52 protein-coding genes, 1 tRNA gene and 1 other RNA gene (2 of these 54 only partly in view) are annotated in these 57,482 nt (G+C 56.0%); 32 read left to right on the forward strand and 22 right to left on the reverse strand.

Going from position 1 to position 57,482, the window contains the following annotated elements; genetic code table 11:
• Window positions 1–149 carry the start of a c-type cytochrome gene (locus GJQ55_RS03100; RefSeq protein ID WP_228346054.1) on the reverse strand. It extends 502 nt beyond the left edge of the window, so only the first 149 of its 651 coding nucleotides appear in the window; the start codon lies at window positions 147–149; the stop codon falls past the left edge of the window.
• Window positions 150–339: 190 nt separating this feature from the next.
• On the opposite strand from GJQ55_RS03100, the gene GJQ55_RS03105 reads away from it, so the two are divergent.
• Window positions 340–1,281, forward strand: coding sequence for a hypothetical protein (locus GJQ55_RS03105; RefSeq protein WP_228346055.1), 942 nt, complete (start codon window positions 340–342; stop codon window positions 1,279–1,281).
• Window positions 1,282–1,372: 91 nt separating this feature from the next.
• On the opposite strand, the gene GJQ55_RS03110 is transcribed toward GJQ55_RS03105, so the two are convergent.
• On the reverse strand, window positions 1,373–1,849 hold the full coding sequence (locus tag GJQ55_RS03110; RefSeq protein WP_228346056.1) for a Dps family protein: 477 nt from the start codon (window positions 1,847–1,849) through the stop codon (window positions 1,373–1,375).
• Window positions 1,850–1,911: 62 nt separating this feature from the next.
• Complete coding sequence (locus GJQ55_RS03115) at window positions 1,912–2,841, reverse strand: ZIP family metal transporter (RefSeq protein ID WP_228346057.1); 930 nt, start codon at window positions 2,839–2,841, stop codon at window positions 1,912–1,914.
• 155 nt (window positions 2,842–2,996) lie between these two features.
• On the opposite strand from GJQ55_RS03115, the gene GJQ55_RS03120 reads away from it, so the two are divergent.
• From GJQ55_RS03120 to efp, 3 genes are all read left to right on the forward strand, one after another.
• The gene (locus tag GJQ55_RS03120) at window positions 2,997–3,140 is read left to right on the forward strand and encodes a hypothetical protein (RefSeq protein WP_228346058.1); all 144 of its coding nucleotides are present in this window, start codon (window positions 2,997–2,999) and stop codon (window positions 3,138–3,140) included.
• A gap of 119 nt (window positions 3,141–3,259) precedes the next feature.
• Window positions 3,260–4,411, forward strand: a complete 1,152-nt coding sequence (gene earP / locus GJQ55_RS03125) for an elongation factor P maturation arginine rhamnosyltransferase EarP (RefSeq protein WP_228346059.1) — start codon at window positions 3,260–3,262, stop codon at window positions 4,409–4,411.
• Window positions 4,412–4,452: 41 nt separating this feature from the next.
• Window positions 4,453–5,019 (forward strand): elongation factor P, encoded by a 567-nt coding sequence (gene efp, locus GJQ55_RS03130; protein WP_228346060.1) that lies wholly within the window; start codon window positions 4,453–4,455, stop codon window positions 5,017–5,019.
• Between the two features lie 58 nt (window positions 5,020–5,077).
• Here the strand turns inward: efp and GJQ55_RS03135 are convergent, their stop codons facing one another.
• The 9 genes from GJQ55_RS03135 to smpB all read right to left on the reverse strand — a co-directional run bounded on the left by GJQ55_RS03135 (window position 5,078) and on the right by smpB (window position 17,769).
• Window positions 5,078–7,270, reverse strand: a complete 2,193-nt coding sequence (locus GJQ55_RS03135; protein ID WP_228346061.1) for an EAL domain-containing response regulator — start codon at window positions 7,268–7,270, stop codon at window positions 5,078–5,080.
• The gene (locus tag GJQ55_RS03140; protein ID WP_228346062.1) at window positions 7,267–8,976 is read right to left on the reverse strand and encodes a PAS domain-containing sensor histidine kinase; all 1,710 of its coding nucleotides are present in this window, start codon (window positions 8,974–8,976) and stop codon (window positions 7,267–7,269) included. Before GJQ55_RS03140 ends, GJQ55_RS03135 begins: the two co-directional genes overlap by 4 nt.
• A gap of 103 nt (window positions 8,977–9,079) precedes the next feature.
• Entirely contained in the window at window positions 9,080–9,898 is an 819-nt protein-coding gene (locus GJQ55_RS03145; protein ID WP_228346063.1) for an SIR2 family NAD-dependent protein deacylase, read from the reverse strand.
• 59 nt (window positions 9,899–9,957) lie between these two features.
• Window positions 9,958–11,616 carry an acetolactate synthase large subunit gene (locus GJQ55_RS03150; RefSeq protein ID WP_228346064.1) on the reverse strand — a complete coding sequence of 553 codons (1,659 nt, stop codon included), beginning with the start codon at window positions 11,614–11,616 and terminating at the stop codon, window positions 9,958–9,960.
• 171 nt (window positions 11,617–11,787) lie between these two features.
• A complete protein-coding gene (locus GJQ55_RS03155; RefSeq protein WP_228346065.1) occupies window positions 11,788–12,945 on the reverse strand; it encodes an L-lactate dehydrogenase in 1,158 nt (385 codons plus the stop codon).
• Between the two features lie 2 nt (window positions 12,946–12,947).
• Entirely contained in the window at window positions 12,948–14,561 is a 1,614-nt protein-coding gene (locus GJQ55_RS03160; RefSeq protein ID WP_228346066.1) for an FAD-dependent oxidoreductase, read from the reverse strand.
• A 363-nt stretch (window positions 14,562–14,924) separates the two neighbouring features.
• On the reverse strand, window positions 14,925–16,421 hold the full coding sequence (locus tag GJQ55_RS03165) for a phospholipase D family protein (RefSeq protein ID WP_228346067.1): 1,497 nt from the start codon (window positions 16,419–16,421) through the stop codon (window positions 14,925–14,927).
• 405 nt (window positions 16,422–16,826) lie between these two features.
• Window positions 16,827–17,182: a transfer-messenger RNA gene (gene ssrA, locus GJQ55_RS03170) on the reverse strand.
• Window positions 17,183–17,286: 104 nt separating this feature from the next.
• Entirely contained in the window at window positions 17,287–17,769 is a 483-nt protein-coding gene (gene smpB, locus GJQ55_RS03175; RefSeq protein WP_228346068.1) for an SsrA-binding protein SmpB, read from the reverse strand.
• 152 nt (window positions 17,770–17,921) lie between these two features.
• Between smpB and GJQ55_RS03180 the strand changes: the two genes are divergently transcribed.
• The 3 genes from GJQ55_RS03180 to GJQ55_RS03190 are packed head-to-tail and all read left to right on the forward strand — an operon-like array spanning window position 17,922 to window position 20,133.
• Window positions 17,922–19,397, forward strand: a complete 1,476-nt coding sequence (locus GJQ55_RS03180) for a sodium-dependent transporter (protein ID WP_228346069.1) — start codon at window positions 17,922–17,924, stop codon at window positions 19,395–19,397.
• A gap of 12 nt (window positions 19,398–19,409) precedes the next feature.
• Window positions 19,410–19,841: a type II toxin-antitoxin system RatA family toxin gene (locus GJQ55_RS03185; protein ID WP_228346070.1), complete on the forward strand. Its 432-nt coding sequence runs from the start codon at window positions 19,410–19,412 to the stop codon at window positions 19,839–19,841.
• A complete protein-coding gene (locus GJQ55_RS03190) occupies window positions 19,834–20,133 on the forward strand; it encodes an RnfH family protein (RefSeq protein ID WP_228346071.1) in 300 nt (99 codons plus the stop codon). Before GJQ55_RS03185 ends, GJQ55_RS03190 begins: the two co-directional genes overlap by 8 nt.
• 19 nt (window positions 20,134–20,152) lie before the next feature.
• On the opposite strand, the gene GJQ55_RS03195 is transcribed toward GJQ55_RS03190, so the two are convergent.
• A complete protein-coding gene (locus GJQ55_RS03195) occupies window positions 20,153–20,470 on the reverse strand; it encodes an outer membrane protein assembly factor BamE (protein WP_228346072.1) in 318 nt (105 codons plus the stop codon).
• A gap of 200 nt (window positions 20,471–20,670) precedes the next feature.
• On the opposite strand from GJQ55_RS03195, the gene fur reads away from it, so the two are divergent.
• Window positions 20,671–21,078 carry a ferric iron uptake transcriptional regulator gene (gene fur, locus GJQ55_RS03200; protein WP_228346073.1) on the forward strand — a complete coding sequence of 136 codons (408 nt, stop codon included), beginning with the start codon at window positions 20,671–20,673 and terminating at the stop codon, window positions 21,076–21,078.
• Between the two features lie 84 nt (window positions 21,079–21,162).
• On the opposite strand, the gene recN is transcribed toward fur, so the two are convergent.
• A complete protein-coding gene (gene recN, locus GJQ55_RS03205) occupies window positions 21,163–22,836 on the reverse strand; it encodes a DNA repair protein RecN (protein WP_228346074.1) in 1,674 nt (557 codons plus the stop codon).
• Window positions 22,837–22,996: 160 nt separating this feature from the next.
• Here recN and grpE point away from each other — a divergent pair, with 160 nt between their 5' ends.
• From grpE to dapB, 4 genes are all read left to right on the forward strand, one after another.
• Complete coding sequence (grpE, locus tag GJQ55_RS03210; protein ID WP_228346075.1) at window positions 22,997–23,566, forward strand: nucleotide exchange factor GrpE; 570 nt, start codon at window positions 22,997–22,999, stop codon at window positions 23,564–23,566.
• A gap of 135 nt (window positions 23,567–23,701) precedes the next feature.
• Window positions 23,702–25,612, forward strand: coding sequence for a molecular chaperone DnaK (gene dnaK / locus GJQ55_RS03215; protein WP_228346076.1), 1,911 nt, complete (start codon window positions 23,702–23,704; stop codon window positions 25,610–25,612).
• A gap of 79 nt (window positions 25,613–25,691) precedes the next feature.
• Entirely contained in the window at window positions 25,692–26,816 is a 1,125-nt protein-coding gene (dnaJ, locus tag GJQ55_RS03220) for a molecular chaperone DnaJ (protein WP_228346077.1), read from the forward strand.
• Between the two features lie 104 nt (window positions 26,817–26,920).
• Complete coding sequence (gene dapB / locus GJQ55_RS03225; RefSeq protein WP_228346078.1) at window positions 26,921–27,724, forward strand: 4-hydroxy-tetrahydrodipicolinate reductase; 804 nt, start codon at window positions 26,921–26,923, stop codon at window positions 27,722–27,724.
• Between the two features lie 65 nt (window positions 27,725–27,789).
• Here dapB and GJQ55_RS03230 read toward each other — a convergent pair whose 3' ends face one another.
• Window positions 27,790–28,404: a TetR/AcrR family transcriptional regulator gene (locus GJQ55_RS03230; RefSeq protein WP_228346079.1), complete on the reverse strand. Its 615-nt coding sequence runs from the start codon at window positions 28,402–28,404 to the stop codon at window positions 27,790–27,792.
• Between the two features lie 474 nt (window positions 28,405–28,878).
• On the opposite strand from GJQ55_RS03230, the gene carA reads away from it, so the two are divergent.
• From carA to greA, 3 genes are read left to right on the forward strand one after another with little or no spacing between them, the layout of a single operon-like run.
• A complete protein-coding gene (gene carA, locus GJQ55_RS03235; protein ID WP_228346080.1) occupies window positions 28,879–30,027 on the forward strand; it encodes a glutamine-hydrolyzing carbamoyl-phosphate synthase small subunit in 1,149 nt (382 codons plus the stop codon).
• 16 nt (window positions 30,028–30,043) lie between these two features.
• Window positions 30,044–33,259, forward strand: coding sequence for a carbamoyl-phosphate synthase large subunit (carB, locus tag GJQ55_RS03240; RefSeq protein ID WP_228346081.1), 3,216 nt, complete (start codon window positions 30,044–30,046; stop codon window positions 33,257–33,259).
• A gap of 37 nt (window positions 33,260–33,296) precedes the next feature.
• Window positions 33,297–33,773 (forward strand): transcription elongation factor GreA, encoded by a 477-nt coding sequence (greA, locus tag GJQ55_RS03245; protein ID WP_228346082.1) that lies wholly within the window; start codon window positions 33,297–33,299, stop codon window positions 33,771–33,773.
• Between the two features lie 50 nt (window positions 33,774–33,823).
• On the opposite strand, the gene GJQ55_RS03250 is transcribed toward greA, so the two are convergent.
• The 4 genes from GJQ55_RS03250 to GJQ55_RS03265 all read right to left on the reverse strand — a co-directional run bounded on the left by GJQ55_RS03250 (window position 33,824) and on the right by GJQ55_RS03265 (window position 36,662).
• The gene (locus GJQ55_RS03250; protein WP_228346083.1) at window positions 33,824–34,345 is read right to left on the reverse strand and encodes an acyl-CoA thioesterase; all 522 of its coding nucleotides are present in this window, start codon (window positions 34,343–34,345) and stop codon (window positions 33,824–33,826) included.
• A gap of 104 nt (window positions 34,346–34,449) precedes the next feature.
• Window positions 34,450–34,965 (reverse strand): 3-hydroxyacyl-[acyl-carrier-protein] dehydratase FabA, encoded by a 516-nt coding sequence (gene fabA / locus GJQ55_RS03255; RefSeq protein ID WP_228346084.1) that lies wholly within the window; start codon window positions 34,963–34,965, stop codon window positions 34,450–34,452.
• 142 nt (window positions 34,966–35,107) lie between these two features.
• A complete protein-coding gene (locus tag GJQ55_RS03260; RefSeq protein WP_228346085.1) occupies window positions 35,108–36,232 on the reverse strand; it encodes a beta-ketoacyl-ACP synthase III in 1,125 nt (374 codons plus the stop codon).
• Between the two features lie 127 nt (window positions 36,233–36,359).
• Entirely contained in the window at window positions 36,360–36,662 is a 303-nt protein-coding gene (locus GJQ55_RS03265; RefSeq protein WP_228346086.1) for a YhbY family RNA-binding protein, read from the reverse strand.
• Window positions 36,663–36,766: 104 nt separating this feature from the next.
• Here GJQ55_RS03265 and rlmE point away from each other — a divergent pair, with 104 nt between their 5' ends.
• The 16 genes from rlmE (at window position 36,767) to GJQ55_RS03345 (ending at window position 53,915) form a co-directional block, all read left to right on the forward strand.
• Window positions 36,767–37,387: a 23S rRNA (uridine(2552)-2'-O)-methyltransferase RlmE gene (rlmE, locus tag GJQ55_RS03270; RefSeq protein WP_228346087.1), complete on the forward strand. Its 621-nt coding sequence runs from the start codon at window positions 36,767–36,769 to the stop codon at window positions 37,385–37,387.
• 75 nt (window positions 37,388–37,462) lie between these two features.
• Window positions 37,463–39,394: an ATP-dependent zinc metalloprotease FtsH gene (ftsH, locus tag GJQ55_RS03275; RefSeq protein WP_228346088.1), complete on the forward strand. Its 1,932-nt coding sequence runs from the start codon at window positions 37,463–37,465 to the stop codon at window positions 39,392–39,394.
• 133 nt (window positions 39,395–39,527) lie between these two features.
• Window positions 39,528–40,370: a dihydropteroate synthase gene (gene folP / locus GJQ55_RS03280; protein WP_228346089.1), complete on the forward strand. Its 843-nt coding sequence runs from the start codon at window positions 39,528–39,530 to the stop codon at window positions 40,368–40,370.
• Entirely contained in the window at window positions 40,363–41,697 is a 1,335-nt protein-coding gene (gene glmM, locus GJQ55_RS03285) for a phosphoglucosamine mutase (protein ID WP_228346090.1), read from the forward strand. The genes folP and glmM overlap by 8 nt, the downstream gene beginning before the upstream one ends.
• Window positions 41,698–41,769: 72 nt before the next feature.
• A complete protein-coding gene (gene tpiA / locus GJQ55_RS03290) occupies window positions 41,770–42,507 on the forward strand; it encodes a triose-phosphate isomerase (RefSeq protein WP_228346091.1) in 738 nt (245 codons plus the stop codon).
• Window positions 42,508–42,517: 10 nt separating this feature from the next.
• Entirely contained in the window at window positions 42,518–42,907 is a 390-nt protein-coding gene (gene secG, locus GJQ55_RS03295; RefSeq protein WP_228346092.1) for a preprotein translocase subunit SecG, read from the forward strand.
• A gap of 19 nt (window positions 42,908–42,926) precedes the next feature.
• A tRNA-Leu gene (locus tag GJQ55_RS03300) sits at window positions 42,927–43,012 on the forward strand.
• Window positions 43,013–43,264: 252 nt separating this feature from the next.
• Window positions 43,265–43,723, forward strand: a complete 459-nt coding sequence (rimP, locus tag GJQ55_RS03305; RefSeq protein WP_228346093.1) for a ribosome maturation factor RimP — start codon at window positions 43,265–43,267, stop codon at window positions 43,721–43,723.
• 19 nt (window positions 43,724–43,742) lie between these two features.
• Complete coding sequence (nusA, locus tag GJQ55_RS03310; protein ID WP_228346094.1) at window positions 43,743–45,239, forward strand: transcription termination factor NusA; 1,497 nt, start codon at window positions 43,743–43,745, stop codon at window positions 45,237–45,239.
• A 26-nt stretch (window positions 45,240–45,265) separates the two neighbouring features.
• Window positions 45,266–47,770: a translation initiation factor IF-2 gene (gene infB / locus GJQ55_RS03315; protein WP_228346095.1), complete on the forward strand. Its 2,505-nt coding sequence runs from the start codon at window positions 45,266–45,268 to the stop codon at window positions 47,768–47,770.
• 80 nt (window positions 47,771–47,850) lie between these two features.
• A complete protein-coding gene (rbfA, locus tag GJQ55_RS03320) occupies window positions 47,851–48,261 on the forward strand; it encodes a 30S ribosome-binding factor RbfA (RefSeq protein WP_228346096.1) in 411 nt (136 codons plus the stop codon).
• A 2-nt stretch (window positions 48,262–48,263) separates the two neighbouring features.
• The gene (gene truB / locus GJQ55_RS03325; RefSeq protein WP_228346097.1) at window positions 48,264–49,217 is read left to right on the forward strand and encodes a tRNA pseudouridine(55) synthase TruB; all 954 of its coding nucleotides are present in this window, start codon (window positions 48,264–48,266) and stop codon (window positions 49,215–49,217) included.
• Between the two features lie 111 nt (window positions 49,218–49,328).
• Window positions 49,329–49,598, forward strand: a complete 270-nt coding sequence (gene rpsO / locus GJQ55_RS03330) for a 30S ribosomal protein S15 (protein ID WP_228346098.1) — start codon at window positions 49,329–49,331, stop codon at window positions 49,596–49,598.
• Window positions 49,599–49,833: 235 nt separating this feature from the next.
• Window positions 49,834–51,942: a polyribonucleotide nucleotidyltransferase gene (gene pnp / locus GJQ55_RS03335; RefSeq protein WP_228346099.1), complete on the forward strand. Its 2,109-nt coding sequence runs from the start codon at window positions 49,834–49,836 to the stop codon at window positions 51,940–51,942.
• A gap of 153 nt (window positions 51,943–52,095) precedes the next feature.
• Entirely contained in the window at window positions 52,096–53,100 is a 1,005-nt protein-coding gene (locus GJQ55_RS03340) for a hypothetical protein (RefSeq protein WP_228346100.1), read from the forward strand.
• Window positions 53,100–53,915, forward strand: coding sequence for a KH domain-containing protein (locus GJQ55_RS03345; protein WP_228346101.1), 816 nt, complete (start codon window positions 53,100–53,102; stop codon window positions 53,913–53,915). Before GJQ55_RS03340 ends, GJQ55_RS03345 begins: the two co-directional genes overlap by 1 nt.
• On the opposite strand, the gene GJQ55_RS03350 is transcribed toward GJQ55_RS03345, so the two are convergent.
• Genes GJQ55_RS03350 through GJQ55_RS03360 form a run of 3 tightly spaced genes read right to left on the reverse strand, consistent with a single transcriptional unit; the run spans window position 53,916 to window position 56,439 of the window.
• Window positions 53,916–54,203, reverse strand: coding sequence for a hypothetical protein (locus tag GJQ55_RS03350; RefSeq protein ID WP_228346102.1), 288 nt, complete (start codon window positions 54,201–54,203; stop codon window positions 53,916–53,918).
• Between the two features lie 55 nt (window positions 54,204–54,258).
• On the reverse strand, window positions 54,259–55,068 hold the full coding sequence (locus GJQ55_RS03355) for a PhzF family phenazine biosynthesis protein (protein WP_228346103.1): 810 nt from the start codon (window positions 55,066–55,068) through the stop codon (window positions 54,259–54,261).
• A gap of 3 nt (window positions 55,069–55,071) precedes the next feature.
• Window positions 55,072–56,439 carry an MBL fold metallo-hydrolase gene (locus GJQ55_RS03360; RefSeq protein WP_228346104.1) on the reverse strand — a complete coding sequence of 456 codons (1,368 nt, stop codon included), beginning with the start codon at window positions 56,437–56,439 and terminating at the stop codon, window positions 55,072–55,074.
• 144 nt (window positions 56,440–56,583) lie between these two features.
• On the opposite strand from GJQ55_RS03360, the gene GJQ55_RS03365 reads away from it, so the two are divergent.
• Window positions 56,584–57,482, forward strand: the 5' portion of a protein-coding gene (locus GJQ55_RS03365; RefSeq protein WP_228346105.1) for a thymidine phosphorylase family protein. Its footprint extends 619 nt past the window's final position; the window shows 899 of its 1,518 coding nt (coding positions 1–899); the start codon lies at window positions 56,584–56,586; the stop codon falls past the right edge of the window.

The raw sequence follows: 57,482 nt of genomic DNA on the forward strand, positions 1-57,482 counted from the left end.
TTCATACCATGACAGGCCATACAGGGGGCGCCGCTGCCATCACCCTGCATAGACAATTGTTGGCCGCGTTCGGCATTGCCGGCGGCCAGCACCGGGAGGCTGAGTGCAGCGGAGCAAAGTGCCGCCAGCAGAGTGGGGTTGCGTTTCATCGGTTGATCCTACCTGTTTGGATTTATAACTTTATAAGTATATAACTTAGTCTATTATTGATGTTAGCGCAGATTGAACTTTTGGCGAGTTCTGACTTTCCCTGTATCAGGAGTGAATGTGATTTCCATAAATCTACCAAAAAAGCCGCTGATTCTGGCGTTTGCAACGGCGATGATGCCAATAACCAGCGTGGCTGAAACAATCTTTTCCAGCCAGATTTTTGCCAATTTCAGCAATATTCAGGTAGACCAAAGTCGTACCGATGCTGAAGGCTGGCAACCGGATTTAAAGCGTTTTTATCTGGATGCTGAGCATAAATTCAGTGATCGCTGGAAATTAAAAGTCACCACCGATGTGCAGTGGCAACGGCAGCAGGATCCGACCGATTTATGGTTCCGCCATGCCTATGCGCAATATTCCTTTGGCAGCGGTAATAATCAGTACCTGAAAATCGGCACCGCTGAACTGCCCTGGATTGATTACGTGGCCCCGCGGGTCGGTTACCGTTATGTAGATCCGAGTCTGACGCCGAAAAACAGATTTGCCGGCCCCACCGACCCGGGCCTGCATTATGGCTATAAAGGCCGGCAATTTTCTTTTGGTGTGGCAGCGGTTACCGGCAGTGGTTTTCAGCGCCCAACCTTAGGCGATAGGCTGGATATTGAGATGATGGGGGTCTGGCATATTCTGCCGGGGCTGGATTTGGCCGCCGGCTACTATGAAGGTACCCGTGCGCAGGATAAAGATGATAAGCCCAGATTGCACACTGCCCGCCGCCACAATGTGGCGTTAAGTTACCGGATTAAAACCATGCGTCTGGGAGCGGAATACGCCCGCAATGACAACTGGAATCAGGTCAGTAAAGTGCCTGAAGACAGCAGTCATGGCTGGAGTGTGTGGGGCAGCTATGTCTTTAAACCTGGTTATTCCGTATTTGGTCGTTACGAACAAACCGATCCCAGCAATAAGCTGAACCCGGCTAATGAAAATGATTACCTGCAGTTGGGTGTCGACTGGAAAGCGACGTCTTATGTGACGGTAGCGCTGGTCGGTAAACAAAGCACGGCGAGAACAGCGTTGAAAGAAACCGAAACCAATGAAGTGGGTATCTGGACGCAGTGGGATTTCTGATTTTTCTGTTATAGAAATCTTTTTCAGATAATAAAAAATGGCGCCTGATCAGGGCGCCATTTTTTTATGCGTTAACGCTGTTAATACGGCATTACTCTTCCAGCAATGCCCGCAGCATCCACGCCGTTTGCTCGTGCACGGTGAGGCGCTGGGTTAATAAATCCGCGGTCGGTTCATCGCTGGCTTCGTCCACCAGTTTGAATAATCCGCGCGCGGTACGGGCGGTGGCTTCGTGGCCATCGGCCAGAATGCGGATCATCTCTTTGGCTTTCGGCGGTGTCACCGGCGCATCGGGCAGCGAGGTTAATTGCGCAAATTGCGCGTACGAACCCGGTGCCATATGCCCCAGCGAACGGATGCGTTCGGCAATCGGATCAACCGCATTCCACAGCTCGGTGTACTGGGTCATAAACATGGCGTGCAGGCTGTTGAACATTGGCCCGGTGACGTTCCAGTGAAAGTTATGGGTGGTTAAGTACAGGGTGTAGGTGTCGGCCAGCAGACGGCCTAAGCCGGCACTGATCTGTTCACGGTGTTCGGCACTGATGCCAATATTCACGTTGCTCATAGGTCACTCCTGTGTGTTTCTGTTATGAAAAGTTTGTCGGGTTTTTCAGGTTCCCCCCGGCCTCAGCCGAGGGTGGTGTCCAGCATCATCATTAAGGCAAAGCCCACCATTAATCCGAGTGTGGCCACGGTCTGGTGGCCATGGCGGTGGGTTTCCGGAATCACTTCATGCGATACCACAAACAGCATGGCGCCACCGGCCAGTCCCAGCCCGATCGGGTAGGCCAGCATAAAACCACCGGCCAGACCGGCACCCAATAAAGCGCCCACCGGTTCCAGTAAACCGCTGAGGCCGGCAATAATGACGGCAAACAACGGGGTAAAACCCACGGCGCGCAGTGTCAGCGCGACCGCTAAACCTTCGGGAATGTCCTGCAGGGCAATGGCGGTGGCCAGTGGCAGGCCCACACTTAAGTCGCCCTGCGCAAAGCCGACGCCAACGGCCATGCCTTCCGGCAGGTTGTGCAGCGCCATGGCAAACACAAACAACCAGGCCTTGCTGCAGCGTTCGTGACCGGCACCGCAAGGGCCCGTAGTACCGTGTTCGTGCGGGGTAAACTCATCCAGTCCCAGCATTAATGCCACACCCATCAGCATACCGAACACCACCAAAGCACCGCCCTGTATGGCACTGCCGGTGATGCTTTCACCGGCTTCAATACCTGGCAGCAACAACGAGAACGCGGCGGCGGCCAGCATCATGCCGGCGGCAAAGCCCAGCATGGCGTCTTCGGCACTTTGCGATACCCGTTTTAGAAACAGCGCCGGCAACGCGCCCAGTGTGGTGGCCAGAAAACCGGCGGTGCCGCCGAGCAGGGCGTAGCGGGTGAACAGGCTGTTGTCGGTGGTCAGCACGTTGATCAGGCTTTGCACCAGCAGCACTGCCACCAGAGCCAAGCCGGCCAGTAAGCCTGCTGCGGCGTAGGGGTGATCGGCTGCGTGTTGGCGCAGATCATCAAACCAGGTAGTCGCAGAGTGTTGACTGAGTTCCATAGTGGTTTCCCGGCGTTGCCTTGTGCTGTTCAGTTGATCCCAGTTTAGCGGCAGACTTAATAGAATCCATTTAATTAAAGTCATTTAACCGAAAGTTAAAAACTATAAGTCAGAACAGGCTGAGCTGATCTCTGCTGACGGTTTTTTTGCGGCCGTTGGGCGCAGGTGTACGCCCGTCGCTGCTGAAACGGCTGCAGCTGGACGACATGATCAGTGATCATCAGGACGATTATCAGCGCCGTGCCTTTGCCACTCTGCCGGAAGCACTGGCGTGGCTGGACGATCTGCTGCGCACCTGAGACGAACGGGTTACGCCAATCCGGGGACTCTTTTTGTTTCAGTTCTCCCGGGGCGCTATGATGCGCTCTTTCTAACTTTTCTCCGGGTGTTTCCGGATCCTTCAGCCGGGCGTTTTTCCATGCAGACTGCTTCTCTGCGCTGGCACCTGTTTTGCCGCGTAATCGACAACTTTGGTGATATTGGCGTGTGCTGGCGACTGGCGCAGCAGTTACAGCAGGTGCATGGTCAGCAGATCAGTTTATGGGTGGATGACCTCGCCAGCTTTGCCGCGCTGGAACCCGGTGTGAATCCGGCGCTGCCACAGCAACAGGTGCAGGGGATCGCGGTGTATCGCTGGGACGAGGATTTCAGTCTGCCGGCCGACGAGCCCGAGGTGGTGGTGGAAACCTTTGCCTGCGAGCTGCCGCCACGGTATCTGCACTTTATGCAGCAACTGACGCAGCGGCGTGGGCAGCAGCCGGTGTGGATCAATCTGGAATACCTGAGCGCGGAAGACTGGGTGCGCAGTTGCCACGGCAGCCCGTCGCCGGTGCACGGAATGAACAAAACCTTCTTCTTTCCGGGGTTTACCGAGGGCACTGGCGGCCTGTTGTTTGATGCCGGCCTGCCGGCGCTGGCGCAGGAATTGGCCAGTGCCGAGGCACGTACCGCCGAACTGGCGCTCTACGGTGTGCACAATATTGCCGATAACACCCGCCTGATCAGCCTGTTTGCTTATGAAAATCCGGCCTTGCCGCACCTGTTGGAACAATTAAAACAGGGGCCGCAGCCCGTGTGCCTGCTGATTCCGCAGGGGCGTATTTCGGCCGGTGTAGAAGCGTGGCTGCAGCAACCCCTGCCGGTCGGACAGCCGCAGCAGCGTGGCGCTTTAACGCTGTGCACGCTGCCGTTTCTGTCGCAGCCGCAATACGACCGCCTGCTGGCCCTGTGCGATCTGAACTGTGTGCGCGGCGAGGAATCCTTCGTGCGCGCGCAGATGCTCGGTAAACCCATGTTGTGGCATATCTACCAGCAGGAAGAGGATGCGCATCTGGTGAAGCTGGAAGCGTTCATGGCGTTGTACCTGCAAGCGGCCGCACCGGAGCTGCGCGAATCGTTGCTGCCCCTGTTCCGCGGCTGGAACCAGCCGGGACTCCCGATGCCGGATTTACAGCCCTTACTGGCTGCCCCGCAGGGCTGGCAACAGCATGCCAGTGAATGGCAACAAGGCCTGTTACAGCTGGGGGATCTGGCGGCAAATCTGGTGCAACAGGTGGTAAATCGGGTATAGTGCTGGCCGACTTTTTAACCCTGATTAATCGGTATATTGCTATGAAAACTGCACAAGAGTTCCGCGCTGGCTCGGTGATGAGCCTGCAAGGTCAGCCCTGGATCGTTCTGAAAGCCGAATTCAACAAATCCGGCCGTAACGCTTCAGTAATGAAAATGAAGCTGAAAAACCTGCTGACCGGCGCTACTCAGGAGCCGGTATTCAAGGCCGACGACAAATTCGACCAGGTTATTCTGGAGCGTCGTCAGGTAACTTACTCTTACTTCCAGGACCCGCTGTATGTGTTCATGGACGAAGAATACAACCCGGTAGAAGTGGAAAAAGAAAACCTGGGTGACGTACTGAACTTCATCGAAGACGGCATGACTGACGTATGCGAAGCCACCTTCTACGAAGGCAAAGCCATCAGCGTTGAACTGCCGACCACCATCGTCCGTACCGTGTCTTACACCGAACCGGCTGTGCGTGGTGACACCTCTGGTAAAGTGATGAAGCTGGCCAAGCTGAACAACGGTTACGAGCTGTCTGTGGCTGCTTTCGTTGAAATTGGTGATGCCATCGAAATTGACACCCGCACCGGTGAGTTCAAAGGCCGCGCCAAGAACTGATCCGCTGTTGCTGTAAAAAGCCGCCCCGGTGCTGCCGTGGCGGTTTTTTTTATGCCTGTTATCCGGCCGGCGCTGGTGTTACAAGCCAGTCCGGCAACTCTTTTTCCGGCAGTGCCGGTGCGTACAGCCAGCCCTGGCCTTCATCACAACCCAGTTGCTGCAGTTTTTGCTGTTGCTCGCTGGTTTCAACACCTTCGGCGGTAATCTGCATGGCCAGGCTGTGTCCCAGGCTGATAACCATTCTGGCGATGCTGTCATCGCTGTGCATTTCATTGATAAAAACCCGGTCAATTTTCAGCCGGGTTGCCGGCAGGTGCCGCAGTACACCCAGCGAAGAAAAACCGGTACCGAAATCGTCAATGGCAATGCCAAACCCCAGTGCGCGGATTTCATTCAGACGCTGCACCAGAAAATTAAAATCTTCGGCCGCAACCGATTCGGTAATTTCCAGTTCAATGGCCTCCGCCGGCACCTGGCTGTCCTGCACGATCTGCTGCAGTTGTTCGGTAAAATCGGTTTCGCGCAGCTGTACCTGCGAGACGTTAATGGCCATGGTTAAGTTATTGTGGCCTTGTTGGCGCAGGCGGAATAAACAGGCGCAGGCCTGGCGCAAGACAAAATAACCCAGCGCAATGATCAGGCCGGATTTTTCTGCCAGCGGAATAAAACGGTCGGGCGGAATCATATCACCTTCGTTATTGCGCCAGCGTAACAACGCTTCAAAACCACTGGTTTTACCGTTGCGTAAATCAATTTTCGGCTGGTACATCAAAAACAGCTGGGTCTGATTAAAAGCTTCGCGCAGTGCGGTCATTAACCGCATACGCTCGCGTGCCTGCTGGCCTAATTTCGGGGAAAAATAATTAGCGCTGCCACGCTGGGTCAATTTGGTTTGTTTCAGTACCAGATGCGCATCTTTTAATATTTCTGAGCCGTTGGCACAGCGGCCATTTAATTGCACCAGGCCGCTGGTGGCGGACAAACGTACCGGTTGTTGGCCAACCGGAAAGGCGCTGCTGAATAATTCCGTTAATATTTCCGGAGTAATGTGTTCTTCCGGTCCCAGCAGGGCAAAAATATCGCTGCCGATACGGGCCAGTAAACAATCGGCCAGATGCTGCTGCAGGCGCTGATAAACGGCCTGCAATAATTCATCACCAAAGCTATGACCGAGGGTGTCGTTGATGGCGGCAAAATCATCCAGATCAAGAATGGCCAGGGTGCGGCCATCGCGTACCTGTTGCGGATCGCGCAGCCACTCCAGCAGCTGATTCATATTTGGAATATGCAGCAAGGGGTCGGTGTAGGTTTGTTCGTTCATGCGGCTGTACAGCATCACATTATCGAAACCAGCCGACATGCTGCTGCAGAATACCTGCAATAAATGCTGGTCTGTCTCCTGTAGCGGGCGTTGTAATTCCAGGTAGGCGGCCAGGCCGCGTTGAGTATTGGTGGGGAAATACAGCGCCAACCCTTGTTCAAACAGGCTGCTGCGTTGCTGCAGACAGCGGCTGAGTAATTGATGAACAGGGGCTGGCAGGTGATGCAGGGGCTCGTTCACCAGATGACCAAAATGTCCGGCGGCGGCAATAACCCGTGCCGGTGCGCCGCTGTCATCGCCGTCTTCGGCGCAGATCAGGCCCTCCGGGCTGACCCCCAGTAACACTGATAACTGCCGCACCACGCCGTCGGCAAATCGCTGCATGCCCTGCAGCCGGGTTAATTCGGTGCTGGCACTTACCACGGTTTCCAGCCCGCGGCGCATCTCAGCCTGTTCGCGCATCTGCCGGTAGGTGCGGATGGCGGTGGTCAGGCTGGTAAACAGACGGGTGCGGGTTAGTTCGGATTTGGTTTTGTAATCGTTGATATCGTAATCGCGGATGGTGTTCATTTCCGGCGCATAACCGGGCTGGCCGGTACGCAGAATAATGCGCACCAGCGGGTTGTTCAGTTCATGCCGGATACGCTGCACCAGTTGCAGGCCGGCATCGTCGCTTTCCATCACCACATCGAGCAGCAGTACGGCAATATCAGGGTTTTGTTGCAGCAGCCGGGCTGCTTCGGCACCGCTGTGCGCGTGCAGTAATTGCAGTGGCCGCTGCTCAATCTGTAACCCGCGCAGCGCCAGCTCGGTGGCCTGATGCACATCGGGGTCATCGTCGACAATTAATACCAGCCAGCCGGCCTGTGGGTTGCCGGAAGGGGATTGATCTTCATCGACAAACAACAACAGATCATCAGCTGAGGTCATAGGGTGTTCCTTACAGCAGCGTGAGTGCCGGCCGGTTCTGCCGCGGTGGCTGCCGGTGCCTGCCGGGGTAAATGCAGTTCCAGCCGGGTGCCTTGCCCGGGCTGGCTGTGAATATCAATACGGCCACCCAGTAATTCGGTGGTGAGGCTGTAGGCAATATGCAGCCCCAGTCCGGAACCGCCCTGACCCAGTTTGGTGGTAAAGAAGGGGTCAAATACCCGGCTCAGATGTTCCGGGGCAATGCCGCAGCCGTTGTCTTCAATGCGGATAAATACGTCGTCATTGTTGCTGGTGCCGGCCTGAATGTGGATTTGTGGCTGAGTACAGTCGGCAAAGGCATGCATGACGGCGTTATTAACGATGTTCATCAGCACCTGTGTCAGCGGACCGGGGAAGCTTTCCATCTGCAGGCCGGGGGTTGCTTCTTCGCTCAGCTCTACCTGGGCTTTGCGTAAGGACGGGCTGAGGGTTAAACGCAGTTCGTGCAGCACTTCGGCCAGATCAAAGCGCCGGCGCTGGTAGCTGGACTGGTCGACCGCCACCTGTTTGAAACTACTGATCAGCTCGGCCGCGCGGCGCAGATTGCGTTCGATAATAATGGTGCTTTCCTGCAGTTCGCCCAGAAAACGCTCGAAGACGGAGCGTTTCAGGCCGTTGTGCAGATCATCGCGCAGTTGTTGTTCGGCGGTTTGCAGCGAGCTGGTAACCATAACGGCATTGCCGATGGGCGTGTTCAGTTCGTGGGCAATACCGGCGACCAGAGCGCCCAGGCCCGCCAGTTTTTCCGACCGCACCAGATCCTGTTGTGTGCGGCGCAGATGCTCCACCGCTTGTTGCAGCTCGGCGGTACGGGACTGTACCCGTTGCTCCAGCTGATCGTTCAGCTGGGCCAGTGCCTGCTGCGCCTGATGTTGTTCGGTCATATCGTGAAAGCTGACCATCAGCTCCTGACCGACTGCGGCGCCGCCGATCAGAACATGCCGGTCTTCACCGTTGGCGCAACGCACCCGGTACTCGCGCGATCCCAGTGTATTGTCGTTATTGGGCATTTCGGCGAGGCTGGCATCCCAGGCGCTGCGGGCTTCGCGACGGTATTCTTCGTCGGGGTAGGCGGACAGCCACCAGTCTTCGACGCTGGTCATTTGTTCGGCCGGGTAACCAAACAGGCTGTACCAGTGTTTGTTGCGGGCAATCACCGCATCGCCGCCGATCAGCGCCAGCGCCACCGGCGCTTCATCGAACAGCTGGCGAAAGCGGATTTCGCTGTCGCGCAGAGCGGCGGCTTGTTGTTGGGCGGCGGTAACGTCACGAATGATGGATACATAGCGCGGGCGCACCCCTAAGCCGGGCAGGTCAATCGGGCGGGCCGGGTTCAGACTGACTTCAGCGGTAAATTCGCCATGACCCCGGCGCAGGTGCTGCCAGTGAAATTTTTGCAGTATGCCAGCCATGGCGGCGGCCATCAGACGGTTGCCCTTACTGGCCGAGCTTTCGCCGTCGGGCTGGAATTCCGGTGACAAGTCTGCCGGATGTAAGCCGATCAGTTCATCGCGGGAAATACCGTACAGGGCGCAGGCGGCGGGGTTGCAGCCGATAATGATGTTGTCTTCTACCAACAGCATACCGTCGTGGGCGCTTTCCACCATTTCTTCGTAAACACCCAACAGCGTGGACAGCTGTTGCTGGTTGGGGGTGGATTGGGTCATGGTCGGGCGGGCTCCTGCACACCGGAAAACGCATTCAGTGTAGCGGGGCTGCGGCAAAATGCTTACCGCAGCGCGGTGGATGCAATACCGGGGTGCGCTGCTGTCAGTCCAGTAATTTCTGCAGCTGTTGCAGTGCCTCCAGCCCGCCCAGTGGGATGGCGACATCGTCCGGCCGGCGCACGGCGGCTTCACGTTTATTCATGCGGATCAGCGGCACTTGTTGTTGTTCACCAAAATGGCGCACTGAGGGAATGGCGGTGCCGGCTCCGATTTCAATAATGACGGGCTGATTGGGTTGCGGCCGCCACTGCCGGTAACGGCGCAGCTGTGCTGCGGTGCGTTGTTCCAGCCAGTGCCAGTCATCGAACATCAGGATATTGGGCCGTGCCAGCGCGCCGCAGTGCGGGCAGCGGGGCGGTGGCGATAACAGCCGGCACTGTTGTGCATCAATGGTTGGCGTGAAGGCATCGGCTGGCCAGATATCATCGCAGCCGCTGCTGCATTGCAGGTGATGAATGGAGCCGTGGCATTCAATGAGGCGATCCGGATTGAAACCGGCGCGCTGGAACTGGCCATCGACATTGCTGGTAAACACAAAAGCGCCGTGTGGCATGGTGCTGGCCCATTGTTGCAATAACGCAAAACCGGCGTGCGGCACGGTGTCGCGGTATAACTTCAGGCGGTGGCCATAAAAGCCCCAGGCCAGTTGCGGGTCATCGGCAAAGGCCTGCGGATTGGCGATTTCAGTAAAATCTATCCGTGCCCGGCCCAGGGCCGGATAGGCTTGCCACATGCCCTCATTGCCACGGAAATCGGGTAACCCGGAATCTACCCCCATGCCGGCGCCGGCGGTAATAATCAAGGCATCTGCCGAACCGATAAGGTCGGCCGCCTGTTGCAGAGCAAGGTTTAATTCGCGCATAAAAATAAGGCCAGATTCATCTGGCCTTATTCAATCACTGCGCTTGGGTTGGCACCAGTTTACGGCGCCATTTTCTTTTTCAGCGCCCGGGTCGCGGCCAGCGGCAGGTTCGGCACCGCACGCAGCATCCACGGCATGATGCGGCGTTTAAAGCCGTTCAGCGCTTCCGGAATCATGGCTTCAATCAGATGCGGGCCGGGCTGGCTCTGGGCGTATTCCAGCGCTTTGCAGAATTCTTCCACCGTGTGCACACGCATACCGTGTACGCCCATGCCCTGCGCCAGATTGGCGAAGTTCATCACCGGGCCGTGCAGGTCGAGCTGTGACTTGGCTTTCGGGCCTACTTCCACCGCGCCGACCCGTTCCACTTCCACGTTCAGAATGGAGTAAGAGGCGTTGTTGAAAATCACGCTGGTGACGTTCAGGTTTTCCCGCGCCATGGTCCACAGCGCCTGAATGGTGTACATGGCCGTGCCATCACCGATTAATGCCAGCACCGGTCGGTCGGGGCAGGCAATGGCCGCGCCCACCGCATTCGGTAAGCCCTGACCAATGGCACCGCCGGTGAGGGTCAGAATATCGTGACGCGGGCAGCCGGCCGTCATCACGTTCAGCATCAGCCCGGAGGTAATGGATTCGTCGACGATGATGGCGTTGTCGGGCAGCAGATGCGCGATGGCCTTACAGGCTTTTTCGGCGGTCAGTTTGCCGCGTGGGCGACCCGGGCGTTGTGCGGCCTGTAACACTGGCGCAGTGTTGGCAGCACCGACGGCCGCGGCCAGTTTTTCCAGGCTGGCGGCAGTGTCTTGTTCCGGAGTCGCCAGGGTGTGCACGGTGCAGGTATCCGGTACCAGGTAGCTCTTTTTACCCGGGTAAGCGAAGAAGGATACCGGCGCTTTGCAGTCGACCAGAATCAGGTGCTCGATATCGGCCAGCTGAATACCCGCCAGTTCGGCCAGATAAGCCAGACGTTCCACCGGCGGCAGACCAGCGCCGCGCTCAATGCGGGTGGGGAAAGTTTCGGCCAGAATTTTTACGCAGCTGTGGGCGGCCAGCTTGGCGGCGGCCAGCAGGCTCGGTTCACGCAGCGAGCGACCACCCAGCAGCAGGGCGGTTTTTTTGCCGGAGCGGATGGCGTCGGCAATGGCGTTCACCACCTCATCAGAAGCCACCGGCGCTTTGGGCTGCGGTGGTACCACGCAGGGCACAGCGCCTTCGCCCCAGGAGACGTCGGCCGGCAGAATCAGGGTAGCGACACTGCCGGGGTAACCACGGGCGGCAACCACGGCGTCGGCCACGTCCTGACTGAGTGCGGCGGTGCTTTTGGAGGTGCGCACAAAACCGGGGGAGACGTTGCGGGCCACGGTTTCAATATCGGATTGCAGCTGGGCATCGTATTGCACATGGTGAGTGGCGTGATCGCCGACAATGTTGACCACCGGCACTTTGCCCTTACGCGCGTTGTGCAGGTTGGCCAGACCATTACCGAGGCCGCAACCTAAGTGCAGCAGGGTGGCGGCGGGTTTGTCGGCCATGCGCGCGTAACCGTCGGCGGCGCCGGTGGCGACACCTTCAAACAGGGCCAGCACGGCTTTCATCTTCGGCTCGCTGTCGAGAGCGGCCACGAAGTGCATTTCGCTGGTGCCGGGGTTGGTGAAGCAGACTTCCACGCCGGCATCGACCAGGGTTTTCATCAGGGCTTGAGCGCCGTTTGTCATTGTTATTCTCCGCGGTTACTTCAATTCGTTGAGTTGTTTATTACTGTTGTTCGTTTCTTTTGTTTGTGACAGCGAAGCAGAAACACAGCGGTCAGTCGCCGCCAGTACATCCCTGTAGGCTCGGCTGTCATCCCTGACGCAGACGCTGACCTTCTGATTTTTCTGCTTCCCTTAAACGGTGCCGTTATCCAGATGCTCAGTACCGATATCGGTGATGCGCGTGGTACCGGTCATCATCATGGCGAGGCGTAATTCCTGCTGCCAGCTGTGCAGCAGGCTGGTCAGCGCGGCTTCGCCACCGGCGGCCAGCGCCCAGGCCCAGGGCCGGCCGATCATCACACCGTTGGCACCCAGCGCCAGCGCGCGGAACACATCCACGCCGCTGCGGATGCCGCCATCCACCAGAATCTCAGTTTGCCCGCCGACGGCCGCGACAATGTCGGGCAGTTTGCTGGCCGTTGCGGCGACGCCATCGAGCTGACGGCCGCCGTGGTTGGACACTACGATGCCATCGGCACCGCAGGCGACGGCGTGGCGGGCATCGTCGGCATCCAGAATGCCTTTCAGCAGCAGCTTGCCGCGCCATTGGCCGCGCAGCCAGGTGATGTCTTCCCAGGTGACGGTGGGGTCGAACTGGGCATCCACCCAGGCTTTGAACGCATCCAGACTGCGCGCACCGGGCACCGCGTCGCTGAGGTTGCCGAAGGTGAGCGGTTTGCCGCCAATGGCTACATTCAGCAGCCAGCCGGGACGACTGAGCACCTGTTGCGCTTTCAGTGCCACAGCCCGCAGGCCTTGGGCAGCAAGGCCGTTGCGGGTATCGCGGTGACGCATACCGGGCACGGGTAAATCGACGGTGAACACCAGCGTGCGGCAACCGCTGTTCCAGGCGGTTTGCAGCAGGCTCTGAATGCGTTCACGGTCGCGGATCATGTACAGCTGAAACCAGAACGGCGCCGTGCTGGCGGCCTGCACTTCGGCCAGCGGGCAGATGCCGACGGTGGAGAGCGTAAAGGGCACCCCGGCGGCATTGGCGGCGCGCACTGCCTGCACTTCGCCGCGTTTGGCCATCATGCCGGCCAGCCCTACCGGGGCCAGCACCACGGGCATGCGGCAGTTCTGACCGACGAGGGTGGTGCCGGTATCGACCTGATCGACGTTCACCAGCACGCGCTGGCGCAAGCGGATGCCAGCCCAGGCGCTGTCGTTAGCGCGCAAGGTGTGTTCATCGGTGGCGCCACCATCCAGATAATCGGCCAGAAAGCGTGGTAAACGCTGGCGGGCGAGTTGCTGATAATCGGCGGCGGTAGCCGGGTAGGTCAGCGGCATGGTTAACCTCCGTTCAGAATTGAGCGCGCAGCAGCGCGGGCGGTAAGAATACAGCCGGGCAGGAAGGTGCCCTCCAGCGAGCGTTTGCCATTACTGCCACCGCCACCAAAACCGGCGGCTTCACCCACACAATACAGCCCCGGTAGCGGCTGGTTGTCCGGCCCCAGCACGCGGCTGCTTAAATCGGTGCGCAAACCGCCCAGACTCTTACGGGTAATCAGTTGCATATGAATGGCAATAAAGGGGCCGGTGCCGGGCTTTTGCAGCGGTGTCGGTTTGCAGGTGCGCAGACGATCCGGCCCCCACTGGCGGGCGTGCAGAATGCGGCGGATCTGGTCGTCGTTTTCCAGCTTATTGCCCTTGGCAAAATTGGCGTCGAACACGTCGGCCGTGGCCTGTAAGACGGCCGGGTCGATATCCAGCGAGCAGGTGAGGGCGTTCATTTTATCGGCCAGTTCACTGAGGGTGTCGGCCACCAGAAAATGCGTGCTTTCGTTGGCCATCTGGCGCACCAGACGGTGATTGCCGAGCAGTAATTCTTTCAGGAACAGCGGGAACTGTTTATCGCGGATGCGCTGGTTGTGTTCCGCGCCGGAAATGGCGAATTCTTTGGCGGCGATGCGCCAGTTCAGCAGATGCCAGGTCCAGGGTTTTTCCTGTTCCGCTACACGCTGACACAACCAGTGCGTATCAAACCCTGTGACCAGCGGCTGCGGGCCGATGCGCTTGCCGCGGTGGTCCAGCCACAGCGCCGATTTGCATGGAATGGTGGACAACCCATGCCCTTTAAAATGCGGGAAAGGATGCGGAAAACCGGCGGCGTAATTCCACATTTCGCCGGCATTCACGATATGACCGCCCAGTTTGTCTGCCACCTCATGATGCAGATTGCCGTCGGCCAGCGGGTGTGCGCCGTTCAGCATGGTGGCCGGCAGCGGACGGTCTTTCGGCCAGTTGGCGCGGGTTTGTTCGTGATTACCATTGAGCCCACCGGTGGCCAGCACCACGGTAGACGCCTGAAACTGCACGTGCTCGCCGGTTTTGTCATTGATGCCGTGGGCGCCGGTCACGACACCACCGCTTTGCTCGATGCCGGTAATGCTGTGGTTGTGCAGCAGGGTTAAACGGCCATCGCCTGCGGCTTTGTGCATGGCGGCAATCATTACCCGGGTCAGCTCACGCGAGGTGCCCCACACCACGTGATAACGCGGCACGCTGTTACCGTCGCCGTGCAGACCGCGCTCGACCCAGTTCACCGCCGGCATGAATTTAATGCCTTCGCTTTGCAGCCAGTCGTGCACCTCGGTGCGTGAATGCTCAACGTAGTACTTTGCCCAGGCCAGCGAGTGCTCGTCGTTGACGTCCAGCTCGCCAAAGCGGACCCAGTCGCGCAGCGCGCGCTGCGGCGAATCGGCAATGCCCATTTTGCGTTGCAGCGGCGTGTCGATTAGTGCCATACCACCAAAAGCCCACAACGCCAGCCCACCGAGGCGCTCAGGGCTGTCGCGGTCGACCAGCGTAACGCGCTTACCAGCACGCAGCAGCTCCAGCGCAGTAACGATACCAGCGATACCACCGCCGATTACCAGAACATCGGATGACATTGAACCGGACATGCATAAGCCCTTATCTGATTATTGTTATTGGTAACCAGAATATAGCGCGTTGGCGCCGGAAGATTGACCTTTGGGGACGAGCTGTTTGATTTTTCCGGCCCTTAGGGAGACTCTGAATAACTCGGTGCCCGCTCTGGATTGCAGGGAGGTTCTGAATCACGAAGCCGGGTTGCAGGCATAGCGGGTTCAGTCAAAACCCGGCGACACCGAGTCAGGAATCCCCGTAGGGCGCGGCTTTCCGGGCCGTATAGCGGCGTTGGCGGACTTGAAAATGGCTCGCCATTCTCTGCGTTCGCCGCCTTGCCCTACAGCCCGGAAAGACTCGCGCAGAGTTGTGCAGAGTTATTCAGAGGCTCCCTGGGCTCAAAGCAGCCCTTCAATGGGTAGCACAGAAAGAATGTTCAGCAGTAAATCACCACTGAAGCTGCTGCCGGGTTCGCGTTGATAAACCATCCCATCCGCCTGCTGCCAGCGCAGTTTCTCATCAGTGGATAGGGTCAGCTGATAGGATTCTGCCGGAACCTGATCGGTAAAGGTCTTGTGAATGCTGTTGGCCAGTTCAGAGCTGTGAATGATGTAACCCATTTCGGTGTTCAACAAAGCCGAGCGAGGATCAAAATTAAAAGAACCAATAAATACCCGCTGACCATCAATCGCAAAGGTTTTGGCATGCAGACTGGTCGCGGAACTGCCAAATAAGCGCGATTTTTCCGGTTGCATGGCAGCGGTTGGTTCACGCTGCATTTCATACAACTGAATGCCCGCCTGTAGCAGTGGTTTACGATATCGGGCATAACCGGAATGCACGGCAATTACATCGGTGGCTTCACGGGAATTGGTCAATATGCGGATATCAATACCTTGCTGCCGTAACTCCGTTAAGTGCTTTAACCCTTTTTTACCTGGCACGAAATAGGGGGAAACAATGTCCAGTCGGTGCTGTGGTTTGCCAATAATATTATTCATCTGGAATAACAAATACTGTTTTGGAATAGAAGAATTGGTTATTTTTTTAGGATCATCACTGACCAGTTCAATTTTACTCCAGTGTAAAAATTCCTCCTGATTGATCAGTTTCTTCACCAGCGCTGAATTCTCAACAGCTGTCATATAATGCTGGCTGGCAGAGTTGGTGTGTATATTTTTGAGATCGTCTGGAAGTTGGCCGGAGAATGTTTCAGAATCGGAATCTATGATTTGATTAACCGGGTAGGCCAGTTGAAAGTTCCAATAACGATCGAAGTCGGCTGAAGTTTCATTAATGACAGCACCGATCGCCAGTACATCCAGGTCATTAAATAAAAAACCATCGTCAGCACCAAAATATTCATTGCCAATATTACGGCCACCAACAATAGCAACACTGTTATCCGCAATGATGGATTTGTTATGCATGCGCCGGTTAGCCAGGCGGAAATCCCATAGAAAACGACTGATTTTTATCTGGCGGTTGGTAAAGGGATTAAATAGTTTTACCTGGATATTTGGATGATTGTTCAGGCTGGCAAGAATATCATCCAGACCACTGGTGCCGTTGTCATCCAGCAATAACCTTACCCTTACTCCCCGCTCAGCAGCTTCATATAATGCCTGTAATAACAGCAATCCGGTCAGATCACGGCGCCAGATGTAGTACTGCACATCCAGAGTTTTATCCGCTGCTGCGATGAGTAGCATGCGTGAAGCAAAGGCATCTAATGAATGATTGAGTGGGTAAAAACCCGATAACTCCGGATGTTGTGCCACCACCGGTGTAATGCTCCGACCAAGCCTGGTACTTGCCGCTTCATGATGTGGTAAGTAGACAGACTCCGGTGTCTCTTTGATGGCCGGAAGACTGCAGCCGGTTAAAGTGACCATATTGAAACAGATCCAGAAAATGAACAGATGCCGGGACATAATTGTATCGCTGATAACCATGGCGTTATGGCATTGTAGCGGCACTGGCGTTGATTGCTATGAGGCAAAAATGAAGGAGGGTTTTCATAGTCCAGCTGTGGCAGGTTAAGAATCCCGCGCAGCTGCGGAGATGGGGGATTGTACTCGGCACATCCATGTGCCTCGCCCTTCGGGCTGCTGCGCAGTTCCAAACGGCTATCCTGCCGTTTGGTGCCAAAAACGCCGGGAGCGTTTTTGCATGAGCGCAGCGAGCCTCGGGTGAAAACCAGGGAAGGTTTTCATAGCCCAACTGAACGAGTCCGGAATTCCCGCGCAGCGGATAAAAGAAAAGGCCCGGCGCTTGCGCGTCGGGCCTTTTCTTTTATTTGGTGGAGATGGGGGGATTTGAACCCCCGTCCGCCAATCCTCCACTAGAGGATCTACATGCTTAGCCGTCTCTATTGATTTAGTTCGTCACGGGCCGAGGGGCAGGCCGTTCAGAACGAGCTCGGTTAAGTTTGACCCTTTAGCTACGAGCGAAGCCTCCGGGCGAGCCTGTAATACGTCGCCCTCGTCCCCCAGCTACAGGCACCTGGGTTCAGAGGTAAGCGGGCTTAAGCCGCTAGTGCGTAAGTTTCGTCGTTTGCGACTATAACTGTGTACAGCGTTTATTTACGAGATCACCGTACCCTCTCGGCATGCACCCATAGCTTTGTAATCGACGTCGAATCCTGATCATCCCCGAATTCTGTCAACCGCAACTACGGTGTTGTTCCGTATATAGGGACAAGCTGTCGCTTTTCAAGTTCCCCACATAACGAAAAAGAGTTTATCACAGCCGCCGTGCTCAGCGCACGGAATGCTTCATGATGCGCTCTTTTTGTTTGGCCCAGTCACGGTCTTTCGCGGTGTCGCGTTTGTCGTGGCTTTGCTTGCCCTTGGCCAGGGCTATTTCGGCTTTTACGTGCACGCCTTTCCAGTACAGGGCGGTGCATACGCAGGTATAGCCTTTGGCCTGAATTTTTTGTTGCAACCGTTCCAGTTCCCGCTTGTGCAGCAGCAATTTACGCTGCCGCCGCGGTTCGCACACTGTGTGGGTAGAGGCCTGCTGCAGCGGCGTAATAAGCGCGCCGGTGAGGTAGGCTTCACCGCGGTGGAAGTCGACGTAGGAATCCAGCAGCTGCACTTTACCTTCACGCAGGGATTTAACTTCCCAGCCGGTCAGGGCAATACCAGCTTCTATCTTTTCTTCGATAAAGAAGTCGTGGCGGGCTTTTTTGTTCAGGGCAATGGTGCCGCCATTGGCCTTGGGTTTTTTCTTGGTAGTCATGGGCGCGAGTATAACTGAGGGTTATCTGAAAAGGCAGGGGGGCCTGTTGTGACAAGGATGGCAGGTATCCTGAGCCACTCTGGCGGTGGTTTAAAGTTGAGCAAGGCGGGTAAATCCACGACAATAGCCGCTTTTGCGCGATCGGAAACACTATGAGTACTGGCGAAGCGGGTGTACACGGTATTTGGCGGGGACGCTGGACCTTTATTCTGGCAGCCACCGGTTCGGCGGTGGGGTTGGGGAATATCTGGAAGTTTCCCTACATTACCGGTGAAAACGGTGGTGGTGCTTTTGTCCTGATGTATCTGTTATGCATTCTGGTGGCGGGCATTCCGGTGATGATGGCTGAGATTATGATGGGCCGTAAAGGCCGTCGCAGCCCGATCCATACGATGCAAAACCTGACTCATGAATTTAAAGCGCCTAAGGCCTTTATTGGCATCGGCTGGATGGGGGCGGCTGCCGGCTTCTTTATTCTGTCGTTTTACAGTGTGATTGCGGGCTGGACGCTGGCGTACGCTGGCAAGATGGCGGCCGGGGTGTTTACCGGGGCTGGCCCCGAGGTGGCAACGGCCAGTTTTGCGGCATTGCTCGCCTCGCCCTGGGCCTTAATGGCACTGCATACTCTGTTTTTGTTGCTGACTGGCAGCATTATTGCGTTGGGCGTTAACCGCGGCCTGGAAAATGGTGTGCAAATGCTGATGCCTGCTTTGTTTGTAATGCTGATTCTGCTGTTCGGTTATGCGCTGACTACGCCGGGGTTTACTCAGGGCTGGAATTTTATGTTCAGCTTTGAGCCGGAAAAAATTACCGGTACCAGTTTTGTCGTGGCGCTGGGGCATGCGTTTTTTACCCTCAGTATCGGTATGGGCGCGATCATGGCCTATGGGGCTTATATGCCGAAAAAAGCCTCGCTGGGTAAAACCGTACTGGCGGTGGCCTTGCTGGATACGCTGGTGGCCCTGATTGCTGGCCTGATTATTTTCCCCATTGTCTTTTCCAATGGTCTTGAGCCGGGTGCCGGTCCGGGGCTGATTTTCCAGACCTTGCCGATTGCCTTCGGCTCTCTGCCTGCCGGCAATCTGATCGGTGCGGTGTTCTTTGTACTGGTATTGGTGGCGGCCTGGACTTCGGCTATTTCCATTGCTGAGCCGGCGGTGGCCTGGGCGGTTGAAAAAGGCTTTTCACGGATTCAGGCGACCGTTGCTGTCTGTGGTCTGGCCTGGCTGATCGGTATTGGTACGGTGCTGTCTTTTAATGTCATCAGCGACAAGCAGGTGTTTGTGCAGGTGAAAACGCTGGATAGTCAGGGTGAGGTGCTGCATTCAGAGCTGCACTGGTACGCTGACGTTGCTGCACTGAAAGCATCCTTACCGGTACAGGAAGAGCGCACTTATCAGGTTGAAGGTAAAACCTTTTTCGGGATGCTGGATTTCCTTACCTCCAACATCATGATGCCACTGGGCGGAATGCTGATTGCCTTGTTTGCCGGTTGGTTTATGACCCGTAAGAGTGTGGCGGATGAATCGCGGCTGCAGCCTTCCTGGTTGCTCAGCTTATGGCGTTTTATGTTGCGTGTTGTTTCACCACTGGCCATTTTCTATATTTTCATCAGTGGCTTGCTGTAAGGGGAGACACTTATGACCAGCATCAGCCGCAGTGCTCTGGTGATGTATTCTGCCAGCCAGATGTTTGATCTGGTGAATGATGTGCGCCGTTATCCGGAATTTCTGGATGGCTGCTCGGCGACCGAGGTGCTGGCCGAGGGTGACGATTTTATCGAGGCCACGCTGACCATTGCCAAAGCCGGGGTGAATCAGAGTTTCAGCACTCACAATACGCTGCTGCGGCCAGAGCGGATGGAAATGCGGTTGCTGAACGGGCCGTTCAGTCGCTTTTCCGGTATCTGGACCTTTCAGGCACTGTCTGACACTGCCTGCAAAGTGACGCTGGAGATGGAGTTTGAAATGAGTAACCGTCTGGCTGGGGCGGCGATGGGGATGGTCTTCAAGCAGATCGCCAATATGATGGTGGATGCATTTGTAAAACGGGCGAAGCAGATTTATGGCTGAAATGATCAGCGTTGAAGTGGCCTACGCGCTGCCACACAAACAGAAAATTCTGAGTCTGGAAGTCGAGGACGGTACGACCTTGCTGGATGCGGTTAAGCAATCCGGTATTGAGGCGGAGTTTCCGGAGCTGGATTTGCAGGAAGCTAAGTTTGGTGTGTTTGGTAAAGCGACGCGCACACCGGAAACCGATGTGCTGAAAGCAGGCGACCGGGTAGAAATCTACCGGCCGTTGCTGATTGATCCGAAGCAGGCACGGGCCAACCGCGCTGCCAAAGCCGCGAAAGACAGCTGACCGGTTGCGGTGCCGGACCTCAGAGGTCTTCCGGTACAGTATTGGGTGACGCCTGCTCCCGTGGCAGGCTGTCGAGCTGGTCTTCTTCCTGAATCTCTTTGGCCGGCAGGGTGCCGGTGTAATGGGTGAATCGCCCCGCGTTATCAAAGAACAGGCTGATGCGGTAATTCTGAGTAATTGTGTCGCGTTCTTCCAGGGTGTACAGGTAATCCCAGCGACGGGTTTCATAAGGATTGCGTAATACCGGGTTGCCCATTACAAAAATAACCTGACGCTCGGTCATGCCGGGCTGCAGCTTATCGAGCATGTCCTGGGTAACAATGTTGCCCTGTTGCACATTGAGCTTGAAAACGCCGGGGAACACGCAGCCGGAAAGTGTTGCAAATCCGAGTAAAGAAGTCAGAATTAGGCTTCGCGTGAGCAAGGTGGTTCGCGTTTTCAAGGTGTTGTCCGCCGTGTTCCGGTAAGTTGCATTGCAATTTTGACCGGCGATAATACCCGATAATTCAAACAGCTGCGAAATAATCGAGGAAAGCAATGTCCGACCAAAACGTGGAATTGCGTAAAGCCGGTCTTAAAGTCACCCTGCCGCGGGTAAAGATTCTGAGCATTCTGGAAAGTAACCCGGATGCTCACCTGAGTGCAGAAGATGTCTACAAATCGCTGATTGAAGCGGGTGAAGATGTCGGCCTGGCTACCGTTTATCGCGTGCTGACTCAGTTTGAAAGTGCTGGTCTGGTGGCACGGCATAACTTTGACGGCGGTCATTCGGTTTTTGAGCTGGATCGTGGCGACCATCATGACCATATGGTTGATGTGGAAGACGGTAATGTTATCGAATTCACCAACGAACAGATCGAACGCCTGCAGCACCAGATTGCTGAAGAACATGGCTTCGAGTTGGTTGAACACAGCCTGGTGCTGTACGTCCGTAAAAAGAAATAACGTTTTCCGGCACGGGTTGTTTACCCCGGTGCCGGTCTTTCAATAGCGGCGCTGCTCCATCAGTGCCAGCATTGAGCCCCGTCGTTATTGCGCCAGTGCCAGCATTTCCTCGGCATGTGCCAGAGTCTGGCGGGTAATATCCACGCCGCCCAGCATCCGGGCCACTTCTTCCGCCCGCTGTTTTTTGTTCAGCTCACGCAATTGTGTATGGGTGGCCTGATCACCGCTGATTTTACTCACCTGATAATGCTGGTGTGCCTGCGCCGCGACCTGCGGCTGGTGGGTTACACAGAGTACCTGGCTCTGACTGCCCAGCTTGCGCAATAAACGACCCACCCGTTCGGCGGTGCCGCCGCCGATGCCGACATCCACTTCGTCAAAGATCAGACAGGGCGTGTTGCTGACTGCTGCCGTGACCACCTGAATGGCCAGGCTGATGCGCGCCAGTTCACCACCGGAAGCGACTTTGGCCAGCGGCCCGCCGGGCATGCCCGGGTTGGTCTGCACAAAGAAGCTGATCTGGTCGATGCCGTGGCGGCTGCCCTGCCCGGCGTTGCCGGCTTCTACCCGGGTGGTAAAGCGGGCCCGGCCCAGTGCCAGTGCTTCAAAATGAGACTCCACTTCCTGATCCAGTTTTGCCGCTGCCTGCTGGCGGGCGCTGCTGAGAACCGTGGCCAGCTGTTGGTATTCGGCCGCCAGCTGCTGGCATTGTTGTGCCAGCTCATCCAGATCCTCATCGCTCAGGCTCAGCTCCGCCAGAGCCTGTTCCTGCTCTTGCCAGTAAGCGTGGAGCTGCTGCGGTTGTATCTGGTGTTTGCGCGCCAGGCTGTAGAGTTCGCTGAGGCGGTTATCGACCTGTTGCAGGCGATGCGGATTGATATCGACCTGGTCCAGATAGCGCTGCAGTGAATGGCTGGCTTCTTCCAGCTGAATATGGGCCTGGCGCAGTAAATCGCGCGCTTCGTTCAGCAGCGGGTGCTGGTCATCGATATCGTCAAGACGTTGTAATGCCTGATAAGCCAGCTGGGCGGCGGCGCTTTCGCCGCTGTCATCACCACTGCAGGACGTCAGCGCCGTCTGGCCGTTCAGCAGCATACTTTCGGCATTGGCCAGGCGCTTCTGTTCGGCTTCGAGTTCATCCAGTTCGGTGGCGCCGGGGCCAATTTCCCGTAATTCCTCTACCTGGTAGGTCAGCAGCTGACGCTGGGCTTTGGTTTCACTGCTTTCTTCCTGCAGTTTGTGCAGACGCTTTTCCAGCTGTTGCCACTCTGACCATACCAGCGCCACTTCGCTGGCCGGCAGTTGCAGGCCGGCGTAGGCATCCAGCAGCTGGCGCGGGGTGTCTTTCTGCAGCAGGTGCTGATGGGCGTGCTGAGAGTGGATATCGACCAGCAGCTGGCCCAGTTCTTTCAGGTCGGTAGCGGAAGCCGGGCGGCCATTGATGTAGCCGCGGGAGCGGCCTTCATCGGTGATGACCCGGCGCAACATAATGCTGTCTTCATCGGCGGGCAGATCACGTTGCTGCAGCCACAGGCGTGCCTGTTCGTTGCTGCTGAAGGTGGCGGCAATCTCGGCTTTGTCGCCGCCATGGCGGATGCAGTCTGCATCGGCACGGTTACCCAGGGCCAGCCCCAGGGCATCCAGCAGAATGGATTTACCAGCCCCGGTTTCGCCGGTAATGACCGACATGCCGGGTTGCAGTTCCAGTTCCAGGTGGTCGACCAGGGCAAACTGATGGATGGACAGATGAGACAGCATGATGTGCTCCGTATCTGAATGGATATACAGTGTTTTTATATACAGTATCTACTTCTGTCAAGCATGGCGTTGTCCGCCACGCAAAAACAGCCCTTGAATCCTGTGCGGGCTGCCCCATATAGGTTGCAGCTTTTATGACTGCTATTGAGGAAAACAACCGATGTCTGACGAACACAAGGTACAGGAAGAACTGGAAACCCAGAATGGCGCTGCTGCCGGAACTGAAGAGACGGTTGCCGGTGCTGCAGAGGATAACGCTCTGGAACTGGCGCAGCAGGAAGTTGCGGATCTGAAAGAACAGATGCTGCGCCTGCAGGCGGAAATGCAGAATGTGCGTCGTCGTGCTGAAGCCGACGTTGAAAAAGCCCACAAATTCGGGGTGGAGAAATTTGCCAACGAGATGCTGGCCGTAGTTGACAACCTGGAGCGAGCCCTGGCGGCCTGTACCGCCGAAGACGACGCCACTATAGCCATCCGTGACGGTGTTGACCTGACCTTAACCGGTATGCGGTCGGCGCTGGCTAAATTCCGGGTCGAAACCGTTGACCCTCTGAATGAGCCGTTTAATCCCGACCTGCATCAGGCCATGACCATGGTGGAGTCGCCGGATGCGGCTCCGAATACCGTACTGGCGGTAATGCAAAAAGGTTACACCATCGCTGGTCGTCTGTTGCGTCCGGCTATGGTGGTGGTCAGCAAGGGTGCGGCCAAAATTGACGAAAAGGCCTGATTTTTTTGTGTGTTACCGGCCTTGAAACTGATCGGGCCGGACTTATATATCAGGCAACAACGAAACAAGCGGTTTTTAACAAATAACCAGTTTTAATGTTCATGCAGCTGTGCTGCCAGAATGAGGAATTTACAAATGGGTAAAATTATTGGTATCGACCTGGGCACCACCAACTCCTGTGTGGCTATCCTGGATGGGGATAAAACCCGTGTTATTGAAAACGCTGAAGGCGATCGCACCACACCGTCCATCATTGCTTACACTGATGACGAAGTGCTGGTGGGTCAGTCTGCCAAGCGTCAGGCTGTCACCAACCCGAACAACACTCTGTTTGCGGTTAAGCGCCTGATTGGCCGTAAGTTCACCGATGATGTGGTGCAGAAAGATATTTCCATGGTGCCTTACAAAATTGTGAAGGCCGATAACGGTGATGCCTGGATTGAAGTAAAAGGTGAGAAATACGCACCGCCGCAGATTTCTGCCGAAATCCTGAAAAAAATGAAGAAAACCGCCGAAGATTATCTGGGCGAAAAAGTCACCGAGGCGGTGATTACCGTACCGGCTTACTTCAACGATTCTCAGCGTCAGGCCACCAAAGATGCCGGTAAAATTGCCGGTCTGGAAGTGAAGCGCATTATTAACGAGCCGACTGCTGCTGCGCTGGCCTACGGTATTGATAAAGAAGTGGGCGACCGTACCATCGCGGTATATGACCTGGGTGGTGGTACCTTCGATATTTCCATTATCGAAGTGGCTGACGTCGACGGCGAAAAACAGTTTGAAGTTCTGGCCACTAATGGTGACACCTTCCTCGGTGGTGAAGACTTTGACCTGCGCTTAATTGAGTATTTAGCGGCTGAATTCAAGAAAGACAGTGGCATCGATCTGCACAACGATCCGCTGGCCCTGCAGCGTCTGAAAGAAGCGGCGGAAAAAGCCAAAGTAGAGCTGTCCTCGAGCCAGCAGACTGACGTGAATCTGCCATATATCACCGCTGATGCCACTGGTCCGAAGCACCTGAACGTAAAAGTAACCCGCGCCAAGCTGGAATCACTGGTGGAAGAGCTGGTTGAGCGTTCACTGGAGCCGTGCCGTATTGCGCTGAAAGATTCCGGCCTGAGCATCTCTGAAGTGGATGAAGTGATTCTGGTTGGCGGTCAAACCCGTATGCCGCTGGTACAGAAGCGCGTGGCGGATTTCTTCGGCAAAGAGCCGCGTAAAGACGTTAACCCGGATGAAGCCGTGGCCGTGGGTGCTGCGGTTCAGGGTGCGGTACTGTCCGGTGATGTGAAAGACGTACTGCTGCTGGACGTAACTCCGCTGACTTTGGGCATTGAAACCATGGGTGGCGTAGCGACGCCGGTGATTGAAAAGAACACCACCATTCCGACCAAAAAGTCGCAGGTGTTCTCAACCGCTGATGACAACCAGACAGCCGTAACCATTCACGTGGTACAGGGTGAGCGTAAGCAGGCGGCGCAGAACAAGTCACTGGGTCGTTTTGACCTGGCCGATATTCCGCCGGCACCGCGCGGTATGCCGCAGATCGAAGTCACCTTTGACATCGATGCCAACGGTATTCTGAACGTCAGCGCGAAAGACAAAGCCACTGGCAAAGAGCAGTCCATCGTCATCAAGGCCTCTTCCGGTTTGAGCGATGAAGAAATCGAGAAAATGGTGCGTGACGCTGAGGCCAACGCCGATGCCGACCGTCAGTTTGAAGAACTGGTGCAGGCTCGTAATACTGCCGATGGCCTGGTACACGCCACCAAGAAGACTCTGGAAGACGCTAAAGACAAGGTGACCGATGACGAAAAAACCGCCATCGAGAAAGCCATTGCCGATCTGGAAGCTGTACTGAAAGGCACCGATAAAGACGAAATCGAAGCCAAAACCAAGGCCCTGACCGAAGCTTCCAGCTCACTGGCGCAGCGCCTGTACAGCGAACAGGCACAGGCTCAGCAGGCAGGTGGTGAGGCCCAGTCTGGCAACAACCAGGATGACGATGTCGTGGATGCCGAGTTTGAGGAAGTAAAAGACAAGTAAGGGCTGCGAACGGCAGTAATTACTTCACGCGGCACCCAGGTGCCGCGTTTTACTTTCCATCGATTGCGACAGGTGAAGTATGTCAAAACGAGATTATTACGAAATTCTGGGTGTCAGTAAGGATGCCGATGCGGCCACGCTGAAAAAGGCCTACCGCAAACTGGCGATGAAATACCACCCGGACCGCAATCCGGATGACAAAGACGCCGACGCCAAATTCAAAGAGGCCACCGAGGCCTACGAAGTGCTGGGCGATGCGCAGAAACGCCAGATGTATGATCAGTATGGTCATGCCGGTGTCGATGGGCAGGCGGGTGGCGGCTACGGCGGTGGTGCCGGTGGCAGCTTCAGCGATATTTTCGGTGATGTGTTCGGTGATATTTTCGGCGGCGGTGGCCGGGGTGGTTCACGGGGTGGTCCGCAGCGCGGTTCTGACCTGCGCTACACCATGGAGCTGACGCTGGAAGAAGCGGTACGTGGGGTGGAAAAGAAAATCCGCATCCCGACCCTGACGGCCTGTACTACCTGCGACGGCACCGGTGCCAAACCGGGTACCAAACCGAAAACCTGTACCACCTGTCATGGGCAGGGGCAGATCCGCATGCAGCAGGGCTTCTTTGCTGTACAGCAAACCTGTCCGAGCTGTCGTGGTCAGGGCACCATTATTGAAGACCCGTGCAGCAGCTGTCATGGCCGTGGCGTGAAAGAAGAAACCAAAACGCTGTCGGTGAAAATCCCGGCGGGTGTGGATACTGGTGATCGGATTCGTCTGGCGGGCGAAGGTGAGGCCGGCGCGATGGGAGGCCCGGCCGGTGATCTGTACGTACAGGTCAGTGTGCGCGAGCACAACCTGTTCCACCGCGATGGCCGTAACCTGTATTGCGATGTGCCCATCAGTATCGTTGATGCCGCACTGGGCGGTGAGCTGGAAGTGCCGACCCTGGATGGCCGGGTGAAACTGAAGATTCCGGCGGAAACCCAAAGCGGCAAGCTGTTCCGCCTGCGTGGCAAAGGGGTAACCCCGGTGCGCGGTGGTCCGGCTGGCGATCTGTTGTGCCGGGTACAGGTGGAAACACCAGTGAACCTGAGCAGCGAGCAGAAAGAACTGCTGATGAAATTCCAGGCGTCGTTAACCGGTGAAAAGCATTCACCGCAGAAGAAAAGCTGGTTTGAAGGTGTGAAGAAATTCTTTGAGGAAATCTGAGCAGTTTTAAACCCTGCCGGCGCAGCCTTCGGGCTGCGCCTCGCATCTCCTGACAAATCGCTATATTCTTAGCGCCGTTTTTCTGAATTTTCTGGACTCCTGTCATGACTCGTATTGCGATTACCGGTGCTGCCGGTCGTATGGGCCGCGTACTGATTGAAGCGGTACGCGCTGCTGAAGGTGCTGAACTGGGCGCGGCGGTGGTGCTGCCCGCTGATCCGATGGCCGGTGTGGACGCCGGTGCCATTGCCGGTTTAGGGGTGGTGCTGAATGTACCCGCCACCACCGCCATTGCCGATGTTATTGACCAGTTCGATGTGCTGATCGATTTCACCGCCCCGGCGGCCACCATGGCCAATATTGAACTCTGCCGTCAGCATGGTAAGCAGATCGTAATCGGTACCACTGGCCTTAATGACGAGCAGAAAGCCGCCATGCAAGTGGCAGCTGCCGACATGGGCATTGTCTTTGCGCCTAACTATTCCGTTGGCGTGAACCTCTGTCTGAATCTGCTGCGCATGGCCGCCTCGGTGATGGGCAATGACAGTGATATTGAAGTGGTGGAAATGCACCACCGGCATAAAGTCGATGCACCGTCCGGTACGGCGTTGCGCATGGGCGAAGTGGTCGCCGAAACCTTGGGCTGGGACCTGAAAGAAGTGGCGGTCTATGGTCGTGAAGGCTACACCGGCGCGCGCCCGCAGAAGCAGATTGGTTTTGAAACCATTCGTGGCGGTGATGTGGTCGGTGATCATACCGTCATGTTCGCCACCGAAGGTGAGCGGGTGGAAATTACCCATAAAGCGCAAAGCCGTATGACCTTCGCCAAAGGTGCGGTACGGGCCGCGTTGTGGGTGAATAAGCAGCCGGCCGGCCTGTACGATATGCAGGATGTGCTGGGCTTCTGAACGCCAGCCGTTCAGGCATAAAAAAACCGCTCATCCGAGCGGTTTTTTTATGTCTTTATTTCGTGTCAGGCGCGGGATTTTACCCCAAGAATATGGTCGAAACCGCGGCTGATCATCTCTTCCATGCCGCTTGGTTTGCCATCCGGGTCAAATACCATGGAGACCAGCATCTGTGCATTGCCCAGCGCCCAGCGGGCACGCTCGCGGGGGGATAAGCCCATTTCCAGTGCGCCACTGCGGATACCGGTTTCAATGTGCTCAGCAATCAGATCCAGTAATTTATTCTGGAAGGCCAGGTACTTGGGCCAGGTTTCATCCCGTACTGAGGCGCTCCACTCCAGCCACACTTTAATGTAGGCCGGGTGCTCTTCGCAGGCCTGCAGAAAAGCCCCCAGATGCGCCTTGATGGCGGCCACCGGGTCAGCCTGTTCACGGTAAACCTGTTCGGCCAGGTTCAGCAGGAAGCTTTCAATCTCGTCCAGTACCGCATCTACCAGATCTTCACGGGTATTGAAATAGTTGAAGACGGTGGCAACCGATACCCCGCCGGTTTCGGCAATTTCGGTGTGTCCGCCACGGCCAATGCCACGGTGAGCAAAGTTCTCTACGGCATGGACCAGCAGTAACTTTTTACGTTCTTCAGGATTCAGACGGCGACGGCCATCAACAGCGACAGGCATGGTAAAACCCCTTGATTCAGTTGCATGAGCGGGTGCGAACAACGCCAGTAGTTTTTGATAACTCTGACTGTTATGTAGTTTCTAAGTAGTTCAACTTCTCAATACCGGATTTTTACTGCAGGCCGATCCCGGGGGAAGCAGTATTGCGTGTAATTTTGTATGTTACATACTGTAACTTCATGTAACAAGGCAGGGTGGCGGTGGATATTACGGCACCGGCCGGAGGTTTTAAGAGGGTGGCGTAACGGTGCTGATTGTGCGCTTGGGTTGGACAGCGGGGGCCGTTTTCAGTATCCTTTAGTGTTAGTTTATACACGCATTGTGGCGATCGCTTTTTGTCGCCGGAATCAGCCGTAAGCGGGATGGGGTCTGTCTTTCACCATTCCGCTTTTTTACGACTGCAGATTCCTTCGGCGATTCCCTCCGGCCCGGTGCGGTAGTCTGCAAGTTTATTCTTTGTTCGGGGATTTAGCCTTGTCTACGCCAGCCATTCTAGCTCTTGAGGACGGCAGCATCTTCAAAGGTACCAGCATTGGTGCCGAAGGTCTGTCAGTGGGAGAGGTAGTGTTTAACACCTCTATGACCGGTTATCAGGAGATTCTTACCGATCCTTCCTATGCCAGTCAGATTGTCACCTTAACCTATCCACATATTGGTAACTACGGTACCAACCCTGAAGACGAAGAGTCTGACGGCATCTATGCCAAAGGCCTGGTAATCCGCGATCTGCCATTAATTGCTTCCAGTTTCCGCAATGAGCAGGCACTGGATGAATACCTGAAACAGCGCAATGTGCTGGGCATTGCCGATATCGATACCCGCCGCCTTACCCGCGTACTGCGTGAAAAAGGCTCGCTGAATGGCTGTCTGCTGGCGGGTGCTGATGCGCACTCAGAAGCGTCGGTAGCCAAAGCGCTGGCAGAAGCCAAGGCTTTCCCCGGCCTGAACGGTATGGATCTGGCCAAAGTGGTCAGCGCCAAAGCCACGTATAAGTGGACCGAAACTGACTGGACGCTGGGTAAAGGCTATGGCCAGCTGAGCGAACCAAAATTTAAGGTGGTGGCGTACGATTACGGCGTAAAACGCAACATTCTGCGTTTGCTGGCTGAGCGTGGCTGCGACCTGACTGTGGTGCCGGCGCAAACCCCGGCCGCTGACGTGCTGGCGATGAATCCGGATGGCGTGTTCCTCTCCAATGGCCCCGGCGACCCGGCTCCTTGCGACTACGCCATTAAGGCCATTCAGGAAATTGTGGCTACCGGTATGCCGGTGTTCGGTATCTGTCTCGGTCACCAGCTGCTGGCGCTGGCGTCTGGTGCGCAAACCGTAAAAATGCCGCACGGCCACCACGGCGGTAACCACCCGGTACAGGATATTGAATCCGGCCGCGTGATGATTACCAGCCAGAACCACGGCTTCGCCGTAGACGAAGCCACTTTGCCGGCCAACGTGAAGGCCACCCATAAGTCACTGTTCGACGGCACGCTGCAGGGCATTGCCCGCACCGATACTCCGGCGTTCAGCTTCCAGGGTCACCCGGAAGCCAGCCCGGGGCCGCGCGATGTTGCCCCGCTGTTCGACCATTTCATTGATCTGATGACCGCCGCCAAGGCCGCTCAATAACAGGACCGACTGAGATATGCCAAAACGTACTGATATTAAAAGTATTCTGATCATCGGCGCCGGTCCTATCGTGATCGGTCAGGCCTGTGAGTTCGATTACTCCGGCGCTCAGGCCTGTAAAGCCCTGCGGGAAGAGGGTTACCGCGTTATTCTGGTGAACTCCAACCCGGCCACCATCATGACCGACCCGTCGATGGCCGATGCCACCTACATCGAACCCATCACCGTCGAAGCGGTTGCCAAAATTATTGAAAAAGAGCGTCCGGATGCGCTGTTGCCGACTATGGGTGGTCAGACCGCACTGAACTGCGCACTGGGCCTGGAACAGGCCGGCGTGCTGGAAAAGTTCGGCGTCGAAATGATCGGTGCCAATGCCGACACCATCGATAAAGCCGAAGACCGTGAGCGTTTCGACCATGCCATGAAGAAAATCGGCCTGGAATGCCCGCGCGCCGGTATTGCGCACAGCATGGAAGAAGCCCGCGAAGTGCAGAAAAGCCTGGGTTTCCCCTGCATTATCCGGCCGTCCTTCACCATGGGTGGCACCGGTGGCGGTATCGCCTACAACAAAGAAGAGTTTGAAGAAATCTGTGCCCGTGGTCTGGACCTGTCACCGACCAACGAGCTGCTGATCGACGAATCCCTGATCGGCTGGAAAGAGTACGAGATGGAAGTTGTGCGGGACAAAAACGACAACTGCATCATTATCTGCTCAATCGAAAACTTCGACGCCATGGGCGTACACACCGGTGACTCCATCACCGTGGCACCGGCGCAGACACTGACCGACAAAGAATATCAGATCATGCGTGACGCCTCGTTGGCGGTACTGCGCGAGATCGGTGTGGAAACCGGCGGTTCCAACGTCCAGTTCGGTATCAACCCGAAAGACGGCCGTATGGTCGTGATCGAGATGAACCCGCGGGTATCCCGTTCCTCCGCTCTGGCGTCTAAAGCAACCGGTTTCCCGATTGCCAAAGTCGCCGCCAAGCTGGCTGTGGGTTATACGCTGGATGAACTGCAGAACGATATTACCGGCGGTCGTACCCCGGCGTCGTTTGAGCCGTCCATCGACTACGTGGTGACCAAAATCCCGCGCTTCACTTTCGAGAAATTCCCGCAGGCCGATGGTCGTCTGACCACCCAGATGAAGTCAGTGGGTGAGGTGATGGCGATTGGCCGTACCCAGCAGGAATCTCTGCAGAAAGCCCTGCGTGGTCTGGAAGTGGGTTCCACCGGTTTCGATCCGAAGGTGGATCTGAACGATCCGGCCAGCAAAGATAAAGTGATTTCCGAACTGCGTACCCCGCGCTCTGAGCGTATCTGGTACATCGGTGATGCCTTCCGTCTGGGCATGAGCGTGCAGGAAGTGTACGAACACTCGCACGTTGATCCCTGGTTCCTGGTGCAGATTGAAGACCTGATCAAAGAAGAAGCCGCGGTGGCCCAAAGCAGCCTGCAGGCGCTGGATGCTGACCGTGTTTATCGTCTGAAGCGCAAAGGTTTCTCCGATGCCCGTCTGGCCACTCTGCTGGGCATTACTGAAAAAACCTTCCGTAAGCACCGTCAGAAGCTGGGCATCCGTCCGGTCTACAAGCGCGTGGATACCTGTGCGGCAGAATTTGCCACCGACACGGCCTATATGTACTCCACCTACGAGGAAGAGTGCGAAGCCAACCCAACTGACCGCGAAAAAATCATCGTGCTGGGTGGTGGTCCGAACCGTATTGGTCAGGGCATCGAGTTTGATTACTGCTGTGTGCACGCGGCACTGGCAGCCAAGGAAGAAGGGTATGAGGCCATTATGGTCAACTGTAACCCGGAAACCGTTTCCACCGACTACGACACCTCCGACCGTCTGTACTTCGAGCCGGTAACCCTGGAAGACGTGCTGGAAATCGTTGAGAAAGAAAAACCCAAAGGCGTGATCGTGCAGTACGGTGGCCAGACCCCGCTGAAACTGGCCGACGAACTGGAAGCCGCTGGTGTGCCCATTATCGGCACGTCACCGGAAGCCATTGACCGCGCCGAAGACCGTGAGCGTTTCCAGCAGATGATCCAGCGTCTGGGTCTGAAGCAGCCGGTGAACGCCACCGTCACGTCCGCAGAAGAAGCGGTGGTGAAAGCCGCCGAAATCGGTTACCCGCTGGTGGTGCGCCCGTCCTATGTGCTGGGCGGCCGGGCGATGGAAATCGTCAACAACGAAGCCTCGCTGCGTCGTTACATGACCGAAGCGGTAAAAGTATCGAACGATTCGCCGGTACTGCTGGATTACTTCCTCGATCGCGCCGTGGAAGTGGATATCGACGCCATCTGTGACGGCGAACAAGTCGTTATCGGTGGCATCATGCAGCACATCGAGCAGGCGGGTATTCACTCCGGTGACTCCGCGTGTTCTCTGCCGCCGTACAGCCTGCCGCAGGATGTACAGGACGAAATGCGCAAGCAGGTGGCTGCCATGGCGATGGAGCTGGGCGTTGTCGGTCTGATGAACACTCAGCTGGCCTGGCAGGATGGTGAGATTTACGTCATTGAAGTGAATCCGCGTGCTTCCCGTACCGTACCGTTTGTCTCCAAGTGCATCGGCACTTCCCTGGCCGCTATTGCTGCCAAGGTGATGACCGGCAAGAAACTGTCTGAACTGGGTTTTACCAAGGAAATTATTCCGCCGTATTTCTCAGTGAAAGAAGCCGTATTCCCGTTCAACAAGTTCCAGGGTGTGGATCCGATCCTCGGCCCGGAAATGAAATCCACCGGTGAAGTGATGGGTGCCGGCACCACTTTCGGCGAAGCTTTCTATAAAGCTCAGCTGGGTGCGGGTGCCAAGTTGCCGGAAGGCGGCGTGGCCTTCCTGTCCGTGCGTGATGCCGACAAGCCGGGTGTGGTGGATATGGCCAAAGGCCTGATCGAACGTGGTTTCCGTCTGGTCTCTACCGAAGGTACCGGTCGTGTGCTGCGTGAAGCCGGCGTGGCGGTGGAGCGGGTCAATAAAGTGACCGAAGGCCGTCCGCACATTGTCGATATGATTAAAAACGATGAGATTTCTCTGATTGTGAACACCACCGATGGCCCGCAGGCGATCAGTGATTCAGCCGACATCCGTCGCAGCGCCCTGCAGCATAAGGTGTACTACACCACCACGCTGGCCGGTGCCGAAGCGGTGGTTGAGGGGCTGCGTTCAGAAGGTCTGAAAGAAGTCCGTCGTTTACAGGAACTGCACGCGACCATCTGATGGTCGCCTGCGTCATTGAATTAAGGAGTCGATCCGTATGCAAAAATTTCCCATGACTGTGGAAGGGGAAAAGGCGCTGCGTGATGAGTTGCAACGCCTGAAGTCGGTTGACCGGCCGCGGGTTATTGCCTCTATTGCCGAAGCCCGTGAGCATGGTGATCTGAAAGAAAACGCCGAATACCATGCAGCCCGTGAGCAGCAGGGGTTTATTGAAGGCCGTATTCAGGATATCGAGGGCAAGCTGTCCAATGCTCAGGTAATTGATATCAAAACCATTCCGCACAGCGGTAAGGTTTTGTTCGGTACCACCGTGCGGATCATCAACACTGACACCGAAGAAGAAGTGGAATACAAAATCGTTGGTGACGACGAAGCGGATATTAAAAATAACCGCATTTCTGTTTCTTCGCCCATTGCCCGCGCCTTAATCGGCAAGGAAGAAGGGGATGTGGTGATGGTGAAGATTCCGAGTGGCACGGTAGAGTTCGAAATCGACGAAGTTCGTCATTTGTAACCGGCTTGCCAATAAAAAACCGCGCTCCGGCGCGGTTTTTTTATGCCTGCTCAGGGGCAGGGAATTAACGGCAGATCATCAAAATCATCGCTGCCATCATCGCGGGCGATGGCGCGCATCATGGCCTGTAATTTTTTCTGCGCTTCGCGGCGCTTTAAGGCTTTGTTCCAGCGCCGGATCTGGTCGGTACTCTTCAGCTGCAGCGGCGGTACAGCGGTGGGTTTATTGCTGTCGTCCATGGCCACCATGGTGAAATAGCAGGTGTGGGTGTGGCGTACGGTGCGCTGGCGGATATCTTCCGCCACCACTTTAATGCCAATTTCCATGGACGTATTGCCGGTGTAATTAATGGTGGCCAGACAGGTCACCAGTTCACCGATATGAATTGGCTCTTTGAATAATACGTTATCCACCGACAGGGTTACCGCATAGTGGCCGCTGTAACGCATGGCACAGGTATAGGCCACTTTATCCAGCAGTTTCAGCAGCTCGCCGCCGTGCATATTGCCGGAAAAGTTGGCCATATCGGGAGTGACCAGAACGGTCATTTCGGTTTGTACAATTTGTCCCACAGACACCTCACTGATTACAGCGACAGTGTAGCGGAAAACAGCGCCGGAGCCGGCGCTGAAATGATGAAATCTGTTAATGAATTGGCCAGAACCTGGCTATCAGATCAGAAATCTTCGGTCGAGGTGAACAGGCCAACGCGCAGGTCGCTGGCGGCATAAATTTCACGGCCATCCACTTCCATGGTGGCATCGGCAATGCCCATCACCAGCTTCTGTTCCATAACCCGGCGCATGCTGATGCGGTAGGTGACTTTTTTGGCGGTCGGCAGCACCTGGCCACGGAATTTCACTTCGCCGCTGCCCAGTGCCCGGCCACGCCCCGGGTTGCCGCGCCAGCCGAGGAAGAAACCGACCAGTTGCCACATCGCATCAAGGCCCAGACAGCCCGGCATTACCGGATCGCCTTCAAAATGGCAGGCAAAGAACCACAGCGACGGATCAATATCCAGTTCGGCGACGATTTCACCTTTACCGTATTTACCACCTTCGTTACTGATGTGGGTAATGCGGTCCATCATCAGCATATTGGGCAGCGGCAGGCGGGCATTGCCTTCGCCGAATAATTCGCCACGGCCACAGGCCAGTAATTCTTCGCGGGTGTAACTGCTCTGGCGGGTCATGCGGTTTCCTCTGTCTTTCTTATGTGCAGGTGAGTATGCCTGCACGGTGACAGATTTACAGCGTGAGTACCAATTAAGGTTTTATGAAGAAATGGAAATAATCAGAAGGAGGGACCCGCCAGAACTGGCGGGTCAGGGGGTGTTACAGCTTTTCAACCAGCAGGCTGCCGATGGAATAACCGGCTCCGAAGGAACAGATCAGGCCTTTGTCGCCGGCGCTGAAGTCATCCTGATAACGGTGGAACGCAATGACCGAACCAGACGACGCTACGTTGGCGAATTCATCCAGAATGACCGGCGCTTCATTACCTTCCGGCAGCCGGCCGAGCAGTTTTTTCACCGCAAACATATTCATATTGATGTTGGCCTGATGCAGCCACATACGCTTCAGATCAGCCGGTTGCAAATTGTTGCTGGTCAGTTGCCCTTCAATAAAGTCAGTCACCAGTGGCAGCAGTTCTTTAAAGACTTTACGGCCTTCCTGCTGGAAGAAGGGGCGTTCGTAGGCCAGATCATCGAAGCAGTGGTCGGTGTAGTTGCCATCACAGCGGATGTTGGCAGAGTACTGGGTGAACTGCTGAGTGTGCAGAATACGGAACGCATGTGGGCTGGTGCAGCTGTCCTGGCGTTCAATCACCACGGCGGTAGCGCCATCACCAAAAATAAAATGGCTGTCGCGGGATTTCAGATTCACCTGCGGGGTGGCGAATTCCGGGTTTACCACCAGTGCACATTTGGCCAGACCGGCTTTCACCGATGCATAGGCTGAAATCAGGCCGAACGTGGCGGACGAACAGGCAATGCCCATATCGTAAGCAAAGCCTTTGATGCCCAGTTTCTGCTGAATTTCTACCGCAATCGATGGATAAGCACGCTGGTGATTGGTGGTGGCGACAATCAGCATATCAATATCGGCCGCGGTTTTACCGGCACGTTGCATGGCTTCGCGGGCAGCGCCCAGACCCATGGTCACCACTTCGGGTTCGTTGCCGTTTTCCGGCGTGCAGGGTTCAAAACGCGGCATCATCCGTGCAGGGTCCAGCATGCCATCTTTATGCATGGCATAACGGGCTTTGATGCCGGAAGCTTTTTCAATGAATTCGCTGCTGCTCAGTGGCAGAGCTTCCAGCTCGCCGGCAGCGATCGCCGCGGCGTTGTCGTCATTGAAGCGGGTAACGTAGGCATTGTAAGCATCGACCAGTTCGTCGTTGCTGACAGAAAACGGCGGAATAAACAGGCCGGAGCCGGAAATAACGATATCGGACATGAGGAAGGAACCTTGCTTTTTCCGGCATTATCACCGGAACAGCGCAACCTTCCAACCATACATTTGTTGCAGGGGCATGACATGACCGGATTTGAGCATCCGGTCATATTCTGCAGCGGCCGGAAATTCAGCGCTTAAGATTGGACAGCGTGGCTTTGGCCTGCGGGTTGCGGCGCAGCAGCAGCGCGGTATTGCCGATTTGCTGGGGCATTTCGGCACCGGTGATGCGCAGGATCTCGGCGATCACTTGTTTTTTCACTTCACGATCACCCACGGATACTTTGATTTTGATCAGTTCGTGGTCGTTCAGGGCGCGGTTCAGCTCTTCGATAACGCTTTCAGTCAGGCCGTTGCCGGCCACCGTTACAATGGGATTCAGGGTGTGGCCAATGGCGCGCAGGGCCTTTTTCTGTTCGTTGGATAATGCCATACAGGTTCGGAAGCTCTTCAGATCAGTGTTAGAATCCCGGGTCTGTTTTGCACTGCCGGGACGTACTGCCCGACAGTATACCTGACCTTGGAGTAAGAACCCGCATGGCGCGATCAAAAACCAGTGCCGAGTGGCTCAAAGAGCACGTCGACGATATTTATGTGCAGAAAGCCCAGCAGGATGGCTACCGTACCCGCGCCAGTTACAAGCTGCTTGAGCTGGATGAAAAAGATCAGCTGATCAAACCCGGCATGGTGATTCTGGATCTTGGTGCTGCGCCCGGCGGCTGGTCGCAGGTGGTGGGGCGCAAGCTGAACGGTAACGGGGTGATTATTGCATCCGATATTCTGTCTATGGACCCGATAGCGGATGTCGATTTCATTCAGGGCGATTTTACCGAACAATCGGTGTTCGATCAGATTATGGACGTCGTGGGTGGCCGCCCGGTTGACCTTGTAATTTCCGATATGGCCCCCAACATGAGTGGCATGGCGTCGATTGACCAGCCCGGTTCCATGTATCTGGTCGAGCTGGCGCTGGATATGGCGCGGCAGGTTCTGAAACCCAATGGCCAGTTTGTGGCCAAAGTGTTTCAGGGTGACGGCTTTGATCAGTATGTGAAAGACGTCAGAGAATCGTTCAGTAAGGTAATGATTCGTAAGCCAAAGGCGTCACGCCCGCGTTCACGCGAGGTCTACGTCGTTGGTAAAGGTTTCCGAGCTTAGTCTGGCTTGTTAAGCTAGCGGCAGATATGAACAGCTGGATAACCGGCCGTTCTGACAAATGAGGTGGTGCCGGATATGGCAAAAAATTTCCTGTTGTGGGCAGTGATCGCCGCTGTTCTGATGATGGTGTTCAACAACTTCCAGAATGTCAGCCGTGGCACCACGCTGTCGTATTCGGAGTTCATCACTGCCGTAGGCAATGGTCAGGTTGAAAAGGTCACCATTTCCGGTCAGACCATTGCTGGTGTCAGCACCGGCGGCGGTTCGTTTGAAACCGTGCTGCCGGTATACGACGACAAGCTGATCGACACCTTGCTGAATAACAATGTGCAGATCGTCGGTGAAAAACCCGAGAAGCAGGGCTTCTTTACTCAGCTGTTGCTGGCCTCATTGCCTATCCTGATCATCATCGCGGTGTTTATGCTGTTTATGCGCCAGATGCAGGGCGGTGGCGGCGGTAAAGGAGGCCCGATGGCCTTTGGTAAGAGCAAAGCCAAGCTGCTGAGTGAAGATCAGATTAAAACCACTTTTGAAGATGTGGCCGGCTGTGACGAAGCCAAAGAAGACGTAAAAGAGCTGGTTGAATTCCTGCGTGATCCGGGTAAATACCAGCGTCTGGGCGGCAAAATTCCCCGTGGCGTTTTAATGGTTGGCCAGCCGGGTACCGGTAAAACCCTGCTCGCCAAGGCCATTGCCGGTGAGGCGCGGGTGCCGTTCTTCTCTATCTCCGGTTCTGACTTTGTGGAGATGTTTGTCGGTGTGGGTGCTTCCCGGGTTCGCGATATGTTCGAGCAGGCCAAGAAGCAGGCGCCCTGCATTATCTTTATCGACGAAATTGATGCCGTCGGCCGTTCCCGTGGTGTGGGCATCGGTGGCGGTAATGATGAACGTGAACAAACCCTGAACCAGCTGCTGGTGGAAATGGACGGCTTTGAAGTAAACGATGGCATTATTGTGATTGCCGCCACCAACCGTCCGGACGTACTGGACCCGGCGCTGCTGCGCCCCGGTCGTTTCGACCGTCAGGTGGTGGTCGGTTTGCCGGATATTCGTGGCCGTGAACAGATTCTGGGCGTGCACATGCGCAAAGTACCGGTGGCCAAAGACGTGAATGCGTCCCTGATTGCCCGTGGTACGCCGGGCTTCTCCGGCGCCGATCTGGCTAACCTGGTGAACGAAGCTGCGCTGTTCGCTGCCCGTTCCAACCGTAATCTGGTCACGATGGAAGAGTTCGAGAAAGCCAAGGATAAGATCCTGATGGGTGCCGAACGCAAAACCATGGTGATGTCGGAAAAAGAGAAAACCAATACCGCTTATCACGAAGCCGGCCACGCCATTGTGGGCCGACTGATGCCGGAGCATGATCCGGTGTACAAGGTGTCCATCATTCCTCGCGGCCGGGCTTTGGGCGTTACCATGTTCCTGCCGGAAGAAGATCGTCATTCCATCAGCAAGCGCGGTATTGAAAGCAATATCTGTTCGCTGTACGGCGGTCGTATTGCGGAGGAAATGACCCTGGGTAAAGACGGGGTAACCACTGGCGCGTCCAATGATATTGAACGGGCCACCAAGTACGCCCGCAATTACGTCACCAAATGGGGTCTGTCCGACAAGCTGGGTGCACAGTTGTATACCGAAGAAGAGCAGAACGGTTACCTGGGTTCTGCTGGTGGCCACCAGATGGCGCACCTGTCGGATGAAACGGCCCGTCTTATTGATGCGGAAGTAAAAGAATTACTGGACCGCTGCTATCAGCGGGCAACCCGCATTCTGGAAGAAAACCGCGACAAGCTGGAGCTGATGAAAGATGCGCTGATGGAATATGAAACCATCGATGCGGATCAGATTGACGATATTATGCATGGCAAAACCCCGCGTCCGCCAAAAGCCTGGAGCGACAATGACTCTTCCGGTCCTGCCGCACCGGCCGGCGAGGAAGCAAGCCATGATATGGCCCGTGATACGGATGACGATGCCGAAGGGCATCCGGCCGGCGAGAAGCATTAAGCACTCGCTGTCCCCGGTATCCGATAGAGCAATCGATTGAAAAACCGATAGAAAATCGGATAGAAAAACCGATAAAAAAACGGATAGAACAAAAGGCGGCGCAAGCCGCCTTTTTGCATTAAGGAACCTCGTTATGAAACTTCGTTGTGGCGCGCGTGAGCTGGACCTGAGCCTGCCTCGGGTGATGGGTATTCTGAACGTCACACCCGATTCGTTTTCCGATGGCGGGCGCTTTCATGCACTGGACGCCGCGTTGCGTCATGCGGAACAGATGCTGCAGGATGGGGCGGAGCTGATTGATATCGGCGGTGAATCGACCCGTCCGGGGGCTGCCCAGGTGGGCGAGCAGGAAGAGCTGGAGCGCGTGGTGCCGGTGGTGGAGGCCATTGCTGCACGGCTGGATGTCTGTATTTCCATTGATACCAGCAGTCCGGCGGTGATGAGCGCCAGTGCCGCCGCCGGTGCCCATCTGCTGAATGATGTACGCTCGTTAACCCGGCCTGGCGCCCTGGCGGCAGCGGCGGCGACCGGGTTGCCGGTATGCCTGATGCACATGAATGGTGAGCCGCAGGTTATGCAGGAAGCGCCGCATTATGATCAGCCCATTGAAGAGGCGGTGCTGCAGCAATTGCAGGACAGTATCGAGCGTTGTGAGCAGGCCGGAATTGCCCGTGAGCGCTTGTTGATTGACCCGGGTTTCGGCTTTGGCAAAAACGACCGGCATAATTACCGGCTGCTGAACCGGCTGGAGTACCTGCAGCAATTGCAGTTGCCATTGCTGACGGGTTTGTCACGCAAGCGTATGATTGGCGCGGCTACCGGTAATCCTATTGCTGCCGAGCGTTTGCAGGGCAGTGTCAGTGGGGCGGTGATCTGCGCCATGAAAGGCGCCCGTATTATCCGTGTGCACGATGTGCGGGAAACCGTGGACGCAATGAACGTGCTGCACGCGACGCTTAAGGAAGGTTATGTCTAGAAAATATTTTGGCACCGATGGTGTCCGTGGTCGGGTAGGTGAAGCCCCGATTACACCGGAATTTGTGATGAAGCTGGGCTGGGCCGCCGGCAAGGTATTTGACCAGCAAGGCAAAAGCCGCATTCTGATCGGCAAAGATACCCGTATCTCGGGTTATATGTTTGAGTCTGCACTGGAAGCCGGCTTGTCCGCCGCCGGTGTCGATGTGGGGCTGCTGGGGCCGATTCCGACGCCGGGCATTGCTTACCTGACCCGCACCTTCCGTGCTCAGGCCGGCATTGTAATCAGTGCCTCGCACAACCCTTACTACGATAACGGCATTAAGTTTTTCTCCGCTGCCGGTGAAAAACTGCCCGATGAAACCGAGCTGGCCATCGAAGCCTGGCTGGATAAACCCATGACCTGTGTCGATTCGGCCCAGCTGGGTAAGGCCAAACGCATTAACGATGCGGCCGGTCGCTATATTGAATTCTGCAAAGGCACCACCAATGCGCTGAACCTGCGTGGGCTGAAAATTGTGCTCGACTGTGCCCACGGAGCGACCTATCAGATTGCCCCGGCTGTATTCAGTGAGCTGGGAGCCAGCGTTATCAGTATGGGTATCGAACCCAACGGTCTGAATATTAATGATGGTGTCGGTTCCACCGAGCCGGAAGCGCTGCGCCAGCGGGTGCTGACCGAAAAAGCAGACCTCGGCATTGCCTTTGATGGCGATGGTGACCGGGTGATGATGGTTGACCATGCCGGTGAGCTGGTCGACGGTGATCAGCTGCTGTTTATTATGGCCAGCCACGCGCGGATGCAGGGACGGCTGCCCGGCGGGGTGGTTGGTACCCTGATGAGTAACCTGGGGCTGGAACTGGGCCTGAAGGCACTGGGTATTGATTTTGTCCGCGCCAAAGTCGGCGACCGTTATGTGATGCAGCTGCTCAGCGAGCACGGCTGGCGCTATGGTGGCGAGTCTTCCGGACATTTGCTGTGTCTGGATGCCAACACCACCGGCGATGGCATTGTGGCGGCGCTGCAGGTGCTGCAGGCGCTGGCGGAAACCGGCACCAGTCTGCACGACTGGCAGCGCCGTATGGTGAAAATGCCGCAGGTGATGATTAACGTAAAACGCAGCCGTCAGGCGGATGTCATGAGCCTGCCGGAAATCACGGCGGCAGTGGCCGCGACGGAAACCCGTCTGGCTGGTCGTGGTCGTGTGCTGCTGCGGCCCTCCGGTACCGAACCGGTGGTGCGGGTGATGGTGGAAGGTGAAGATCCGGCGCTGGTACAGCAGCTGGCCACTGAGCTGGCGGCAGTGGTCGAAGCGGCGCTGCGCTGAGGCGGGCGCCGTTGCTTGTTTCCGGCAGTCATCTTCGCTAGTATCTGCGCTCTTAAAATTTCAGGAATGCTCATGCGTCGCTTGTTGGTTGCCGGAAACTGGAAAATGAATGCCTCTGTCGCCCAGACCGAGGCATTGTTGTCAGCCCTGTGTGCGGCCGAATTCTCCTGCGATGTGGCGGTGTTTCCGCCCTTTCCCTACCTGGCGCAGGCGGTTCAGACCACCGGCAACAGCACGGTACGGGTCGGCGCCCAGAATGTCGCCAGCGAAAGCAGTGGTGCATTTACTGGTGAAGTGTCAGCCAGCATGCTGGCGGATGTCGGTTGTCGTCTGGCCCTGGTCGGACACTCTGAACGCCGCTCGCTGTATGGTGAAACCGATGCGCAGGTGCTGGAAAAAACCCGGCAGTTGCTGGCCAATGGCTTAACGGCGGTGGTCTGTGTTGGTGAAACGCTGGAGCAGCGTCAGGCTGGCCGTGAAGAAGCCGTAGTGGCTGAACAGCTGGCGTTATTGTTGCGGGAATTAAGCAATTACGACTGGCGCAATATTGTGCTGGCGTACGAGCCGGTGTGGGCCATTGGTACCGGTGAAACGGCCACCCCGGAACAGGCGCAGGCCATGCATGCATTTATCCGCAGTTTGTTGCAGGAAAAAGATCCTGCGCTGGCGGCGGCTACAAGAATTTTATACGGCGGCAGTGTAAAAGCGGCCAATGCTGCGGAATTATTCGCGCAGCCGGATATTGATGGTGGATTGGTCGGGGGAGCTTCCCTTGATGCCACTGAATTTTCAGCCATTTGTCAGGCGTAAAAGGATAGCTATGGAATCCATTATTATTGTTGTGCACATTCTGATTGCCCTGGGCATTATCGGATTCGTTATGATTCAGCAGGGTAAAGGTGCTGATGCCGGTGCGTCTTTTGGCAGTGGTGCTTCACAAACGGTGTTTGGCAGCAGTGGTTCGGGCAATTTTCTCAGCCGCAGCACGGCCGTTCTGGCCACCGCATTTTTCCTCACCAGTCTGGCGTTAGCGGTTTACGCTAAACAGCGTGCGACCGGTGCTGCGGATGTGGGTCTGCCCAGTGATGAAGTAATTAAAATGCTTGAGCAGGAGACCCCTGTTGTGGAAGAATACGCGCCGTCTTCTGATGCTCCTGAACTGGATGCCTCAGTCGGTGACGAACCGGTACTGGAAAAAACCCCTCAGTAACAATACCGGTGCGCTGCGTGCGGATGTGGTGAAATTGGTAGACACGCCATCTTGAGGGGGTGGTGAGCCTAGCTCGTGCGAGTTCGAGTCTCGCCATCCGCACCAACTCCTCAGGAGCAGAAAAGCGAACATGGTTCGCTTTTTTTGTTCTAAGGGCCTATAATGCGCGTGCTTTTCAGAGAGCACTACTAAAAAGCCCCTCCAGTCAGGGGCTTTTTAGTAGTTGTTTTTCTGCAATCACTCCGGCTTGCCGGGGTGTTACAGGAATCTGTCTGCGGGCAGATTCCGGTCTGCGTCAGGCAGTAGCGGACTGGGCACAATGTTGCCCAGTTTTTGTTTGTGGTGAGGGTAAAATTTTTGGCTAAAGAAACGCAATTAACGGATCTGTTGCGCCCGGTGGTCGAATCCATGGGATTCGTATTCTGGGGCATCGAGTTTATTGCCCAGGGTCGTCAGTCTATGCTGCGTGTTTTTATCGATCATGCCAACGGCATTAACGTCGATGATTGTGCCGCTGTCAGCCGCCAGCTCAGCGCGGTGCTGGATGTAGAAGATCCGATCACGCAGGAATACACGCTGGAAGTCTCTTCTCCCGGCATGGACCGACCGTTGTTCACCATTGAACAATATCAGCAGTACGCCAACCACATTATCGAGCTGCGTCTGCGTATGCCGTTTGAAGGACGGCGCAAATTCAAGGGCCAATTAATTGGTGTGGAACAGGAAGACATCGTGCTGGTTGTTGACGAGCATGAATACCTGTTACCCGTTGAACTGATTGAAAAAGCCCATGTTGTTCCACAATTCAAGGACTAATGCAGAGCGAGGCTAGAAGATGAGCAAAGAAATTCTCCTGGTCGCAGAAGCGGTATCTAACGAAAAGGGCGTTTCAAAAGAAATTATTTTTGAAGCTATTGAGTCAGCCCTGGCCGCAGCCGCCAAGAAGCGCTACGAAGATGAAGAAGCCACCATCCGGGTGGATATTGACCGTAAAACCGGTGATTACCGTACTTACCGTAGCTGGTTGGTCGTAAGCAATGACGTGGTACCTGGTCTGGGTGATGAACTGACCCTGCAGGAAGCCCATGAAATTGATGAAAAATTACAGCCGGGTGATGTGTACGAAATTGAGGTGGAAAACCCTGATTTCGGCCGTATTGCTGCCCAGGCTGCCAAGCAGATTATTGTGCAGAAAGTCCGCGAAGCGGAACGTGCTCAAATTGTTGAACAGTATCAGCACCGTGTTGGCGAACTGATTAACGGTACCGTTAAAAAAGTGACCCGCGATAACGTGATTGTTGATCTGGGTAATAACGCCGAGGGTCTGCTGCCGAAAGATCAGGTTATTGGTCGTGAAATTTTCCGCATGAGCGATCGTGTGCGTGCCATCCTGCATTCTGTACGTCCGGAAAATCGTGGTCCGCAATTAATGCTGAGCCGCACCTGTCCGGAAATGCTGATCGAACTGTTCCGCATTGAAGTACCGGAAATTGCCGAAGAAGTTATCGAAATTAAAGGCGCTGCCCGTGATCCGGGCTCCCGCGCCAAAATTGCGGTAAAAACCAACGACAAGCGTATTGACCCGGTTGGTGCCTGTGTCGGTATGCGTGGTGCCCGTGTACAAGCGGTTACCAACGAGCTGGGTGGCAATGAGCGCATTGATATCGTGCTGTGGGATGACAACCCGGCGCAGCTGGTTATCAACGCCATGGCTCCGGCCGATGTGGCGTCGATTATTATGGACGAAGAAACCAACACCATGGATGTGGCGGTAGCGGCTGATAACCTGGCGCAGGCCATTGGTCGTGGCGGTCAGAACGTACGTCTGGCGTCCGAGCTGACCGGCTGGGAAATCAACGTAATGACCGAAGACGAAGCCGTTGAAAAACAAAATCAGGAAGCCTCTGGTTACATCGACAGCTTCATCAAAGCACTGGATGTGGAAGAAGATCTGGCCACCTTACTGGTGGAAGAAGGGTTCACCACACTGGAAGAAATTGCCTACGTTCCGCTGGACGAAATGCTGGCAATTGATGGCCTGGATGAAGACATCGTTACTGAACTGCGTAACCGTGCCAAAGACGTGCTGCTGACCCGTGCAATTGCCTCCGAAGAAATGCTGGACGACGCCGAACCGGCCGAAGACCTGCTGACAATGGAAGGTATGGATAAACATCTGGCGCTGGTTCTTGCCAGTAAAGGTATCTGTACGATGGAAGATCTTGCCGAGCAATCCATCGACGACCTGCTGGATATTGAAAATATGACTGAAGAAAAAGCCGCGGAGCTGATTATGACCGCGCGCAAGCCCTGGTTTGAGGGCAACGTCTAATTATTGGCTCGGCATAGGAGAAACGTATGGCAGATGTAACCGTTAAAGAACTCGCCGACGTGGTAGGGACCAGCGCTGAGCGGCTGCTGGCCCAGATGAAAGATGCGGGGTTGCCACAGACCTCGGCCGATCAGAAAGTTTCGGATGACCAGAAGCAAGCTTTGCTGCTGCACCTGAAGAAAAGCCATGGTGACGCCGCTGTTACACCCAATAAAATTACGCTGAAGCGTAAGGTAACAACGACGCTGAAAACCGGTCAGGGTGGTAAAAAAGCCGTGGCCATTGAAGTGCGCAAGAAACGCACTTACATGAAGCGTGAAGAGCTGGATCAGGAAGCCGAAAAGGCAGCCGCTGAAGAAGCCGCGCGTCTGGAAGCAGAAGCTCAGGCGGCCGCCGCTGCGGCGGCGCCGGCACCGGCACCGACGGCAGAACCGGCTGCAGAACCCGTGGTGGAAGCGGTTGCTGCCCGTGCGGATGACGAGCGTCCCAAACCGGCTGCCAAGGCCGCACCGGTCAGCGTGGAAGAAGATGCGGCACAGAAACGTGCCGAAGCCGAAGCCGCTGCTGCCCGTCAGGAAGAGGGTCGTAAAAAGACCAATAAAGCCGTCGATAAAAAGCGCGTTGATCAGCGCGAAGACAGCCGTTTCCGTGATGATGACGATAACCGTGGCGGTCGTTTACGCCGCAGCAATACCGGCAAAGGCAAAGCCAAACCGGGTCGCGGTGGTCGTGGTCAGGCCAATGAACACGCCTTTACCCGTCCGACCGCTCCGGTGGTGTACGAGGTAGAACTGCCGGAAGCCATTACCGTGGGTGATCTGGCGGCGAAAATGGCCGTAAAAGCCGGTGAAGTGATCAAAACCCTGATGCGGATGGGTGTGATGGCGACCATCAACCAGATTCTGGATCAGGACACCGCCACCCTGGTGGTGGAAGAGATGGGTCACAAAGTAACCAAGCTGATTGCTGACAACCAGCTGGAGCAGGATGTTACCGACGCCGTCACCTACAGCGGTGATGAACAATCACGCGCGCCGGTGGTGACCGTAATGGGTCACGTTGACCACGGTAAAACTTCGCTGCTCGACTACATCCGTCGTACCCGCGTGGCAACCGGCGAAGCCGGTGGTATTACCCAGCACATCGGTGCGTACCATGTGGAAACCGGCCATGGCATGGTGTCCTTCCTGGATACTCCCGGCCACGCTGCTTTTACCGCCATGCGTTCCCGCGGTGCGCAGGCCACTGACGTGGTGATTCTGGTGGTGGCTGCCGATGATGGCGTAATGCCGCAAACCATCGAGGCAATCCAGCACGCTCAGTCTGCCGGTGTGCCGATTGTGGTCGCGATGACCAAGATCGATAAAGACACCATCGATATTGATCGCGTGAAGAACGAACTGGCTGCCCGCAACGTGGTGCCGGAAGACTGGGGTGGTCAGGTTCCTTTTATCGGTGTGTCGGCTAAAACCGGTGCGGGTATTGATGACCTGCTGGAAGCGGTGCTGTTGCAGGCTGAAATTCTCGAGCTGAAAGCCCACTTTACCGGCCCGGGTCAGGGTGTGGTGGTGGAATCGCGACTGGATAAAGGCCGCGGTCCGGTGGCTACCCTGCTGGTGCAGAACGGTATGCTGAAAAAAGGCGATATCGTACTGGCCGGTACCTGCTACGGTCGTGCCCGTGCGCTGCTGGATGAAAACGGTGAACAGGTTGGCGAAGCCGGCCCGTCCATTCCGGTGGAAATCCTCGGCCTGAACGGTACGCCGGACGCCGGTGATAACTTCATGGTGGTGGAAAGCGAGAAAAAAGCCCGTGAAGTGGCGGAATTCCGCGAAACCAAAATGCGTGAACAGGTTCAGCAGCGCCAGCAGGCCGCCAAGCTGGATGCACTGTTTGCCGGTATGGGCGAAGGCCAGGTGGCCAACCTCAACGTGGTGGTGAAGACCGACGTACGTGGTACGCTGGAAGCCATCGTGGCTTCGCTGCAGAAACTGGGCACGGAAGAAGTGAAAGTGAACGTCATCGCCTCTGGCGTGGGCGGTATCACGGAAACTGACGTCAGCCTGGCGGTTGCTGCCAGTGCCGTGGTGTTTGGTTTCAACGTGCGCGCCGACAACGCCGCCAAGAAACTGGTCGAAAACAGCGGCGTCGACATGCGCTACTACAGCGTGATTTACGACCTGCTCGACGATGTTAAGCAAGCCATGGCCGGTCTGCTGGCGCCCGAGCTGCGTGAAGAAATCACCGGTGTGGCGGAAGTCCGGGATGTGTTCAACTCACCGAAATTCGGCCAGATTGCTGGTTGTATGGTGGTGGACGGCACAATCTACCGTAACAAGAAAATCCGTGTACTGCGTGACAACGTGGTGATCTATGAAGGCGAGCTGGAATCCCTGCGTCGCTACAAAGATGACGTTGCTGAAGTCCGTCAGGGCATGGAATGTGGTATCGGTGTGAAGAACTATCAGGACGTCCGCCCGGGCGACCAGATTGAAGTCTTCGACGTACGCGAAATCGCACGTACGCTGTAAGCCGTTAACTGCACAGCGAAGCCCGGTTCTGCCGGGCTTTGCCGTCTCTGCACGACAGGGCCAGGGCCCGGGAGCAAACAATGCCAAAAGAATACAGCCGTACCTCGCGTCTGGGTGACCAGATGCAGCGGGATCTGGCGCAGATGATCCAGTTTCAGATGAAAGATCCGCGTCTCGGTATGGTGACCCTCAACTACGTTAAGGTCGCCAAAGATTTGGGCTATGCCGATATTTACTTCACGGTAATGGGCGCCAAAGGGGAAAGCGATGAGAGCATCCGTCGCCAGACCGAGAAAATTCTCAACGATGCGGCCGGTTTCCTGCGCACCGAACTGGCGAAATTTATGCGTACCCGTGTCATTCCGCACCTGCGTTTTCACTACGATGAAACCATTGAGCGCGGTATGCACCTCACCAGCCTGATCAAACAGGCGCGTGATGAAGATAACGCCCGTCATCCCGATGACGACGCAGGTGAGCCGCAGGCATAAACATGGCACGGACAAAAAAAGGCCGTGCCGTCAGCGGCATTGTGGTGATCAACAAACCGCTGGGGTTATCGTCCAACCAGGTATTGCAGCGGGTTAAGCATCTGTTTGGCGCGCAGAAAGCCGGCCATACCGGTGCGCTGGACCCGTTAGCCAGCGGTGTGTTGCCGATCTGCCTGGGCGAGGCCACCAAACTGTCGCAACTGCTGCTGGATGCCGACAAAGCCTACGATACCACCGCGCGGCTGGGGGAAATCCGCTCCACCGGTGATGCCGAAGGGGAAGTGGTTGCAACCGCGCCGGTACCGGAACTGGACAGTCAGCAACTGGAACGGTTGCTGGACCGCTTCCGTGGCGAGGTGGAGCAGGTGCCACCGATGTTTTCAGCCCTTAAGCTGGATGGCAAACCACTGTACGAACTGGCCCGCCAGGGCATGAGTGCGGACGAGATACAGGCGGTGGCCGATAAAAAACGCCGCGTTATCACCATTCATGAGCTGCTGCTGCAGGCCGTGCGCCCGCAAGAGCTGGATTTGTCCGTACGCTGCTCCAAAGGCACCTACATCCGCACTCTGGTGGAAGACATTGGTCAGGCCATTGGCTGTGGCGCTTACGTCAGCCGTCTGCACCGCACCCAATGTGGCCCTTTTCACAGCGGCCAGATGCTGACGCTGGAGCAGCTGGAGGTTCTGGCGGCTGAGGACATGGAAAGTCTGGACAGCGTCTTATTGCCACCCGCAACCGCCATTCCGGATTGGCCCGAAGTGGCGTTAACGCTGGCCGAAGCCGATAAAATGCTGCACGGACAGCCGATCAGCACTGGCCTGAGCGACTGTCCTTCTGTACAATTGTGGGCCGTTGCACCGGACCATCGGCAAATGATCGGCATCGGCCAGATCGCTGCCGGACAGATTAAAGCCCAGCGCCTGTTTCAGGTTGCTGTGCCGGTAACTGGTTAAACCGGTACAACCTTGCCGTCAGGCAAACGCATCGCACTGTTAATGTGCACGGTGATGATGCTTATTTAATCCTCAGGCGAAGCCTGATGCACATTGTATGGAGTTATAAAGATGGCATTAACTGCTGCTCAAAAAGCTGAGATTGTAAAAGAGTACCAGGTTGCTGAAGGCGACACCGGTTCTCCGGAAGTTCAGGTTGCACTGCTGACCCACAACATCGTTGGCCTGCAGGACCACTTCAAAGCGCACGGTAAAGATCACCACTCACGTCGTGGTCTTATCCGCATGGTTAACCAGCGTCGTAAGCTGCTGGACTACCTGAAGCGCAAAGACCTGTCCCGTTACACCGCTCTGATCGGTCGTCTGGGTCTGCGTCGCTGAGATCTCCGCTTGCAGCAAAGGCCCTTCGGGGCTTTTGTTGTATCTGGCTGGCCGCAGCTGGCCGCCATCTGCTCCGAAAAACCGCCTGTTCGCTGTGGTGCCAACCCCACTCTGATCGCAGATGTGGTGGTGCTTCTAATCATTGGCTTTTCTGCTTCAGCAGATGCAAGAGCCAATTCTTAGAAGCACCGGCAGTCGTCAGGTTTACTGTTGAGTTAAGGAAACTGAAAACCCTATGAGCACAAAACCCGTTGCTAAGATCAAAACCTTCCAGTTCGGTAATGAAACCGTCACTCTGGAAACCGGCCGTATCGCCCGTCAGGCTGATGGTGCCGTACTGGCTACCATGGGCAAAACCCAGGTGCTGGCTACTGTTGTTGCCGCTAAAAGCGTAAAAGCCGGTCAGGATTTCTTCCCGCTGTCCGTGCATTACCAGGAAAAAATGTACGCTGCCGGTCGTGTACCTGGTGGTTACCTGAAGCGTGAAGGCCGTCCGTCAGAAAAAGAAACCCTGACGTCCCGTCTGATCGACCGTCCGATCCGTCCGCTGTTTCCGGAAGGCTTCATGAACGAAGTTCAGGTACTGCTGACCGTAATGGGCGCCGAGAAAGACGTTGATCCGGATATCTGCGCCATGATCGCCACCTCTGCCGCGCTGGCCGTGTCTGGTATTCCGTTCAATGGCCCGATCGGTGGTGCCCGTGTCGGTTTCACCGAAGAAGATGGCTACCTGCTGAACCCGACCTACAGCCAGCTGCAGGACTCGCTGCTGGACATGGTCGTAGCCGGTACCAAAGACGCCGTACTGATGGTGGAATCTCAGGCTCAGGAACTGACCGAAGACGAAATGCTGGGTGCCGTATTGTTCGCGCACACGGCATTCCAATCCGCCATTACCGCCATCAGCGAGTGGACCACCGAACTGGGTATCCAGCAGTGGGACTGGCAGGCTGAAGCCCGTAACGAAGCGCTGTACAGCGCCGTTAAAGCAGAAACCGCCGCTGCCATCAGCGAGGCTTACACCATTTCTGACAAAATGGCCCGTTACGCCCGTCTGGACGAAATCAAAAACGCCGCCGTTGAAAAACTGGCCGCTAAAGAAGGCGAAGAAGGTTTCTCTGCCGACGAAATCGCCGACATGGTTGGCACCCTGAAGTATGAAGTGGTGCGTAACCGCGTGATCGAAGGCCAGCCGCGTATCGACGGTCGTGATAACGACACCGTGCGTCCGCTGACCATCGAAACCGGTGTACTGCCGACCACTCACGGTTCCGCCATGTTCACCCGTGGTGAAACTCAGGCCATCGTGGTGACCACACTGGGTTCTACCCGTGATGCACAGATGATGGATTCCCTGTTTGGTACCGTCACTGACCCGTTCCTGTTCCATTACAACTTCCCTCCCTACTCCGTGGGTGAAGCGGGTCGTATTGGTGCGGTAGGTCGTCGTGAAATCGGTCACGGTCGTCTGGCCCGTCGTGGTGTAACCGCTATGATGCCGAGCTTTGAAGAGTTCCCGTACACCATCCGTGTGGTATCTGAGATCACTGAATCCAACGGTTCATCTTCTATGGCGTCTGTGTGTGGTGCCTCTCTGGCGCTGATGGACGCTGGTGTACCGATCAAGGCACCGGTTGCCGGTATCGCCATGGGTCTGGTTAAGGAAGGCGACAAGTTTGCCGTTCTGACCGACATTCTGGGTGACGAAGACCACCTGGGCGACATGGACTTCAAAGTAGCCGGTACCGATGAAGGTATTACCGCGCTGCAGATGGACATCAAGATCGAAGGCATCACCGAACAGATCATGGAAATCGCGCTGGAAAAAGCCCGCGCGGCCCGTCTGCACATTCTGGAGCAGATGAACGAAGTGATTGCCGAGCCGCGTAAGCAGCTGGCCGACAACGCTCCGACCATGACCACCATGAAGATCCCGTCTGACAAGATCCGTGAAGTGATCGGTAAAGGTGGCGCCACCATCCGTGACATCACCGAAAAATCCGGTGCGGCGATCGACATCAATGACGACGGCGAAATCAAAATCTTTGCCGCTGGCAAAGAAGCGGCCGATATTGCCCGCGGCATGATTGAAGCCATCACTGCCGATATCGAAGTGGGCGTGACCTACACCGGTAAAGTCAGCAAGATCGTTGATTTCGGTGCCTTCATTACCGTACTGCCGGGTAAAGATGGTCTGCTGCACATCTCCCAGATCAGCGATGAGCGCGTGGAAAACGTCTCCGACTACCTGAAAGAAGGTCAGATCGTGAACGTACACGTCGCCGATGTGGACCCGAAAGGCCGCATTAAGCTGACCATGAAAGGTGTTGAACAACCGGCGTAATCCGGCCGTTTAAGGCGCAGAAAACCGCCCCGGTGCAAGCCGCGGCGGTTTTTTTATGGGTATTTCCGGACAACCGGATAGGCAGAGTAGCGTAAGGCCTTTACAGTAGAACGTCCTGCGGCAATAAACCGCATCCCATGGAAAGGAGAAATCATGATGAACACAACACATTCTTTAACAGCAGCTGTTCTGCTTTCATTGCTTCTGAGCGCCTGTGGCGGCGGAGGCGGCGGCAGTAGTTCTTCTGCGGGGTATGAAGTCATCCGTTACAGCGGCGCAGAAGGTGCAGCTGAAATATCGGAAGAAAATCAGGAAGCACTGGCTGCCGGTGCTGGTGAGGTCGTGGCTCTGGCCATTGATGCTGAAGGCTCCGAAGATGCCCTGAGCGATGTCCCGATAGGTATCCAGATACAGGATGGCAACACTCAGGCTGAGTGGGCCCGGCAGGCGGTTGAGCGCGTACTGAGCAGCGGTTTGGTGGATCTGCCGGTTGCTGCCAGTTCAAGCATGGAAGGTGACTGCGGTGGTTCGGCGTCAATATCCGGTTCTGGTACGGAAGCCAATTCTTCATCCGTGATCAACTACAACAACTATTGCACCAGCTTTGGAGAGGATGAGGGCAATATCCGCTTTAACGGTAAGGTGACGGTTGCTGTTGCGACTGTTGGTGAGCGTATGACGACCACCATTCGTTATGAGAACTTCCGTATGACCGCCGCAGGCGAAAGCTTCAGCCTGTCTGGTGTGATCACCACGGTAACCGATGGCTTCGTTCTGACCGAGAGCAGCTGGAATTACACCATGACGGTTGACGGTGTCACCAGCAGCTGGGCCGGCAGTGCGGTGTGCGATGCGGAATACAATTGTGAATACCGTTCTCAGTACGAAGGCAGCGACGGCACCGTATATCAGGTGGCTGATCTGGATGTCAGCGAAGGTATTGATGGCGAGTACAGTGTTGAAGCGACGTTCTATCATCCGGACTATGGCTATGTATCGCTGACAGCGTCTGACATTGTGCTGTGTGCTGATGGCAGCATCGGTGGCGGCGTTATCGTACTGACCGATGATGAGAATACTCTGACCATCACGTTTAATGGCTGTGGCAGTGAGCCCGTCATCGAACTGGATGGCGTGGCCATTATTATCGAAGGCTGATGCGGCTTTTTCGTTCCGGCATTACCGGATACTGCCTGGCAGTATCCGGTTTTTTATGCGCGCTGGCACCAGCATCGGCCCATGAACTGACGCTGGGGGCTGGCTTTGAACACTGGTTGTACCGTGAACAGGGCGACAACGGTCAGGAGCTGAACCGTGAACAGGGATGGCTGCCGGGAGTGGCTGTTCAGACCCGCTGGGACATTCTGCCGGCCCAGCAGTTGCTGCTGGAGGCTTATCACCTGGACGGCCCATTACCTTACCGCGGTTACACCCAGGCGGGTATTCCACACCGTACGGTTACGGACGAAACGGTCCGGCGTTACCGCGGCGGCTGGCGTTGGCTGCAGCAGAGCGTATCCGTCGGATTTTTTGTGCAATGGCAGGAATGGCAGCGCCGCATCCGCGCGGCTGACGCAGTGCGCGGTCTGGATGAACGGTATCGCTGGCATGGTCCGCAGCTTGAAATCGGCTGGCATAACGACTGGCCATACACCGCTGCCTTACGTTGGGGTGCATTGGTACGTGCCAGTTGGTGGCCTGAAGGTTCACTGGACATTGATTTACGTGATTCAGGCTATGGAGAACCCCGGCTGATACTCAGCGATGGGTATGAAGCGGAGCTGGTGTTGCATCTGCAGTGGTCTTTGACGCCGGCATGGGGATTCAATCTGCAGCATCATCAGGGCTATCGCTGGTCTGAGGCGTCAGATACCCGGTGGTTCAGCAATGGCAGCCGTGTGGTGGGACTGAATGAACCGGCCAACAGTACCCGTTGGCAGTCGGTGTGGGCTGGCGTGGTATGGCACTTCTGATCAGGCCTGAATATCCACAAAACGCCCGAGCCGGCGTTCGTCGCTGTTGTTGGCGGTGGTCAGGAAATCGCGGATAGCGGCTGGGGCGTCATCGGGCAGAAGGCGGTTGCGCTGTGCTTCCAGATCATCCTCATCCGGCCTTGCGGGCAGGAAATCCATGCGGGGGGTTGCCCTGATATCGGCCGAATCATCCGTGCGCGCAGGGGCTGGTTGCGGGCTGCGCGCAGCCTGGCCGGCATTGTAGCCAGCGGGCAGGGGATACGCGGTAAACGCCGACAGAATGTTCATAAGCACCCGGATTAACGGTCAGGCCGACTCACTATAGCTCAGCCTGTGGTGGCCGTCATGGCAGATGAATATGTCCGCTCAGATAGGCAAACGTCCGGCCGCTGATCAGTACCCGTCCGTTATGCAGAACAAGGCCAATATCGCCACCACGGGCAGAGCACTGCCAGGCACGCAGAGTGGTTTTCTGCAGTCGCTCCGTCCAATAGGGGGCCAGCGAGCAGAACGAAGAACCGGTAACCGGATCTTCACCAATGCCCTGACGGGGTGCGAAAAAGCGGCTGACAAAGTCGTAATCCGGAGCATCGCAGCGGGCAGTAATCGCAATGGCAAACACATCAAGTTCTGCCAACGCAGAAAAATCCGGCTCACAGGTGCGTACAGCGTCGGCCGATTCCAGCTCGACAATCAGATCGCGTGCTTGTGCCATAGCGACTACCGGTACGCCCAGCCATTGCTCCAGCTGCCGTTGCAGTGTGTCATTCTGCAGAATCCGGGCGGGGCGGGCCGGAAAATCCAGTTGTAAGTCAGCGCCATGGGCGCGTACGCAGAGTTCGCCGGCCTGACAGTCGAACAACCATTCATTTTCGTACGGCTGGTCTGCCCGGATAACGTGGGCTGCCGCAAGGGTTGCGTGGCCGCATAAATCCACTTCCGTCGTTGGTGTGAACCAGCGGATGTAATAGCGACCATCAGCCTGACGCACATAAAACGCGGTTTCCGACAGATTATTTTCCGCAGCAATTGCCTGCATCTGCGTGTCACTAAGCCATTGCGTCAGCGACACGACAGCCGCCGGATTACCGCTGAATCCGGAAACCCCCGGGCGGATAAATGCATCAATCTGGTATAGCGGGAGCTCCGGCATCGGTTAAAGCTCCACAGTATCAAGGTATTCCGGGACTTCAGCTTCCCAGCCAAAGGCCTGCTTAAGATGCTGGCGCATGCAGTCGGCGGCGCCTGCTTCACCATGAGTGATAAACACCTTACGCGGATGGCCCGGCATCTGTTTCAGCCAGTTGCAGATTTCGCGGTAATCGCCATGGCTGGACAGAGCATCCAGATTGGCAATTTCAGCCTGCACGGAATGGTATTCACCGTGAATTTTAATCGCCTCGGCACCGTTAATCAGACTGGCACCCCGGGTACCCTGGGCCTGATAACCCAAAAACAGAACGCTGTTACGCGGGCTGCCGACCAGGGCTTTCAGGTGGTGCAGTACGCGCCCGCCACTGGCCATGCCGCTGGCAGAAATGATTACGCAGGGTTCTTTGCGGCTCATCAGTTCAATGGATTCTTCGGTGGTTTTCACATAAATGGTCATATCATCCATGCGCGCGCAGTCTTCCTCAGTGAGTTTATGCTGCTCGTGCAGGTCGAAGAAAATATTGGTGGCGCGGATGGCCATCGGGCTGTTCAGAAACACCGGAATATTCGGAATACGCTGCTGGTCACGCAAGCGCTGAATATAATGCAGAATTAATTGTGCCCGCCCGACCGCAAAGGCCGGCATCAGCACAATGCCACCGCGTTTTACGGTACGGTTAATCACATCGGCAATGGCTTCTTCGGCATCCATTTCTTTATGCAAGCGGTCGCCGTAAGTGGATTCCACCACCAGATAATCGGTTTCCTGCAGCGGTTCCGGTGGATACATAATGGCGTCATTGCAGCGGCCAACATCACCGCTGAAGGTAATGCTTTTACCCTGATATTCCAGCCGGATGGCGCAGGCGCCGAGAATGTGGCCGGTGGGGGTAAAAGTCGCGGTCATACCACCGGGCAAATGCAGCACTTCACCGCGCTCAATATCTTTGAATTGTTTTAATACTTTGCGGGCATCTTCTTCGGTGTATAAGGGTTCCGCCGGTTCGTGTTTGCTGAATTTCTTTTTATTGGCGTAACGCGCATCTTCTTCCTGCAGGTAGCCGGCATCCGGCAGCAAGACTTTGCACAGCATGTGCGTGGCTTTACTGCTGTACACCGGGCCATGAAAACCGCGCCGCATCAAGGCCGGTAAAAAACCGGAATGGTCGATATGGGCATGGGTTAACAGCACGGCATCAATCTGATCGGCGGGAAAGGGTAATTCAGCCCAGTTACGTTTGCGGACGTTTTTAATGCCCTGAAATAAGCCACAATCAATCAACAGACGGTGACGATCATAAGTCACCAGATATTTGGAACCGGTTACTGTACCGGTGGCGCCAATAAACTGAACCTGAAAAGGTTTGTTCATTCTGAATTCCCTGAACCGTTAAAATCGTTTTCATTCTGGCAGACGTGGCCGCCAATGGGAAACCACCACCGTAGGTTCGTTGATGTACCGCAAGGCGTTTTGGGCAGCGGCTGACTACACTCGGTAGCACTTTCTGGAGAACTTATGGAAACACTGTTCGATTATCTGCATCTGCGCCGGTTGGGCATTAATACCCATCAGGAACCGGTGGTGTATATGCGTCAGGACTGTCATGTGGCAATGTCGGAAGGTTTTTACGCCCACAGCCGGGTGCAGATCAGCACCGCCAGTCATCAGACCATCGCCACCCTGGTGCTGGTGTGCAGCGACCTGCTGTCGCATCAGGAAGCCGGTATCTCCGAAGCGACCTGGCACCTGCTGGGATGCCCGGCCGATGGTGAGCAGGCCTGGTTCCGTCACGCCCGGCCGGTGGACTCTATGTCCTTTGTGCGCGGCAAAATTTACGGTCAGCGTTTTACTCAGGAAGCCGCCAGCGCCATCATTGCCGATATCAAAGCCGGCCATTATTCCGACATTCAGTTATCCGCTTTTGTCACTTCCTGCGCCGGCGACCGCCTTAACCTGGATGAAACCATCGCCATCACCCGAGCCATGGTCGACAGTGGTCAGCGCTTCGACTGGGAGCAGGATAAGGTGCTGGATAAACACTGTGTGGGCGGGCTGCCGGGTAACCGTACCACGCCCGTTGTGGTCGCCATTGTGGCGGCCAATGATTTGCTGATGCCAAAAACCTCCAGCCGCGCCATTACCTCGCCGGCCGGCACCGCCGACACCATGGAAGTGATGACGCCGGTCACTCTCGACTTTGCCCGTATGCAGGCGGTGGTCGAACAACAGGGTGCGTGCCTGGCCTGGGGCGGTTCTGTCAGCCTCAGCCCCACGGATGACATTGTGATCCGCGTCGAACGGGCGCTTGATTTGGATAGCGAAGGGCAGCTGGTAGCGTCGGTGATTTCGAAAAAAGTGGCCGCCGGCTCAAAGCAGGTATTAATTGATATTCCGGTGGGGCCAACCGCCAAAGT

The sequence above is a fragment of the Venatoribacter cucullus genome (genome assembly GCF_016132445.1).
Taxonomy (GTDB): domain Bacteria; phylum Pseudomonadota; class Gammaproteobacteria; order Pseudomonadales; family Oceanobacteraceae; genus Venatoribacter; species Venatoribacter cucullus.

What these genes read in the sequence shown, in the direction of transcription:
- pnp (WP_228346099.1), top strand. Translation starts at nt 49,834, where the DNA reads ATGAGCACAAAACCCGTTGCTAAGATCAAAACCTTCCAGTTCGGTAAT.
- grpE (WP_228346075.1), top strand. Translation starts at nt 22,997, where the DNA reads ATGTCTGACGAACACAAGGTACAGGAAGAACTGGAAACCCAGAATGGC.
- infB (WP_228346095.1), top strand. Translation starts at nt 45,266, where the DNA reads ATGGCAGATGTAACCGTTAAAGAACTCGCCGACGTGGTAGGGACCAGC.
- GJQ55_RS03185 (WP_228346070.1), top strand. Translation starts at nt 19,410, where the DNA reads ATGACCAGCATCAGCCGCAGTGCTCTGGTGATGTATTCTGCCAGCCAG.
- GJQ55_RS03340 (WP_228346100.1), top strand. Translation starts at nt 52,096, where the DNA reads ATGATGAACACAACACATTCTTTAACAGCAGCTGTTCTGCTTTCATTG.
- earP (WP_228346059.1), top strand. Translation starts at nt 3,260, where the DNA reads ATGCAGACTGCTTCTCTGCGCTGGCACCTGTTTTGCCGCGTAATCGAC.
- GJQ55_RS03260 (WP_228346085.1), bottom strand. Translation starts at nt 36,232, where the DNA reads ATGTCCGATATCGTTATTTCCGGCTCCGGCCTGTTTATTCCGCCGTTT.
- GJQ55_RS03190 (WP_228346071.1), top strand. Translation starts at nt 19,834, where the DNA reads ATGGCTGAAATGATCAGCGTTGAAGTGGCCTACGCGCTGCCACACAAA.
- carB (WP_228346081.1), top strand. Translation starts at nt 30,044, where the DNA reads ATGCCAAAACGTACTGATATTAAAAGTATTCTGATCATCGGCGCCGGT.
- rpsO (WP_228346098.1), top strand. Translation starts at nt 49,329, where the DNA reads ATGGCATTAACTGCTGCTCAAAAAGCTGAGATTGTAAAAGAGTACCAG.
- dapB (WP_228346078.1), top strand. Translation starts at nt 26,921, where the DNA reads ATGACTCGTATTGCGATTACCGGTGCTGCCGGTCGTATGGGCCGCGTA.
- GJQ55_RS03165 (WP_228346067.1), bottom strand. Translation starts at nt 16,421, where the DNA reads ATGGTCACTTTAACCGGCTGCAGTCTTCCGGCCATCAAAGAGACACCG.
- GJQ55_RS03110 (WP_228346056.1), bottom strand. Translation starts at nt 1,849, where the DNA reads ATGAGCAACGTGAATATTGGCATCAGTGCCGAACACCGTGAACAGATC.
- GJQ55_RS03160 (WP_228346066.1), bottom strand. Translation starts at nt 14,561, where the DNA reads ATGTCCGGTTCAATGTCATCCGATGTTCTGGTAATCGGCGGTGGTATC.
- GJQ55_RS03230 (WP_228346079.1), bottom strand. Translation starts at nt 28,404, where the DNA reads ATGCCTGTCGCTGTTGATGGCCGTCGCCGTCTGAATCCTGAAGAACGT.
- tpiA (WP_228346091.1), top strand. Translation starts at nt 41,770, where the DNA reads ATGCGTCGCTTGTTGGTTGCCGGAAACTGGAAAATGAATGCCTCTGTC.
- GJQ55_RS03155 (WP_228346065.1), bottom strand. Translation starts at nt 12,945, where the DNA reads ATGCCGCTGACCTACCCGGCTACCGCCGCCGATTATCAGCAACTCGCC.
- GJQ55_RS03145 (WP_228346063.1), bottom strand. Translation starts at nt 9,898, where the DNA reads ATGCGCGAATTAAACCTTGCTCTGCAACAGGCGGCCGACCTTATCGGT.
- folP (WP_228346089.1), top strand. Translation starts at nt 39,528, where the DNA reads ATGAAACTTCGTTGTGGCGCGCGTGAGCTGGACCTGAGCCTGCCTCGG.
- dnaK (WP_228346076.1), top strand. Translation starts at nt 23,702, where the DNA reads ATGGGTAAAATTATTGGTATCGACCTGGGCACCACCAACTCCTGTGTG.
- rlmE (WP_228346087.1), top strand. Translation starts at nt 36,767, where the DNA reads ATGGCGCGATCAAAAACCAGTGCCGAGTGGCTCAAAGAGCACGTCGAC.
- nusA (WP_228346094.1), top strand. Translation starts at nt 43,743, where the DNA reads ATGAGCAAAGAAATTCTCCTGGTCGCAGAAGCGGTATCTAACGAAAAG.
- glmM (WP_228346090.1), top strand. Translation starts at nt 40,363, where the DNA reads ATGTCTAGAAAATATTTTGGCACCGATGGTGTCCGTGGTCGGGTAGGT.
- smpB (WP_228346068.1), bottom strand. Translation starts at nt 17,769, where the DNA reads ATGACTACCAAGAAAAAACCCAAGGCCAATGGCGGCACCATTGCCCTG.
- GJQ55_RS03350 (WP_228346102.1), bottom strand. Translation starts at nt 54,203, where the DNA reads ATGAACATTCTGTCGGCGTTTACCGCGTATCCCCTGCCCGCTGGCTAC.
- GJQ55_RS03150 (WP_228346064.1), bottom strand. Translation starts at nt 11,616, where the DNA reads ATGACAAACGGCGCTCAAGCCCTGATGAAAACCCTGGTCGATGCCGGC.
- ftsH (WP_228346088.1), top strand. Translation starts at nt 37,463, where the DNA reads ATGGCAAAAAATTTCCTGTTGTGGGCAGTGATCGCCGCTGTTCTGATG.
- GJQ55_RS03135 (WP_228346061.1), bottom strand. Translation starts at nt 7,270, where the DNA reads ATGACCTCAGCTGATGATCTGTTGTTGTTTGTCGATGAAGATCAATCC.
- rbfA (WP_228346096.1), top strand. Translation starts at nt 47,851, where the DNA reads ATGCCAAAAGAATACAGCCGTACCTCGCGTCTGGGTGACCAGATGCAG.
- GJQ55_RS03345 (WP_228346101.1), top strand. Translation starts at nt 53,100, where the DNA reads ATGCGGCTTTTTCGTTCCGGCATTACCGGATACTGCCTGGCAGTATCC.
- dnaJ (WP_228346077.1), top strand. Translation starts at nt 25,692, where the DNA reads ATGTCAAAACGAGATTATTACGAAATTCTGGGTGTCAGTAAGGATGCC.
- GJQ55_RS03265 (WP_228346086.1), bottom strand. Translation starts at nt 36,662, where the DNA reads ATGGCATTATCCAACGAACAGAAAAAGGCCCTGCGCGCCATTGGCCAC.
- efp (WP_228346060.1), top strand. Translation starts at nt 4,453, where the DNA reads ATGAAAACTGCACAAGAGTTCCGCGCTGGCTCGGTGATGAGCCTGCAA.
- secG (WP_228346092.1), top strand. Translation starts at nt 42,518, where the DNA reads ATGGAATCCATTATTATTGTTGTGCACATTCTGATTGCCCTGGGCATT.
- fabA (WP_228346084.1), bottom strand. Translation starts at nt 34,965, where the DNA reads ATGACCCGCCAGAGCAGTTACACCCGCGAAGAATTACTGGCCTGTGGC.
- GJQ55_RS03360 (WP_228346104.1), bottom strand. Translation starts at nt 56,439, where the DNA reads ATGAACAAACCTTTTCAGGTTCAGTTTATTGGCGCCACCGGTACAGTA.
- recN (WP_228346074.1), bottom strand. Translation starts at nt 22,836, where the DNA reads ATGCTGTCTCATCTGTCCATCCATCAGTTTGCCCTGGTCGACCACCTG.
- GJQ55_RS03140 (WP_228346062.1), bottom strand. Translation starts at nt 8,976, where the DNA reads ATGACCCAATCCACCCCCAACCAGCAACAGCTGTCCACGCTGTTGGGT.
- GJQ55_RS03355 (WP_228346103.1), bottom strand. Translation starts at nt 55,068, where the DNA reads ATGCCGGAGCTCCCGCTATACCAGATTGATGCATTTATCCGCCCGGGG.
- greA (WP_228346082.1), top strand. Translation starts at nt 33,297, where the DNA reads ATGCAAAAATTTCCCATGACTGTGGAAGGGGAAAAGGCGCTGCGTGAT.
- GJQ55_RS03180 (WP_228346069.1), top strand. Translation starts at nt 17,922, where the DNA reads ATGAGTACTGGCGAAGCGGGTGTACACGGTATTTGGCGGGGACGCTGG.
- truB (WP_228346097.1), top strand. Translation starts at nt 48,264, where the DNA reads ATGGCACGGACAAAAAAAGGCCGTGCCGTCAGCGGCATTGTGGTGATC.
- GJQ55_RS03115 (WP_228346057.1), bottom strand. Translation starts at nt 2,841, where the DNA reads ATGGAACTCAGTCAACACTCTGCGACTACCTGGTTTGATGATCTGCGC.
- fur (WP_228346073.1), top strand. Translation starts at nt 20,671, where the DNA reads ATGTCCGACCAAAACGTGGAATTGCGTAAAGCCGGTCTTAAAGTCACC.